Here is a 56030-nt window from a genome sequence, read left to right as displayed (position 1 = left end):
ACGACAAGCAGCGCAAACTGCCTGAGTAACCTGCACAACGCGCCGTCGGCCATCGCCGGCGGCAACCACGCTTATGTCACATCGATGTTGCAACATAGTTAAAAAACAAGATCCAGATTAAAATCACAGCATTTTACGCTTCCCGCCTGCCATTCTTTCCGTATACTCGACTATGCAAACATCTACTTACATCCTGACATAAACGTAACAAATAATACGTGACTGGGATGGCTTGCTACATCACTGGAAGGAATGAATTATGACCACACGCACTCCCCCATCGGGGTGGTTCTCACGCCTGGCGCAAGGCAGCCTGGTGAAACAAATTTTAATCGGTCTGGTGCTTGGCGTGCTGCTGGCGCTGCTCTCTAAGCCAGCGGCTATCGCTGTTGGCCTGCTGGGGACTCTGTTCGTCGGCGCGTTAAAGGCGGTGGCGCCGGTGCTGGTGTTGATGCTGGTGATGGCCTCCATCGCTAACCATCAGCACGGACAAAAAACCAGCATCCGGCCGATCCTGTTTCTCTATCTGCTGGGCACCTTCAGCGCAGCCCTGACCGCGGTGTTGTTTAGTTTTGTCTTTCCGTCATCACTGCAGTTAACCACCGCCGCCGACAGCATCACGCCGCCATCGGGGATTGTCGAAGTGCTGCGCGGCCTGCTGATGAGTATGGTATCCAACCCGATCGACGCCCTGCTGAATGCCAACTATATCGGCATTCTGGTGTGGGCGGTTGGGCTGGGCTTCGCCCTGCGTCACGGTAACGACACCACCAAAAACCTGATCAACGATGTCTCCCACGCGGTGACCTTCATCGTCAAAGTGGTGATCCGTTTTGCACCGCTGGGGATCTTCGGTCTGGTCTCTTCCACCCTGGCGACCACCGGTTTCGAGACCCTGTGGGGCTACGCCCAGCTACTGCTGGTGCTGGTGGGCTGTATGCTGCTGGTAGCGCTGGTGATTAACCCGCTGCTGGTGTTCTGGAAAATCCGCCGTAACCCCTATCCGCTGGTGCTGACCTGCCTGCGCGAAAGCGGCGTCTACGCGTTCTTCACCCGCAGCTCCGCCGCCAACATTCCGGTGAATATGGCGCTGTGTGAAAAGCTGAATCTGGATCGCGATACCTATTCGGTCTCCATTCCGCTGGGGGCGACCATCAATATGGCGGGCGCGGCGATCACGATCACCGTGCTGACGCTGGCGGCGGTGCATACGCTGAATATTCCGGTGGATCTGCCGACGGCGCTGCTGCTGAGCGTGGTCGCTTCGCTGTGCGCCTGCGGCGCCTCCGGCGTGGCGGGCGGTTCGCTGCTGCTGATCCCGCTGGCCTGTAATATGTTTGGGATCCCGAACGATGTCGCGATGCAGGTGGTTGCCGTCGGCTTTATTATCGGCGTGCTGCAGGATTCCTGCGAAACCGCGCTGAACTCTTCCACCGACGCCCTGTTTACCGCCGCGGCCTGCATAGCGGAAGACGACCAGCTGGCGAAAAACGCCCTGCGCAGCTAATGCCTTTCCCCTCCGCTATCGGGCGGAGGGGCTCTCTTCCTGGACTGCATTTTCAACCTTAAACGGATCGATACCGCGCTTTTGCATCCGCCGGAACCGAATGATATTCAGCCCGTTGACTATCAGAAAACTGCCTTCAATCAGCGTCCCGCCAATCGAACCCAGCCACAGATTATGCGTGACCCAGCAGGCGGTGGAGCACCACATCACGCAGCGCACGGTCAGCCCTTTGCAACGAAACAGCGCCCAGGTGCTGGCAACGGTGCCAATGATCGGCAGCAGCTCCATGGCATGCTGCAGCTTGCCAAGGCCGAGGATCAGCGTCAGGAGAATGAATACCGTCATCACCCACAGGCTGCGGGTGCGCAGGGAAATGACCGTACGTAGCGCATTGAGCCCGGCGCTCATCCCGGCCGGCGCGGCGCCCATCAGGAAAAAATGGACGCCGATAATGGCGCTATAGCCCGCCAGCTGAAGCCTGAAGCGACGTTCGTCGCGGTTGATAAAGGTGGTAATACCGATAAGAAAGGCGATGACACCGACACCCTGGGCCAGCCAATACGCGGTCATGAAAGCTCCCTGACTGAAAAAAACAAACGGCGCTTCACTGGCTGAAACGCCGCTGTTACGAGCCCGATGGCGCTACGCTATCAGGCCGATCCACGATCCACGCCCCTGGGCGCCAATGTGAATACCCCTTTACAGGGTAACACCGCTTTTAAAGATGGCCAGCTCGCGGAAGTCATTCTGTTCATTACAGGTCGGTTTACCGTTAGCGAAAGCCACAATGGCATCCACAAACTCCTCCAGCAGCTGCGGCATCGCTTTGCCATGGATCAGTTGCCCGGCATCGAAGTCGATCCAGTGCTTTTTCTTCGCCGCCAGTTCGCTGTTGGTGGCGATCTTCACCGTCGGCACAAAGCCGCCGTACGGCGTGCCGCGTCCGGTGCTAAACAACACCATATGACAGCCGGCGCCGGCCAGCGCGCTGGTGGCGACCGCGTCGTTGCCCGGCGCGCTCAGCAAATTCAGACCATGAACCTTCAGGCGCTCGCCGTAGCGCAGGACATCCACCACCTGGCTGGAACCCGCTTTCTGAGTACAGCCCAGCGACTTATCTTCCAGGGTGGTGATCCCCCCGGCTTTGTTACCCGGGGAAGGGTTTTCGTAAATAGGCTGGTCGTGGGCGATAAAGTACTGCTTAAAGTCATTGACCATGGTCACCAGCTTGTCGAAGGTCGCTTCGTCACGGCAGTGACTCATCAGCAGCTGTTCAGCACCGAACATCTCCGGCACTTCGGTCAGCACGGTGGTGCCGCCGTTGGCGATCACATAGTCTGAGAAGCGGCCCAGCATCGGGTTAGCGGTAATGCCCGACAGGCCGTCCGATCCCCCGCACTCGAGACCAAACTTCAGCTCGCTCAATTTACCCGGCTGGCGTTTATCCTGACGCATCACTTCATACAGCTGATGCAGATGCGTAACCCCCGCTTCCACTTCATCGTCCTGGTGCTGGCAAACCATAAAGTGCACACGCTGCGGGTCAAACTCGCCCAGCGTTTCGCGAAAGGCATCCACCTGGTTGTTTTCACAGCCAAGGCCAACCACCAGTACCGCCCCGGCGTTCGGGTGACGAACCATATTTTGCAGCATGGTGCGAGTGTTGATGTGGTCATCCCCAAGCTGCGAGCAGCCATAGGTGTGGCTGAAGAGATGCACCCCATCGATATCCTCAGCGCCATACGTCTCTTTCAGGAAACGGTTCTGCATTTGTCTGGCCATCGCGTTGACGCAGCCGACGGTCGGCAGGATCCACAGCTCATTGCGCACGCCGACGTCACCGTTAGCGCGACGATAAATCTGCACTTCGCGATCCGCAGGCTGTGGCGGTTGGGCAACCCGGTCCGGTTGATAGCGATACGCGTCAAGGTCGCTGAGATTGGTGCGCGTATTGTGCGCATGAACATGCTCGCCCGGCGCGATATCCGCCAGCGCATGGCCAATCGGCAACCCGTACTTAACGACGTTTTCCCCTTTCGCGATAGCGCGCAGTGCAAACTTGTGGCCGCGAACGATATCCTGGCCGAGGGTGACCGAATCCTTATCAATCGTCACCACGCTACCGGCAGCGATATCCGCCAGCGCGACCGCGACGTTATCCTGCGAATGGATTTTAATGTATTGCATATCAACCGACCTCTGGCCTTAGTTCAGTTCAATGGCGAAATAGTCACGCGCATTGTTAAAGCAAATGTTTTTCACCATCTCGCCCAGCAGCGCGATATCCGCAGGCGCTTCGCCGGCAGCCACCCAACGGCCGATCATTTGGCACAGAATGCGGCGGAAGTATTCGTGGCGCGTGTAGGAGAGGAAGCTGCGGCTGTCGGTCAGCATCCCCACAAAGCGGCTCAGCAGGCCGAGCTGCGCCAGCTGGGTCATCTGCCGCTCCATGCCGTCTTTCTGATCGTTGAACCACCAGCCGGAGCCGAACTGCATCTTGCCCGGCATGCCTTCACCCTGGAAGTTACCGATCATGGTGCCCAGCACTTCGTTATCACGCGGGTTCAGGCAGTAGAGAATGGTTTTCGGCAGCAGGTTCTCTTCGTTCTGCTTGCTCAGCAGCTTAGACAGCTCTTCAGCCATCGGGCGATCGTTGATCGAGTCGAAGCCAACGTCCGGGCCTAACAGTTTGAACTGACGCAGGTTGTTGTTACGCAGCGCACCGATGTGGTACTGCTGTACCCAACCGCGACGGGCATATTGTGCGCCGAGGAACACCAGCACCGCGGTTTTGAACTGCGCCACTTCGTGTTCGCTAAGGGACTGGCCTGCCAGACGGCGCGCCAGAATGGCGTCCAGCTCGGCGTCGGTCGCTTCCGCAAACAGCACCACGTCCAGCGCGTGGTCGGAGACCTTGCAGCCGTGTGCGGCAAAGTGGTCCAGACGTTTGGTCAGAGCGCTTTGCAGGTCCGCGAAACGGCGAATATCGGTATCGGAAACCTCACCCAGCTTAGCCATGTAGTCGTTAAAGGTCGCCTGCTCGATGTTGAACGCTTTATCCGGGCGCCAGCTCGGCAGCACTTTGATATCAAAGGAGGTGTCTTTGGCGACAACCGCATGATGCTCCAGCGAATCGATCGGATCGTCGGTGGTACCGACCATTTTCACATTCATCTGCTTCATGATCCCGCGGGCGGAGAAGGCGTCCTGAGCCAGTAAATCATTGCACTGGTCCCAGATTTCATCGGCGGTGGAAGGCGACAGCAGCTTACCTGTAATACCAAATGGACGACGCAGTTCTAAATGCGTCCAGTGGTATAACGGGTTGCCGATAGTATGGGGTACGGTGGCTGCCCAGGCGTCAAATTTCTCGCGATCGGACGCATCACCGGTACACAGGCGCTCCGGTACGCCGTTAGTGCGCATGGCGCGCCATTTGTAGTGATCGCCTTTCAGCCAGATGTCATACAGATTCTTGAAGCGATAGTTTTCGGCAACCTGCTGCGGCGGAAGGTGGCAATGGTAGTCGAAAATGGGCTGATCTTTGGCGTAATCGTGGTACAGACGGCGGGCAAATTCGGTATCGAGTAGAAAATCTTCAGTCATAAACGGTGTCATTCGTGTGTCCTCTTCGCTCCGTAGCGGGAGCCTTTCAGATGATTGACTACAATGCTGACAAAGTTATCACACCAATTTCTACAGACCGAGCTGTTTTTCGTGAGTTAGATCAATAAACGTCGATAAAAAAACGACCGCCTCATCGGAAATCACCCCGGCAGAGCGCGCCATTTCTGGCTTTCCCGGTAAGGGCTAAAGACCACACTAACTTTCCCACTTTTGTGACAGCACTCAACTTTTAAAGTTGTATGACAAGTTATCTTTCTGCCGTCGCAACATATAAACCGACGGAATGCATTACCGGTGTTTATGGCATCGGCTTATACGGAATGGATACCGACTTTCAACATAACAACTGATGGTAAGGTTCGGGCCAGAGGGGATCGCCCTCCTGAACCCCCCGTTTCGCTTTCCCGATCGCTTATCGCGCTCGGTAAAGGCCGCACCTGGTGCGGAAAGATAACAGACGATGAGGTTTACATGCGTAAAATTAAAGGGTTACGTTGGTACATGATTGCGCTGGTGACGCTGGGCACCGTGCTGGGCTACCTGACTCGTAACACCGTGGCGGCGGCCGCACCGACGCTGATGGAAGAGTTACACATCTCGACTCAACAATACTCCTATATCATTGCAGCCTATTCCGCTGCCTACACCGTCATGCAGCCTGTCGCGGGTTATGTCCTCGATATTCTCGGGACTAAAATCGGCTATGCCTTCTTCGCTATCGCCTGGGCGATATTCTGCGGCTCAACCGCACTGGCAGGCAGCTGGGGCGGCCTGGCGCTGGCTCGCGGCGCGGTCGGCGCAGCGGAAGCCGCAATGATCCCCGCCGGGCTGAAAGCCAGTTCCGAATGGTTCCCGGCAAAAGAGCGCTCTATTGCGGTGGGCTACTTCAACGTCGGTTCCTCTATTGGCGCCATGATCGCGCCGCCGCTGGTGGTGTGGGCGATTGTGATGCACAGCTGGCAGATGGCGTTCATTATTTCCGGGGTACTGAGCTTCGCCTGGGCTATCGGCTGGCTCATCTTCTACAAACACCCACGTGACCAGAAAAAATTATCCGACGAAGAACGCGACTACATTATTGGCGGCCAGGAGTCTCAGCATCAGACCAATAACGCGAAGAAAATGTCGCCGTGGCAGATCCTGCGTAACCGTCAGTTCTGGGGCATCGCCCTGCCGCGCTTCCTCGCTGAGCCGGCCTGGGGGACCTTTAACGCCTGGATCCCGCTGTTCATGTTCAAGGTTTACGGCTTTAACCTGAAAGAGATTGCGATGTTCGCCTGGATGCCGATGCTGTTCGCCGACCTCGGCTGCATCGTTGGCGGTTACCTGCCGCCGCTGTTCCAGCGCTGGTTTGGCGTCAACCTGATCGTTTCGCGTAAAATGGTCGTGACCATGGGTGCCCTGCTGATGATTGGCCCAGGCATGATCGGCCTGTTCACCAGCCCATATATCGCCATCGCGCTGCTGTGCGTCGGCGGGTTTGCTCACCAGGCGCTGTCCGGGGCGCTGATCACCCTCTCTTCCGACGTCTTTGGCCGTAACGAAGTCGCCACCGCCAACGGTCTCACCGGGATGGCCGCCTGGCTGGCCAGCACCATGTTCGCCCTGGTCGTCGGCGCGCTGGCGGATACCATCGGCTTTAGCCCGCTGTTTGCGGTACTGGCCGTCTTTGACCTGCTGGGCGCGCTGGTTATCTGGACGGTACTGAAAAACAAACCGGCTGACGATGACTCAACACCGCTTAGCAGCCGCAAACCCGCCACGCAGAGTTAGATCTTGTGGTGATGTCACCGCGTATTGAGCCGCCTTCTCAGGCGGCTTTTTCATGCCTGCCAGTGGTGGAAAGCGTGTAAAAGTGGTATAACAAATCGAATATTGTCGCCATCTTGCGGGAGCGAATATGGAAATCATTGAACCACGCCGTCTGTATCAGCAGCTTGCCGCTGAGCTGAAGACGCGCATCGAACAAGGTGTCTACCTTGTAGGGGATAAGCTGCCCGCCGAGCGCTTTATCGCCGATGAAAAAAACGTCAGCCGCACCGTGGTTCGTGAAGCCATTATCATGCTGGAAGTGGAAGGGTATGTCGAAGTCCGCAAAGGGTCGGGTATTCACGTCATCTCCAACCATCCCAAGTACCAGCAGGTGGCCGATGAAAGCCTTGAATTCGCCAACTATGGCCCTTTTGAACTCCTGCAGGCGCGGCAGCTAATTGAAAGCAATATTGCTGAATTCGCGGCGACTCAGGTGACCAAACAGGACATCATGAAGCTGATGGAGATTCAGGAGAAAGCGCGCAACGAGAAGTGTTTCCGCGACTCCGAGTGGGATCTCCAGTTCCACGTCCAGGTGGCGCTGGCCACGCAGAACAGTGCGCTGGCGGCGATCGTGGAAAAAATGTGGACCCAGCGCGTGCATAACCCGTACTGGAAAAAGCTGCATGAGCATATCGACCTGCGCACGGTCGATAACTGGTGCGACGATCACGATCAGATCCTGAAAGCCCTGCTGCGTAAAGATCCCAACGCCGCCAAGCTGGCGATGTGGCAGCATCTGGAAAATACCAAGCAAATGCTGTTTAACGAAACCAGCGATGACTTTGAATTTAATGCCGATCGCTACTTATTTGCCGATAACCCGGTAGTTCATCTCGATACGGCAGCCAACAGCGCAAAATAATCACTTTTCCTGAGGGCGCGCGGTTCCTGCGCGCCTGCCCGCCAGGCAGGCTGGAGTAAGCAAAACATATATAGTGTCAGCCTGTGTAAATCCTCTCGCCTCCCATCGCCGCAATCAGCAAAATCAACGAGCAACACCTTGCAATTTCTCTGACGTAAAGTCAGCTGATTTGTTACAATTAGATGCATTTTGCCGTTCTGGGGGTAGGTGTTTACTTACTTCAGTCTTATACAGGGAAGCGTTCAGAGCGCCTAAGCAGCGACCAAAATCTCATAAAAATCTTGTCGCCCAACATGCCACGCGCTCAGACGTGCCGTTAACCGATGTACCAGGAATCGTGAATGGAACTTTTAACCCAGTTATTGAATGCCTTGTGGGCTCAGGATTACGAAACGCTCGCGAATCCCTCCATGATTGGCATGCTGTATTTTGTCTTGTTTATGATTTTGTTCCTTGAGAACGGGTTGCTGCCTGCCGCGTTTTTACCGGGGGATAGTCTGCTTGTGCTCGTGGGCGTGCTGATCGCCAAAGGGGCGATGGGCTTTCCGGAAACCTTGCTGCTGCTGACCGCCGCCGCCAGCCTCGGCTGCTGGCTGAGCTACATTCAGGGGCGCTGGCTGGGCAATACGCGGATCGTGCAAAACTGGCTGTCGCATCTGCCCTCTCACTATCATCAACGCGCGCATCACCTGTTTCATAAGCATGGACTCTCCGCGCTGTTGATCGGCCGCTTTATCGCCTTCGTGCGTACGCTGTTGCCGACGATTGCCGGCCTTTCAGGCCTCAATAACGCTCGCTTTCAGTTCTTTAACTGGATGAGCGGACTGCTGTGGGTACTCATCCTGACCTCGCTGGGCTATCTGTTGGGCAAAACCCCGGTATTTCTCAAGTATGAAGATCAGCTGATGTCCTGCCTGATGCTCCTTCCGGTCGCGCTGCTGGTCTTCGGACTGATCGGCTCGCTGGTGGTGTTGTGGAAGAAAAAATACAGAAGCCGGGGCTGAAGATGGTCATAAAACGCCCCTCCCTGCGCCAGCTGAGCTGGCTGCTGGGTGGCTCTCTTGTGCTCTGCGCGCTGTTCTGGCTCTGGCTGGCGGTGCAGCAGCAGGAGGCCACACTGGCGATCCGTCCGGTTGGCCAGGGCGTCAGCATGCCGGACGGCTTCTCCGTCTGGCATCACCTCGACGCCAACGGTATCCGCTTCAAGAGCATTACGCCGCAAAAAGATGGTCTGCTGATTAAGTTCGACTCCACCGCCCAGGGTGCGGCGGCGAAAGAGGTTCTCGGTCGCGCTCTGCCACATGGTTATATTATTGCCCTGCTGGAGGACGATAACTCGGCCACCGCCTGGTTATCCCGTCTGCGCGACGCGCCTCACCGGCTCGGGTAAACTACCACCGTACTGCGTTTTTTACGCAGTCTGGTGGTTTCCTGCATTTGTTACTATGCTTAAACCTGCGGGAATCAACGCATTCCCGTTCACCATCGGGAACGGGTATATCCTCCGGGTATACCCTCAGACAATGGAAGGTACTATCCATGAAACACCGCATCGCTCTGCTTCTGGCCCTGACTTCACTTAGCGCCAGCGCCATAGCAGCCTCTCCCTGCCAGGAAAAAGAGCAGGATATTCAACGAGAGATCAGCTATGCCGAAAAGCATCATAATCAAAGTCGCATTGATGGGCTAAATACCGCGCTACGTCAGGTACGGGAGAACTGCAGCGACAGTAAACTCAAAGCCGATCATCAGCAAAAAATTGCCAAACAGCGGGAAGAGATCGCCGAACGTCAGCGCGATCTGCAGGAAGCCCGGAAGAAAGGCGATGCGGACAAAATCAATAAACGCCAGCATAAACTCAATGAAGCGCAACAGGAGTTAAAAACGCTGGAGTCTCGGGACTACTAATAACAGTTAACTTTCGCAACACGGACCACGCTACAGGAGAACGACATGGCTAAAGAGAATGTGACTGAAGACCTTCGTGCAGAACTGAAAACGCTGGCGGATACCCTGGAGGAAGTTCTGAATTCCTCGGCGGACAAGTCGAAAGAAGAGATTGGTAAACTGCGTAGTAAAGCAGAGAGCGCGCTAAAAGAGAGTCGTGCCCGCCTGGGTGAAACCAGTGATGCGATTTTGCGTCAAACGCGTGAGACCGCCGCGCGGGCGGATGATTATGTTCGCGAAAATCCGTGGACAGGAGTCGGGATTGGTGCCGCCGTCGGGCTGGTACTGGGTGTCCTGCTGTCGCGTCGCTGATTATGGCGAACACTCAACACTCGCAGGGGCCGGGTCAGCGCGTGTTCTCCATTGGCCAGCGCATTGTCACGCTGCTGGTCGAAATGGTGGAAACACGGCTGCGCCTGGTCGTCGTGGAGCTGGAGGAGGAGAAAGCCAACCTCTTCCAGCTGCTGATCATGACCGGACTGACGCTGCTGTTTGCCGCGTTTGGCCTCATGAGTCTGCTGGTGCTGGTTATCTGGGCCGTTGACGCCCAGTACCGCCTGCACGTCATGATCGCCACCACCGTCGTTCTGCTCCTCGCCGCCGCGATCGTGGGCATCCTTACCCTACGTAAGGCGCGCCGCTCCACGCTGCTGCGCCTGACGCGTAAAGAGCTGGAGAACGACCGTGCCCTTCTGGAGGACGATAAACCGTGAATGGCCGACAGGAGCGTGAACGGCAAAAGGCGCTGCTACTGCGCCAGATCCAGCAGCAACGACTGGAGCTTAGCGCCTGTCGTCGCCACTGGCTGGAGGCGACAGCGCCCCTCGATCGCGGCTGGCATACGCTGCTGAGTTTACGTTCGTGGCTGATGGTTGGCAGCGGTCTGATGGCCGTCTGGTCCATACGCCACCCGCACTTTTTAATGCGCTGGACCAAACGCGGTCTCGGACTGTGGAGCACCTGGCGGATGGTCCGCGGGATCCTGCGCCAGTCGTCAATACGCTAGCAGCCCGGAGCGCGGGCGCTTATCCCGGCGCCCCGCTCTGCCATTTCCCCATCCGATACAATACGCCGTTCGCAGCAACCTGTGCCCACGCCGCCAATCACGGTTAGCCCGCCCTCTTATCTCAGTCCATTCCGCTCACCCCACCCGATACCGGGACAGGTGGTGACCCCTCGCGGCCAGAAAAATTTCACCTCACCGCACTTATTGCTCAGAAACTTTGAAGAAGAACTACAGTTTTCCTTGCTAACAATTCCTTCTCCGCCTCGTTACTATCCTCTCCATCGACAGCAATACTGCGTAACCACGCGGGATTGCGCTAAAAAACAAAACTGCCGCCCTTTGGGTTTTCTGGAGTAAGAAATGAAAAAATTAGAAGATGTTGGTGTACTGGTAGCACGTATTCTGATGCCGATTCTGTTTATCACTGCAGGATGGGGCAAAATCACCGGTTACGCCGGAACCCAGCAGTATATGGAAGCCATGGGCGTGCCGGGAGCACTGCTGCCGCTGACCATCCTTCTTGAGTTCGGCGGCGGTCTGGCGATTCTGTTCGGTTTCCTGACCCGTACCACCGCGCTGTTCACCGCAGGCTTTACGCTGCTGACCGCGTTCCTGTTCCACAGCAACTTTGCGGAAGGTGTGAACTCGCTGATGTTCATGAAAAACCTGACCATCGCTGGCGGTTACCTGCTGCTGGCCGTGACCGGTCCGGGCGCATTCAGCATCGACCGAGTGCTGAATAAAAAGTGGTAAGCGCACTATACTGAGTAAAAATCTAAAAAAGCGAGGGGATATCTCCTCGCTTTTGCTATCTGCAGGAGGAAGTAATGGGACAATTAGTCGACGGCGTCTGGCAAGATACCTGGTATGACACCAAATCCACCGGAGGACGATTCAAGCGTTCCGTTTCGGCGTTCCGTAACTGGCTCACGGCCGATGGCACGCCGGGGCCCGCGGGCGAAGGCGGCTTTGCCGCGGAAAAAGACCGTTATCATCTGTATGTTTCTCTGGCCTGCCCGTGGGCGCACCGCACTTTGATTCTGCGCAAGCTGAAAGGACTGGAACCCTTTATATCCGTCTCCGTGGTCAATCCGCTGATGCTGGAAAACGGCTGGACCTTCGCCGATGATTTTCCTGATGCTACCGGCGACCAGCTCTATCATCATCAGTTCCTTTATCAGCTCTATCTGCAGGCTGACCCGCACTATACCGGTCGCGTCACCGTCCCGGTGCTGTGGGACAAAAAACAGCAGACCATCGTCAGCAATGAGTCGGCAGAAATCATCCGCATGTTTAATACCGCCTTCGATGGTCTGGGCGCCAGAGCCGGGGATTATTATCCGCCGGCGCTGCGGGAAAAAATCGATGAGCTGAACGGCTGGATCTACGACAACGTCAACAATGGCGTGTATAAGGCCGGCTTTGCCACCAGCCAGCAGGCTTACGACGAAGCGGTCGATGCGGTCTTTACTTCACTGGAACGGCTCGAGCAGATCCTCGGTCAGCATCGTTACCTGACGGGAAATCAGCTGACGGAAGCCGATATTCGCCTGTGGACGACGCTGGTACGGTTCGACCCGGTGTATGTAACGCATTTTAAATGCGATAAACGGCGCATCAGCGATTATCTCAACCTGTACGGTTTTCTGCGCGACATCTACCAGATGCCCGGCATCGCAGAGACGGTGAGTATTCCGCATATCCGCCACCACTATTACCGCAGCCATAAAACCATTAATCCAACCGGCATTATCTCCATTGGACCGCAGCAGGATCTCAACGAACCCCACGGTCGCGATCAGCGCTTCCGTTGATCTGTCGGGCGCCAGTGATGGCGCCCAATAATTCAGAAAACAGATATTTACCCACCATTCATTCACGTCTATTCTTATTGCGATCGCTTAAAAAACAAGTGATTGACGGTTAATTGAGGCGTAGAAATGGACTGGTATCTCAAGGCATTAAAAAACTATATAGGATTTGGCGGCCGTGCGCGGCGCAAAGAGTACTGGATGTTTATTCTGGTCAACCTCATCCTGACCGGCGTATTGAGCATCATCGATAAAATGCTGGGCTGGCAGCGGGCGGGCGGCGAAGGCATTCTGACGACCATCTATGGCGTACTGGTCTTTTTACCGTGGTGGGCGGTGCAGTTTCGACGCCTGCACGACACCGACCGTTCAGCCTGGTGGCTGCTACTGCTGTTGATCCCGGTCATCGGCTGGCTGGTGATCTTGATCTTTAACTGCCAACGCGGCACCGAAGGCAACAATCGCTTCGGACCCGATCCGAAACCCTTCTCCTATTAATCTTCCCGCTCCTCCCGCTAGCGGGAGGAGCGTCTTCTCGACTAGCGTCCCGCAAACAGCTTAGGGATCTCGCGCAGACACCAGGACTTCGCCTCGCCCATGCTGTCCCGTCGCCAGGCCATGATTATGTCAATTTCATTGGTGTATTCCGGGCTGACGACCCGCAGACGCCCTTCGGCAATATCTTTCTCCACCAGCGGATAGGGCATGGTTGCCACGCCTAATCCGGCCAGCAGCGCCTGGCGCTTATCTTCAATGGTGCTCACCGTTAAGCGCGGCTGTTTATCCAGCAGCTGAACGGTAAGGACGGGCCGCTCGCGTGCGGTATCCGCTACTGCGACGCCGCGGTATTTCACGCGGGTAACCTCAGAGAGCGGTTCCGGTTCCTGGTGGATCGGGTGGTCCGGCGCCGCGACGTACACGCTGAGCACCGAATAGAGTTTGCGCGAGTTTATCTCCGAGGAGGAACGAAAATGCATATCTGGCGCGACAACAATATCCGCCCGCCCCTGCTCCAGTCGCTCCCAGGCGCCAGCCAGCACCTCGGTGATAATAGACAACTGCGTGTTGGATTTGGTCGCCAGTTTTTCAATCAGCGGAAACAGATCCGCGGTCGGAACCAGCGCTTCGGTGACGATTGTCAGATGAGTTTCCCAGCCACGTGACAGCGCTTCCGCATCAGTGGTGAGTTTATCCGCCGCTTCGAGCAGCACGCGCCCACGCTCAAGCAGCATCCGTCCCACGTTGGTGAACTTCGTGCGATGACCTGAGCGGTCAAACAGCACCACGTCCAGCTCCTCTTCCAGTTTTTGCATGGTATAGCTCAGGGCGGAAGGCACGCGTCCCAGCTCATCAGCCGCGGCAGCAAAGCTCCCACGGCGGTCGATCGCATCCATCACGCGCAACGCTTCCAGCGTTAATGCTCTCTCTTTGGCCATCGCTTTCTCATTCAGGAAATTTGAACATACCGGGCAGAATATCTGGCTAACAATACAGCGTCCATACCTTTACCATTGATTTAGTGTAAAGAGAGGTCAAGAACATGATTACTACCCGAACAGCCAAACAATGCGGACAAGCAGACTTCGGCTGGCTGCAGGCCCGCTACACCTTCTCCTTTGGCCACTACTTCGACCCGAAATTACTGGGCTTCGCGTCCTTACGCGTGCTCAATCAGGAAGTGCTGGCACCCGGCGCCTCGTTCCAGGCCAGGACGTACCCAAAAGTCGATATCCTGAACCTGATTCTGGAAGGCGAAGCGGAGTATCGCGACAGCGACGGCAACCATGTGCAGGCTAAAGCCGGTGAAGCGCTGCTTATCGCCACCCAGCCTGGCGTGAGCTATAGCGAGCATAATCTGAGCAAAGAGCAGTCGTTAACGCGGATGCAACTGTGGCTCGACGCTTGCCCACAGCGGGAAAACCCGCTGCAGCAGAAAATAGAAGTGGCGAGCGCACCGCTGCAGCTGCTGGCCTCGCCGGAGGGAGGGAATGGCAGTCTCCAGCTTCGCCAGCAGGCCTGGGTCTACCATATCGCACTGGAAGAAGGGGAGCAGATTAGCGTGCAACTGCATGGCCCACGCGCTTACCTGCAGTCGATCCACGGCACCGTCCATGCCGTTGCGCAGGAGCAACAAAAACAGGCTCTCACCTGTGGTGATGGGGCATTTATTCGTGACGAAGCTAACATTACCCTCGTCGCCGATACGCCGCTGCGCGCTTTGCTGATAGATTTACCGGTGTAACAACGGAAGTGATGGAGTCTGTCAGTGAGTAAAAAGAAAAACAGAAAAAAGGCGTCCCCGACGCCATCAGCCCCGACGCAGCCGGAAACCGCTGGGGTCGTCAGCTTTGGTTATGATGAGATGCTGAGCGAACTGGAAGCCATTGTTGTCGAAGCGGAGATTCGTCTGCGGGATGAAGAAAGTCTCGCCTGAAAAGGCAACATCAATGATTCGATTTTCGTTTATGGCCTGAAGATAATATCGGCCCCGAAAGGGGCCGATGGCATTATTCACTCAGCGCGTCGGCAAGATCTTTTTTCACCTGGGTACGCTGCTCTGGCGTCAGCACCTGATTCACATCGAAATAGTACTTCACGCGGTAATAACGCACCTGCTGATCGATCTTACTGAAGGCTGCCAGCTGATCCTTGACCGCTTTCTCATCCCATTTTCCGGAATCAATCACGTTAATCAATGCGCCATCTTTAATGTCTTGCTGTGAAATCTGCTGAACATTATTTTCCAGTTGCTGATGCAGGCTTTTAATTTTCGCGACCTGATCGCTGGAGAGTTTTAAGTGCTGGACAATGGGATCCTGCGCTGGCGCCGGCGCAGCCTTAACGTCCGCGGCCTGTGCCGTCAGAGAGAAACCGGTAGTCAGAAGGGCTGCAAACGCAATACGGGTCATTAATTTCATTGTTTTATCCTGAAGTGAAAGTGCCTGAAATAGCGGTTTATTATTTTTCAGTCTACAATGAATAAATGTAAAAAATAATTCATAAAGATTTTTATATTCACAGACATAATATATTCATAGAATATATATATACAAAAAAGATATTTCCAAGCTTATTTATTATTCTAAAAAATATACCTTAACCATTACATTAACCTAACCATTTGCAGAGCGCAAAATAATTGACAGCAGTGACACTTACTCTATTTAATAAGCGCGGATGAAGTTATCCAGCATGTTAGGGACATCATATTTAGAATAGAAAAGGAGATAGGTATGTCATTACGGTTTCGCATATTATCGTTGTTTTTTTCCATATCGCTGTTAAGCGGCTGTAGCCTGGCCTCGCAGGCCTTTTTTACCGCAGGGGATAAATTATTTCAACCCGGTGATAACGCTACCGCGTCGATGCCGACGTATTCGGTCGCGCAGTTTCTGCAGCCGTATGCCCTTAATCCTGCAAAAGCCAGCAGCGATAATCTGGGTAAATGGGTGAAGATTCGTGGCGTGATTGTTGACATTCGGCGGATGAGCGGTATCGCCGACAGCTACTATTATATCGTTACGATGAGAGATGAACAGAATAAAACGGATAAACTTCTTACCTTCAATTTTGGTTCACATACAAAATCAGACGTTGAGTCCTTAAGTAACGGCAGCATCGCCACGATAATAGGCCAGGTTCATCAGTTGCAAGATTCTACGATACCGAGGCTGCAAAATCCTAAGGTGGTTAAATAACGGTAGCTGACCGATAAGCCGCGTTCTTTTGGTATAGCGTCGTGGACAGTCATTCATCCGCGTCACGGATTCAGATAGCAAAAACCCCGCCGGAGCGGGGTTTTGACATAAAAAGGTGAAACTGACCGATAAGCCGGGTTCTGTCGTGGACAGTCATTCATCTAGGCCAGCAATCGCTCACTGGCTCAAGCAGCCTACCCGGGTTCAGTACGGGCCGTACCTTATGAACCCCTATTTGGCCTTGCTCCGGGTGGAGTTTACCGTGCCGCGGACTGTTACCAGCCGCGCGGTGCGCTCTTACCGCACCCTTTCACCCTTACCTGATCCCGCTTGCGCGGGCCATCGGCGGTTTGCTCTCTGTTGCACTGGTCGTGGGCTGTGACACCCCCCAGGCGTTACCTGGCACCTTGCCCTATGGAGCCCGGACTTTCCTCCCCTCCGCCCGTCTCCCCCCGAAGGAGGACGACGACGAAGCGGCGACTGTCTGGTCAGCTTCGGCGCGCAGTATAGAGGGTTTACCGCCCGTTGTCATCCTTCTGTCGTCATCCCAACCTGCAGGGTGGCGGCGATATTGCGCGACGCGCGGTAAATGTTATCAAACGCTCCACGAAATGCCTCTTCCAGCGTCGAAACTGTGGTTAACACGCTGAAAACAGCATCGATGCCGTGATGGTGAACCACGCCGACGTCGTGGGTCAGGCTGCCGGCTATACCGATCACCGGCTTGCGATATTTTTTCGCCACCCGGGCTACCCCCACCGGCACCTTACCGTGAATGGACTGGCTATCGATCCGCCCTTCTCCGGTGACCACCAATGAGCAGTCGAGGATCTGCTCCTCCAGATTCAACGCCTCGGTGACGATATCAATGCCGCTACGCAATTCCGCATTAAGCAAGGCCATCAGCGCGGCACCCATGCCGCCTGCCGCCCCCGCGCCGGGGATCGCCTTAACGTCCACTTGCAGCAAGGCCTTAATGACATCGGCGTAATGCCCCAGATTACGATCCAGCTCAACGATCATCGTCTCGGTCGCCCCTTTCTGCGGGCCAAAGATCCGCGACGCGCCGCGCTCGCCCACCAGCGGGTTAGTGACGTCGCAGGCCACGCGGATCATCCCGTCGCGTAAGCGTGGATCGATGGCGGAAAGATCGATCCGGCTCAGACGGCTCAAACTGCCGCCGCCATGGCCGATCTCCTGCCCCTCGGCGTCGCAAAGGCGGGCGCCTAACGCCTGCATCATGCCCGCCCCACCGTCGTTGGTCGCGCTGCCGCCGATGCCGATGATGATCCGCTTCGCGCCATGCGCCAGCGCCTGTAATATCAGCTCACCGGTACCGCGTGACGTGGTGATGAGAGGGTTGCGTTTTTCGGGCGGAACGAGTCCCAGACCGCTGGCTGCCGCCATCTCAATAAACGCAGTGACGCCATCGCCGGACATGCCCCAGCAGGCCTCTACTTTCTCGCCCAGCGGGCCCGTCACCCATGCGGAATGTTCCGTTCCCTGCGTCGCGGCAATCATCGCCTCCACCGTTCCCTCGCCGCCGTCGGCGACGGGAATGGAAACATACTGTGCGTCGGGGAAAATTTCACGGAATCCTTTTTCTATCGCCTGAGCTACCTCGGCGGCAGACAGGCTTTCTTTATAAGAGTCTGGGGCAATGACGATTTTCATAAGTTTGTAGCCTGACAGTGCCGCGCAAGGCAAGAATAACAGGGCGCGTGGGGCGCCCTTCTTGTTAGCGAGTGACTTCCACTTTCGCCAGTTTTTCGTAATAGCACGCCAGCGCGCTATGGTCCGCGGTGCCCAGTCCGTCCGCACGCAGCGCCTGCATCATCTCCATTACCGCCGCCGTCAGCGGCAGCTGGGCGCCCACGCCGTGTGAGGTATCCAACGCATTGGCCAGATCTTTAATATGCAGGTCGATACGGAAGCCCGGCTTGAAGTTACGATCCATCACCATCGGCGCTTTGGCATCCAGCACGGTACTGCCCGCCAGGCCGCCACGGATCGCCTGATATACCAGATCCGGATTGACGCCAGCTTTGGTCGCGAGAGTCAGCGCTTCGGACATCGCTGCGATGTTCAGGGCGACAATCACCTGGTTAGCCAGTTTAGTGACGTTGCCCGCGCCGATGTCGCCGGTATGCACCACGGAGCCCGCCATCGCTTTCATCAGATCGTAGTATTTATCAAAGATCGCCTTATCGCCGCCGACCATCACCGACAGGGTGCCGTCGATGGCTTTCGGTTCGCCACCGCTCACCGGCGCATCCAGCATATCAATACCTTTGGCCTTCAGCGCTTCGCTGATTTCCCGGCTCGCCAGCGGCGCGATAGAGCTCATATCAATCACCACGGTGCCCGGCTTTGCGCCTTCGATAATGCCGTTTTCACCCAGTGCCACCTCTTTAACATGCGGAGAGTTTGGCAGCATGGTAATGATCACGTCACATTGCTCGGCAATCGCCTTCGCCGTCGTCGCGGTCTCAGCACCCGCGGCAATCACATCGGCAATCGCTTCCGGGTTACGGTCGGACACCACCAGCGAATAACCGGCTTTCAGCAAATTTTTGCTCATCGGTTTGCCCATAATGCCAAGACCGATAAAACCCACTTTGATTGTCATAATGTTCTCTCTCTTCATCCTGGTGATTATTTTTTAAACACGTCTGCAAGTTTCTGGGTTGCCAAACGGAAGATGCCCAGGTCGCTGCCGACGGCGACGAAGGTGGCGCCCCATTCCAGATAGCGGCGCGCATCGGCTTCCACTGGCGCCAAAATGCCGCTTGGCTTACCGTGCTTCTTCGCGCTGGCGAAGATATGCTCAATGGCGCGCTGTACCTCAGGATGGGCGGCATTGCCCAGATGACCTAAGGCCGCGGCCAGGTCGCTCGGGCCGACGAACAGGCCGTCGACGCCGTCGGTCGCGGCAATCGCCTCGACGTTGTCCACCCCGGTCTGGCTCTCAATCTGCACCAGAATGGAAATGTTCTTATTGGACTGGGCGAAGTAGTCCGCCACGGTGCCGAACATATTGCCGCGATGGGAAACGGAAACCCCGCGGATCCCTTCCGGCGGATAGCGGGTCGACGCCACCGCCTGTGCCGCCTGCTCAGCTGTCTCGACGAACGGCACCAGGAAGTTGTAGAAGCCGATATCCAGCATGCGCTTGATAATGATCGGCTCATTGGTCGGCACGCGCACCACCTGGGCGCTGGAGCTGCCCTTCAGCGCCATCAGCTGTGGGATAAGCGTGGTCACGTCGTTCGGCGCGTGTTCCGCATCCAGCACCAGCCAGTCGAAACCGGCCAGACCCAGCACCTCGGTACTGATCGGGTTAGCCAGCGCGCACCAGCAGCCAATCTGCACCTGATGAGCCGCCAGCGCGGCCTTAAATTTGTTCGGGAAAATTGCGTTATCCATGATGTTTACCTTGCGTTAATCGTTGCTTACTTCTGCAATTCCAGGCGTTTAATCTCGCGAACCATAAATATAATCAGCAGAATAAAATAGCGAGTTGGTATTCCTTGTTTCTCATCCCATCCAGGATCATGAAGATATTCATCAAACACAGAACACATTTTATTATTTTTTAATCGGGTTCTTTATTTGTTAATTAGACGATATCAACGCTCTCTTATTGCCTATCGGCTACCTCAAAAACATGACACAGTATAATCAGCCTGCCATCACCAGACACCATGCATAATCACAATATAAACATCTTATCTGACGCTTTAGTTAGGCAAATGCCACAAGTCATGGGCGCTAATCCACAGTTCTCATGATTGCCTGTCGGTACGTGAGCGTCGTCGCAGAGAGGGGTGACACAGATCACATTTTAAAGCCATTACTCCTGACATTCTTTATTTCATTATTCTTATCTACAGCACCAGAATGACCATTTCATTCTTTTTTTAGCACCTGTTTGGAGATGACTGGACAATGGCTGACATTGCAATTCGGCAACAATCGCCAACCGCGTTTTATATTAAAGTTGACCCGACAGATAACGTGGCGATTATTGTTAACGATCGGGGATTGACCGCCGGAACACGTTTCCCGGACGGCCTGACGCTCGTCGAACACATCCCACAGGGTCATAAAGTAGCCCTGGTGGATATCCCTACCCACGGTGAAATCATCCGCTACGGGGAAGTGATTGGCTTCGCCGTGCGCGACATCCCACAGGGAAGCTGGATTGACGAATCGCTGGTGGAACTGCCTACCGCCCCGCCGTTGAACACGCTGCCGCTAGCGACCAAAGTGCCTGAACCGCTACCGCCGCTGGAAGGCTATACCTTTGAAGGCTACCGCAATGCCGATGGCAGCGTGGGCACCAAGAACCTGCTGGGCATCACCACCAGCGTGCACTGTGTTGCGGGCGTGGTTGATTATGTGGTGAAAATCATTGAGCGAGACCTGCTGCCGAAATACCCCAACGTCGATGGCGTGGTAGGTCTGAACCACCTCTACGGTTGCGGCGTGGCGATTAATGCGCCGGCGGCGGTAGTGCCGATTCGCACCATCCACAATATCGCCCTCAACCCGAACTTCGGCGGCGAGGTGATGGTTATTGGTCTCGGCTGTGAAAAGCTGCAACCGGAACGCCTGCTGCAGGGCACGGAAGACGTCCAAAGTATCCCGGTGGACAGCGCCAGCATCGTCAGCCTGCAGGATGAAAAGCATGTTGGTTTTAAATCGATGGTCGATGACATTCTGCAGGTCGCCGAGCGCCACCTGGCGAAACTGAACCAGCGCCAGCGGGAAACCTGCCCGGCCTCTGAGCTGGTGGTCGGGATGCAGTGCGGCGGCAGCGACGCCTTCTCCGGTGTGACCGCCAACCCGGCGGTGGGTTATGCATCCGACCTGCTGGTGCGCTGCGGTGCGACGGTGATGTTCTCGGAAGTAACCGAAGTACGCGACGCCATCCATCTGTTAACCCCGCGGGCGATTAACGAAGAGGTCGGCAAACGTCTGCTGGAAGAGATGGCCTGGTACGATAACTATCTCGACATGGGCAAAACCGACCGCAGCGCCAACCCCTCCCCCGGCAACAAAAAAGGCGGCCTGGCCAACGTGGTGGAAAAAGCGCTGGGTTCTATTGCTAAATCAGGTAAAAGCGCCATCGTCGAGGTGCTCTCTCCAGGCCAGCGCCCGACCAAACGCGGACTGATTTATGCCGCGACCCCCGCCAGCGATTTTGTCTGCGGCACCCAGCAGGTCGCCTCTGGCATCACCGTGCAGGTGTTCACCACCGGCCGCGGCACTCCGTATGGCCTGATGGCGGTACCCGTAATAAAAATGGCGACCCGGACCGAGCTGGCCAACCGCTGGTATGACTTAATGGATATTAACGCCGGGACCATCGCCACTGGCGAAGAGACGATTGAGGATGTCGGGCGGAAGCTGTTCGAATTTATTCTCGACGTCGCCAGCGGACGCAAGAAAACCTTCTCCGATCAATGGGGCCTGCACAACCAGCTGGCGGTGTTTAACCCGGCGCCGGTGACCTGATCGAGAGCGGGAGAATTTAACCACTTTTAGCCCGGATTTATCCGGGCTTGTTGGTTAGGGATGCTGTGCGGCAAGAAAAGCGATTCTGCCCTTTTCTTCCGACATTTCTTCCGACATTTCTTCCGACATTTCTTCCGACATTTCAGATGACGTTCAAGCCGCCCTTCAATTTCTGAAGAGCGGCTTGCTGATCCCAAAGTCAATTTACAGGGTTACTCCCCCTGCTGCTCCAGGGCGTACTTATACAACGCATTTTTCTTTACGCCGTGGATCTCCGCGGCCAGCGCAGCGGCTTTCTTCAGCGGTAGCTCCGCCTGCAGCAGCGCCAGGGTACGCAACGCGGCCGCCGGCAGCGCCTCTTCCTGGGCCTTGAAGCCTTCGACGATCAGTACCATCTCGCCTTTGCGACGGTTTTCGTCTTCCTTCACCCAGGCCACCAGCTCGCCAATCGGCGCGCCGTGGATCGATTCCCAGGTTTTGGTCAGCTCGCGGGCCAGCACCACGTAGCGGGATTCCCCCAGTACCGCGCAGATATCTTCCAGACTCTCCACCAGGCGGTGCGTCGACTCATAGAAGATAATAGTGCGCGGCTCTTCTTCCAGCGCCTTCAGGGTATCGCGGCGGCCTTTCGATTTCGCCGGCAGGAAACCTTCATAGCAGAAACGGTCGGAAGGCAGACCGGCGGCGCTCAGGGCGGCGATGGCCGCGCAGGGGCCCGGCAGCGGTACGACGCGAATATTCGCTTCGCGGCAGGTGCGCACCAGATGGTAGCCAGGGTCATTAATCAGCGGCGTGCCGGCATCGGAGACCAGCGCAATGTTTTGGCCTGCCTTCAGTTTAGCAAGAAGTGTTTCCGCCTTTTGCTGCTCGTTATGGTCGTGAAGCGCAAATAAGCGGGCGTTAATCGCAAAATGTTGCAGCAGCAAACCGGTGTGGCGGGTATCTTCCGCAGCAATTAAATCAACAGCTTGCAACACTTCCAGTGCGCGCTGCGTGATATCAGACAGATTCCCTATCGGAGTGGGCACAATATAGAGCTGCCCCTGAGAATTATCCGCTGATTCGTGTTGTTTCATTGTCTCGTCCGTATTGCCGATTTAATATTGAGCATTGAGCCAAAAAAATATCACTGGACACTTATGGTACCGTCAACATTTCTTCGTTCTAAGCCCGCGCGCTGTCTGCCCGTATTGCTGGCGACGCTTCTTTTTGCTGGCTGCGGCACCCACACGCAGGATCAAAGCACGGCGTTTATGCAGGGTACATCGCAGGCCAACTCCAGTTTCTACCTACAGCAGATGCAGCAAAGCACGAATGATAGCAAGACCAACTGGCAATTACTCGCCATTCGTGCACTGCTTCAGGAAGGGAAGAAACAACAGGCCATCGACCTGTACAACCAGTTGCCGTCGAACCTGAACAGCACCCAGGCCCGCGAACAGTCGCTGCTGGCGGTGGAAGTGAAGCTGGCGCAAAACGACTACCAGGGCGCTCGTACTCTGCTGGCAAAGCTCGACCCGGCAAGCCTGGATCAACCCCAGCAGGCGCGCTACTGGCAGGCACAAATTGATGCCAGCCAGGGTAAGCCATCAGTTACGTTACTGCGTGCGTTAATCGCCCAGCAGCCACTGCTGAGCGATGCCAAACAACGCCAGCAAAACATTGACGCGACCTGGCAAGCGTTAACCACGATGACCCAGGATCAGGCCAATGCGCTGGTGATCAATGCCGATGAAAATACCCTCCAGGGCTGGCTGGATCTGCAGCGGATGTGGTTTGACAATCGCAACGATCCGACGCTGCTGAAGGCGGGCGTTAAAGACTGGCAGACGCGCTACCCGCAAAACCCGGGCGCCAAAATGCTGCCGACGGCGCTGGTGAACATGCAAAACTATAAGCCCGCATCCACCAACAAGATTGCGCTTTTTCTGCCGCTGAACGGTCAGGCGTCGATCTTCGGCCGCACTATCCAGCAGGGCTTTGAAGCCGCCAAAAATGGCGCGCCGCCAGTGAACGGCAGCGCGGTTCCCGCGCAGGTTGCCCAGGCGGCGAATGTCTCCGGGAATGATGATGTGGTGAGTCCGTCGCAGGCAGAAATCAGCGATCTTACCGCCACCGGAAGCCGCGCTGAACCGGTGCAGGCGCCGGCACAAGACCAGGCGGCGCCTGCCGCGGAACCTGCAGCCCAGGCGCCGGCAGCGGCCGCTACGCCGCAGACCACCGCATCCCCGGCTACCCAGCCGGTAACCGCCCCGACCGCGCAGCCTCAACCCGTGGTCGCCACCGCCGCCAACCCCTCTGCGGAACTAAAAATTTACGACACCACCAGCCAGCCCATCAGTCAGTTGCTTGCCCAGGCTCAGCAGGACGGCGCCACTTTAGTCGTCGGACCGCTGCTGAAAGAGAACGTGGATGAGGTGATTAAGAGCAACACGCCGCTCAACGTGCTGGCCCTCAACCAGCCGGAAAAAGTCGAAAGCCGCGCTAACATCTGCTATTTCGCCCTTTCTCCGGAAGACGAAGCGCGTGACGCCGCCCGACATATCCACCAACAGGGCAAACAGACGCCGCTGCTGCTGGTTCCGCGCGGTGCGCTGGGCGATCGCGTGGTTAGCGCTTTTGCCGACGAATGGCTGAAGCTGGGCGGCGCCAGCGTCCTGCAGCAGCGCTTTGGCTCCACGGCTGAGCTGCGCGCCGGCGTCAACGGCGGAGGGGGCATTGCGCTGAGCGGCACGCCGGTCTCCACCCTACCTTCGGCCCAGAACAGTTCCCTCGGCAGTGCGGATGAGATGCCAGTGAGCAGCGGCGGCAGCGTAGACGCCGCCTATATCCTCGCCACCCCGGAACAGATTGCCTATATCAAACCCATGATCGCCATGCGCAACGGCAGTCAAAACAATGTCACCCTGTACGCCAGCTCACGCAGCGCCCAGGGCACCGCAGGGCCGGATTTCCGTCTGGAGATGGAAGGCCTGCAGTATAGTGAGATCCCGATGCTGGCCGGCAGCAACCCGGCGCTGATGCAGCAGGCGCTGTCCGCTGTACGTAATGACTACTCGCTGGCGCGCCTGTATGCCATGGGCGCTGACGCCTGGTCACTGGCGAACCACTTCACGCAAATGCGCCAAACGCCGGGCTTCGAGCTGAACGGGAATACCGGCGATCTGACGGCCACCCAGGATTGTGTGATTAACAGGAAACTGTCATGGCTCAAATACCAGCAGGGAAAAATCGTTCCGGCCAGCTAAGCAAACAGACTGGCGATGCCTGGGAAAACCAGGCTCGCCGCTGGCTGGAAGGCCAGGGCCTGCGTTTTATCGCCGCCAATGCCCGCGAGCATGGCGGCGAAATTGACCTCATCATGCGCGACGGCGCCGTCACCGTTTTTGTCGAGGTGCGCTACCGACGGAGCGCCCAGTACGGTGACGCGGCGGCCAGCGTCACCCCGCAAAAACAACAACGACTGCTTAAAGCCGCCCGTTTGTGGCTCTGCCGACAGAATGGGAGCTTTGAGACTGTGGATTGCCGTTTCGATGTGGTAGCCTTCACCGGAAACGACATCCAATGGCTAAAAAACGCCTTTGGCGAATAGCGTAATACCAGAAGTAAGGGATCCCGTGCTCGACAGAATCAAAGCCTGCTTTACCGAAAGCATTCAAACCCAAATTGCCGCAGCAGAAGCACTCCCGGATGCGATTTCCCGGGCGGCGATGACGCTCGTGCAGTCCCTGCTCAACGGCAACAAAATCCTCTGTTGTGGTAATGGCACCTCCGCCGCCAACGCACAGCATTTTGCTGCCAGCATGATTAATCGTTTTGAAACGGAACGCCCTGGTTTACCCGCCATTGCACTAAATACCGATAATGTGGTCTTAACCGCGATCGCCAACGATCGCCTGCATGACGAGATCTACGCCAAGCAGGTGCGCGCCCTGGGACACGCCGGCGATGTGCTGCTGGCGATCTCTACGCGCGGTAACAGCCGGGATATCGTCAAGGCGGTGGAAGCCGCCGTGACCCGCGACATGACTATCGTCGCGTTAACCGGCTATGACGGCGGTGAGCTGGCTGGCCTCTTAGGTCAGCAGGATGTCGAAATCCGCATCCCCTCGCATCGCAGCGCGCGTATTCAGGAGATGCATATGCTGACCGTCAACTGTCTGTGCGATTTGATAGATAACACCCTTTTTCCACACCAGGACGATTAAGGAGAACACATGAAGGCTCTCTCGCCCCTCGCCATCCTGCTTTCTGCACTACTGCTGCAGGGCTGTGTTGCCGCCGCGGTAGTCGGAACGGCAGCTGTCGGCACCAAAGCCGCAACGGACCCGCGTACGGTGGGAACCCAGGTCGATGACAGCACCCTGGAACTGCGCGTCAATAGCGCCTTGTCGAAAGATGAACAGATTAAAAAACAGGCCCGTATCAACGTCACGGCTTATCAGGGCAAAGTCCTGCTGACCGGCCAGTCGCCAACGCCGGATCTCTCTGCCCGCGCCAAGCAAATCGCCATGGGCGTGGAAGGGACCACGGAAGTGTTTAATGAAGTGCGCCAGGGCCAGCCGATTGGTTTAGGGACCGCCTCGTCTGATACCTGGATTACCACTAAGGTGCGTTCGCAGCTGCTGAGCACCGATCAGGTCAAATCCTCGAACGTGAAGGTGACCACGGAAAACAGTGAAGTCTTCCTGATGGGGCTGGTGACCGATCGTGAAGGCCGGGCGGCCGCGGATATTGCCAGCCGGGTGAGCGGCGTGTCCCGCGTGACCACCGCCTTTACCTACATCAAATAAAGCTGCAGTCTCCCGGCTGGCGCTGCGCTTAGCCGGGCTACCGTCCCCTATGCGTTGGGTGCCGGGTAAGGCGTAGCCGCCGCCCGGCACCCAATCCGGCTATCCGTACGTTTACGGCAAACTACACCAGCGCCAGCGCACCGACAATCGCCCCGCAAAGCGCCACCAGTCCGCCAGTCAGCCACAGCGCTTTGGCCGGGAAGGCTTTGCGCAGCATAATCAGCGACGGCACGCTCACCGCCGGCAGAGTGATGAGCAGCGCCAGCGCTGGCGCCGTCCCCATGCCAGCCAGCATCATCGTCTGCACAATCGGAATTTCCGCCGCGGTAGGGATCACAAACAGGCAGCCGGCTATCGCCATCGCGATGACCCAGAATAACGTGTTATCCACCGCGCCATCGGCGTGCGGGAACAGCCAGACGCGCGCCGCTCCCAGCACCAGTACCGCAAGGATATAAACCGGGATCGTATTCCAGAACAGCGTCCACAGCGCCCGCAGCCAGCGGCTAAAGAAGCTGTCTCTGGCCGCTTCAGACGGTGCAGCAGGCACTGCTACCGGCTGCGTCGCCGCCTCTTTCACCCATTTCTGCACCAGGGTCGCGACAATCAGCACCGTCGCCAGGCCAGCGACCAGGCGAACCAGCGCAAACTGCCAGCCCAGGACAAAGCCCATAAACACCAGCGTCGCCGGGTTGAGCAGCGGGTTACCCATCCAGAACGCCAGCGCCCCGCCCATCGACACCTGCTGTTTGCGCATGCCGGCCGCGACCGGCGCGGCGCAGCAGGTGCACATCATACCGGGCAGCGAGAAAATCGCCCCCAGCAGCGTGCCCTGAAAACGCGATTGTCCCAGGGTGCGCAGCAGCCAGTCGCGCGGGATCAGCACCTGAATCAGCGACCCGAGCAGCACGCCGAGCACTGCCGCTTTCCAGACGGCAAGGAAGTAAACTATCGCGTAGTCCCACGCGGCTTTCAGCGGGTTAGCGTCGGCCTGGGCCAGAATGGATTTACCGATACTGTGGGTTTCCGCGGCGGTGAAGGCTTTCCCGTAATAGGGCTGCCACTTGACGAACCACAGGCCGACAATCACGACGAGAAAGAAAAGCGCGGGTTTCCACCATTGAAACGGTGACGCCGCCTGAGATGAAGACTGACCAGTCATAGCATTCCCCAGCAAGAAATGTGGATATGAATTGAAGCCGTGAATAGTACGCCGGATGTTTGCGTTTGCAAAACGCTATTCAGCCTGCTGCGCGGCGCGCTCCCGCAGTTGGGATGACGTCAGAATTTGCACGCCTTCCTGGGTGGGCGACAGCGCCTCCGCCAGCAGGGCAATCGCCACGTCACGGGCCGGAATCGCCTTCCAGTTTCCCGGCAGCAGCCGGAACAGCGGTTCGAGGAAAGTCTCATTGGCCCGCTTCTTTTCCCGCTCGCCTGACAGCATCGACGGCCGGGCAATGGTCAGCCGCGGCCAGGCCTGTTCGATCAACGCCGCCTCCATTTCCCCCTTCACCCGATTGTAGAAAAACGGCGAGTGGGCATTGGCGCCCATCGCGCTGACCACCAGCATATGCTGCGCGCCAAGCCGTTTTCCGGCCAGCGCCGTATCGATAACCAGCGTGTAATCAGCATGGACAAAGGCCTCTTTGCTTCCCGCTTCCCGACGCGTCGTCCCCAGGCAACAGAAGACGATATCGACCGGGTCGACCACCTGCGCCAGAGCATCGGTCAACTGGGGATCGTGGGGATTGAACACCCCTTCCGCCGGTGCCAGCGGGCGACGCGTCGGGGCGGCGATGGCGCTGATGCTCGGCTCATTCTGCAGCAGCCGGAGTAAGTGACCGCCAACTAACCCGGTCGCGCCGGTTAATAATACCTGACTCATTGATTCTCCTTTACAGAATTCTCCGCCTTGCACTTTCGGGCTCATGTTCCAGGCTTAATACCTTACAAGGTAAGTATCCACCATCATCATGGAATTACCTCATTGACCATCCAGATAGCGGAGGAAGCATGAGTAAAAAGATAGCCGTGCTCATTACCGACGACTTTGAAGATTCTGAATTTACCTCTCCCGCCGATGCGTTCAAGCTCGCCGGGCATCAGGTCGTCACGATCGAAAAGCAGGCTGGCAAGACGGTGAAGGGTAAACAGGGAGAAGCGGAGGTCGCCATCGACAGAGCCATCGATGACGTCACACCTGGCGAATTTGATGCCTTGCTGCTGCCCGGGGGCTATTCCCCTGATCAGCTGCGCGGGGATGAACGCTTCGTCACCTTTACCCGCGATTTCGTCAACGGCGGGAAGCCGGTCTTCGCCATCTGCCACGGCCCGCAGCTGCTGATCAGCGCCGATGTGATCCGCGGGCGTAAGCTCACGGCGGTGAAGCCTATCGTGGTGGATGTGAAAAACGCCGGGGGCGAGTTTTACGACCAGGAGGTGGTGGTCGATAACGAACAGCTGGTCACCAGCAGAACGCCGGACGATCTGCCGGCCTTCAATCGCGAAGCGCTACGCCTGCTCGGCGCCGGCATCACGCCGCCAGTGTAACTTTTTCCCGAAGCCCAGCGTGTTATCGGTAAACTTGATTTCGTCCGGACGAATCTCCCATACCGGCGCCGACAGCATGCGGGCCACCGGAAAGCGCTTAACGTAGCGCTGGCGCATCCGCGCCTCTTCGTCACCGCTCAGACGACGGATCTCGCCTTTGAACTGCACGCCGCGGATCAGGGCCACGGTTTTTGGCTGGCCATTAACCGTACCGGCCACTTTCGCCCGTTCGCCGGTCATCTGACCGTGGCGGGTGTGCTCATCGCTGAGCAGATAAAAGGCCACGGTATCCGGGTCATAGACGTAAAAGGCATTCGCACACCACAGCTCGTCGTCGCGGGAGACGCACCAGGTGACGACGTGCTGTTTACTCAGCCAGCGACCAATGGCAGCAAGGGTTTCCATCTTTCTTCTCCATTATGCTATGGTGCACACACCTTACCATAGCGACTTTGTGACCGTGTGCTGGTTTCTGTATCTCATTCGAACCGCGGATAATCGCCTTTATACCGGCATCACCACCGATGTGCCGCGCCGCTTTCGCCAGCATCAGGCGGGAAAAGGCGCGAAGGCGTTGCGCGGTAAAGGCGACCTGCTGCTGGCCTTTAGCCACGAGGTTGGTGAACACTCACTTGCGTTGCGACTGGAATACCGCGTTAAGCAGCTAACGAAGCGCGAAAAAGAGCGCCTCGTTGCCGGAGAGGATGCCTTCGATACCCTGCTGGCGAGGCTCAAAGACGATTAAAATGGTCGCTGTATTCTACCTGGCCGTGAACGCCTTCGAGAGCGTCATCCGCCAGACGGTGAACCTGGAACGCCTCCGCGCTGTCCGGCCAGCGGCAACGGAGATCGAAGCGCGCGGCCGGCTCAAAACCGAAGCGACGGTATAAATGCGGGTCGCCCAGCGTCACCACCGCGGCATAGCCAAACTCATTCAGCGAATCCAGCCCTTCATAGACCAGTTGCCGGCCGATGCCCTGTCCACGATAGTGTTCATCCACCGCCAACGGCGCCAGACCGACCCACTGCAGCTCTTCACCTTCCACCGCAACCGGGCTGAAGGCAACGTAGCCGATCACCTGGCCTTCATCATCCGTTGCCACTACCCCCAGCGTGATCAGTCCATCTTCACGCAGATCGTGCACCAGCTGCGCTTCGGCATCGCGGCCGAAGGTACGACGCAGCAGCGCGTCGATTCCCGGTGCATCAATCCCAATCTCCACTCGAATCAGCATGCCTCACCTACCGATGTCTGTTCAGGTTTCTGCGGGCTCTTCAGTCCAGCTTCGACAAAATCCGCCAGTTGCAGCAACATCACGCGCAGCGCTTTTGGCATCTGCTCGAGCTCAATGGCGTCCATCAAATTTTTTACGTACAGCCCCAGCTCCGTATCGCCTTCAATCACCAGACGACGCTGGAAGAATAGCGTATCCGGATCCTGCTTGCGCGCGGCAATCATTAACAGATCGCTGGCATCGGCGCTGAAGCTGACGTCGGCGTCGGCCTGCTGGCTGACCACCAGGCGACCATCGACTACCGAGGTATACCACAGCAGACCAATGTCACGCACATGAATACTTAACCAGCGCCCCTCGAGAAACTCCAGTTCTCCCTCTGCCAGCGCCTGACGGAACTGCCAGCTTAGCACCTGCTCCAGCACCTGGCGCTTGAGGGCAAAAGGCGCCAGCTTAACCGGCACGCTCAGTAAAGACGGGCCAAAGTGGACCAGCCGGGAACGCAGTTTATCCAACACAAGCTTTACTCCATGAATGCAATTGTTCCGCTATTGTGCCATATCACATAAACAACATAGCGGCGTAAATCAACAAAAACGCGATGACGCCCGCCAGTTATTGGCGCCGCCAATACACTTTTAACTGCCTCAAATCAAAAATTGTCACCAGAAGGTTAACTAAAATCCCTGCTCGTTAACCATTCAGCGTCCCTGACCGGCCGCATTTTTCAGGAAAAATTATGGAGCTGCTCTGCCCAGCCGGTAACCTTCCGGCGCTTAAGGCGGCCATCGAAAACGGCGCCGATGCCGTCTATATCGGGCTGAAAGATGACACCAACGCCCGCCACTTTGCCGGCCTTAATTTCACCGAAAAAAAACTGCAGGAAGCCGTCAGCTTTGTGCATCAGCACCGTCGTAAGCTGCATATTGCGATCAACACCTTTGCCCATCCCGACGGCTATGCCCGCTGGCAGCGCGCGGTGGATATGGCCGCCCAGCTGGGCGCCGATGCGCTCATCCTGGCCGATATTGCCATGCTGGAGTACGCCGCGGAGCGTTATCCACACATTGAGCGTCACGTTTCGGTGCAGGCTTCCGCCACCAATGAAGAGGCCATTCGCTTCTATCATCGCAACTTTGACGTGGCGCGTGTCGTACTGCCACGAGTGTTATCTATTCACCAGGTAAAACAATTGGCCCGCGCCACGCCGGTGCCGCTGGAAGTCTTCGCCTTCGGCAGCCTGTGCATCATGGCGGAAGGCCGCTGCTATCTCTCTTCCTACCTGACCGGCGAATCGCCGAATACCGTCGGCGCCTGTTCGCCTGCCCGCTTCGTGCGTTGGCAGCAAACGCCGCAGGGGCTGGAATCGCGCCTTAATGAGGTGCTGATCGACCGCTATCAGGATGGCGAAAACGCCGGTTATCCGACACTGTGCAAAGGCCGCTACCTGGTCGATGGCGAGCGCTACCATGCGCTGGAGGAGCCCACCAGCCTCAACACCCTGGAGCTGTTGCCGGAATTGATGGCCGCCAATATCGCCTCGGTGAAAATCGAAGGCCGTCAGCGCAGCCCGGCGTACGTTACCCAGGTGGCGAAAGTCTGGCGCCAGGCGATCGACCGCTGCAAAGCCGATCCGCAGAATTTTGTGCCGCAATCCGCCTGGATGGAAACCCTTGGTTCGATGTCCGAAGGGACGCAAACCACCCTTGGCGCCTATCACCGTAAATGGCAGTGAGAAACATGAAATATTCATTAGGGCCGGTGCTGTACTACTGGCCAAAAGAGACGCTGGAAGATTTTTACCAGCAGGCGGCAAACAGCAGCGCCGACACCATTTATCTCGGCGAAGCCGTGTGCAGCAAACGCCGCGCCACCAAAGTTGGCGACTGGATCGAGATGGCAAAAGCGCTGGCCGGTAGCGGCAAACAGGTGGTGCTGTCTACCCTCGCGCTGGTGCAGGCCTCTTCCGAACTGGGCGAACTGAAGCGCTATGTCGAGAATGGCGAGTTCCTGATTGAGGCCAGCGACCTTGGCGTGGTGAACCTCTGTGCCGAACGCAAGCTGCCGTTCGTTGCCGGGCATGCGCTGAACTGCTATAACGCCGTCACTCTGCGCCTGCTGCTGAAACAAGGCATGATGCGTTGGTGCATGCCGGTAGAGCTTTCCCGCGACTGGCTGGCAAATTTACTGACCCAGTGCGAAGAGCTGGGTATTCGCAACCAGTTTGAAGTGGAAGTGCTGAGCTACGGCCATCTGCCGCTGGCCTATTCCGCGCGCTGCTTTACCGCCCGCTCGGAAGACCGGCCAAAGGACGAATGCGAAACCTGTTGCATCAAGTACCCGACCGGACGCAGCATGCTGTCGCAGGAGAACCAGCAGGTGTTCGTGCTCAACGGTATCCAGACGATGAGCGGCTACGTCTATAACCTTGGCAACGAGTTAACCTCGATGCACGGCCTGGTGGATATGGTGCGCCTGTCGCCGATGGGCAACGAAACCTTCGCTATGCTAGAGGCCTTCCGCGCCAACGAAAACGGTGCTGCGCCACTGGATCTTACCAGCAATAGTGATTGCAACGGCTACTGGAAACGGCTGCCCGGTCTGGTGCTGCAAGCCTGATAAACCGCTCACTTTGTTAACAACAGTGCTCAGATTTTAATGCATTATTAAAGATGCAGCTTTTCTGGCTGGCGCGTCCAGGATGCGCCAGGCTGGAAGAAGACCTTCAATCTGATGACGATGCTGTAGCAAAGTGAGCCTTTATGACTGACAAATCTGTTCCGTTCTCGGTGCTCGACCTGGCGCCGATCCCGCAAGGATCTTCTGCCAAAGAAGCCTTTACCCACTCTCTGGATCTTGCCCGGCTGGCCGAATCGCGCGGCTATCACCGCTACTGGCTGGCGGAGCACCATAATATGGTCGGCATTGCCAGCGCGGCGACCTCAGTGCTGATAGGCTATCTCGCCGCCAATACCACCACTCTGCATCTCGGTTCCGGCGGGGTGATGCTGCCCAACCACTCACCGCTGGTGATCGCCGAACAGTTCGGCACCCTGAGTACCCTTTATCCCGGGCGTATCGATCTCGGACTTGGCCGCGCGCCAGGTAGCGATCAGCCGACCATGCGCGCCCTGCGCCGCCATATGAGCGGCGATGTCGATAACTTCCCCCGAGACGTGGCAGAACTGGTGGACTGGTTTGACGCCCGCGATCCGAACCCGCACGTGCGTCCGGTTCCCGGCTATGGCGAACGAATTCCGGTGTGGCTGCTGGGCTCAAGCCTGTACAGCGCCCAGCTGGCGGCGCAGCTCGGCCTGCCGTTTGCTTTCGCCTCACACTTCGCGCCGGACATGCTGTTCCAGGCGCTGCATCTGTATCGCAGCAATTTCAAACCTTCGGCGCGGCTGGAAAAACCGTACGCGATGGTGTGTATCAATATCATCGCCGCCGACAGCAACCGCGATGCGGAGTTTCTCTTCACTTCCATGCAGCAGGCGTTTGTGAAGCTGCGTCGCGGCGAAACCGGACAACTGCCGCCGCCGGTGGAAAATATGCATCAGCTGTGGTCAGCGTCTGAGCAGTATGGCGTGCAGCAGGCGTTAAGCATGTCGCTGGTCGGCGATAAGGCTAAGGTTCGTCATGGTTTAGCGTCGATTCTGCGCGAAACCGAGGCGGACGAAATCATGGTCAATGGCCAGATCTTCGACCATCAGGCGCGCCTGTATTCGTTTGATTTAGCGATGCAGGTGAAAGAGGAGCTGTTGGGATAGTGAGCTATGCGGCATTTTTGCCGCATTTCTTTTCACCCGCTAAACCATTTTGTGATCGTCTTCATTCATATTTTCGCATAACCCCCGCCTTATTACGTTGAGCGTAATTACATTACCTCTGGCGTAATTGCCCCCCTCATTCAACGGTGTTAGTTTTCTTCTGTTTTATTTTCCAACCCTGAACATGGTAAAAGAGAATGCCCATGATCCAACCAACTGCCCGTGCTATGTGGATCGGCGAGTGCTTATTAAAAGCGCTGTTAATGGAGGTCTCCGCCTGGCCTAAACCCGGCCTTGTTACACCTCATTCACAAGGGGCGCATAAAGATATGGATATCTGGTTATTTATTACCAGTTCATCGGCTATTGCCCCCTGTTTTAGTGCCTGCGCCCATGCTGGGGAAAATCATCAGGGCTCGCCAGGGGAACTTTTTACAACAATACGTGCCATTGGCATTCATTATGAAAATACGCTGCTGCGAGCAACACAGCAGGTTAATACCCAGCGCGGCATCCTTTTTTCCGGCGCGGTTCTGGCGACAGCAGCAGGATGGCTTTCCGGGCGCAGGGAAACCCTCTCATATCACGCTTTAAGCCAGTGTGTCGCTAAACTCTGCCACGATCTCTGCCGTCGGGATTTCGCAGCCCTGGCCGAACGCCCGGCGCAAACCCACGGTGAGAGATTGTATGTTGGATTCGGCATTACCGGCGTGCGCGGCGAGGCAGAGCAAGGCTTCCCACTGGTTTGCCAGATTGGCTTACCCGCGTTGCATCAGGCGCTGGACAACGGGCTGACCTGGCGGGAAGCGCTTATTCATACGCTGCTCACCTTAATGGCCCATTGCAATGACACTACCGTGCTGTTTCGCGGCGGCCAGCAGGCGCTGGCGGAAATGAAGCAATATGCTCGACGTTTAGTGACGCAGGGCGGAATGTTTAACCCTGCGATCGAGCAGGAACTGGCTGATTTTAATTCATGGTGCCTGGATAAGTGGGTCAGCCCTGGCGGTTCGGCCGATTTATTAGCGCTGTGTCTGGCGATGTATTTTCTTTGCCACCAGCCGCAAGGAGATATGACATAAGGAAGAATATGAACATCTATTTTTATACTTTATTAACGTATGGCTTAACGATTGTAATTTCATTTGCGGTTGTCGGCATCATCGTTGGCGTCAACAAGATGATGAATAAGTTAAATATCACCGACGATTAATTTTCGAACTTTACCTTTGCCATCAGGAATATAGTTATGGATATCTTTATTAAGCTCTTTTCGGGCATTGGCACCTTTTTTATTGAAGATCCGAAAATAGCCATTACACGTTTTCTGTTAATTGTTCTCGGCTTTATATTGGCCTGGATGGGGTTCCGCCGAAAGCTTGAACCGTTAATTATGGTGCCGATGGGCCTTGGTATGATCGCGGTTAACGCCGGGGTACTGTTTCTGGCGAGCGGGCAAACCGGGACCTTAATCCTCGACCCGATGGTCAGCGAACCTAACGAACTGATAAACCTGATGCAGGTAAACTTCCTGCAGCCGGTCTATAACTTCACCTTTAGCAATGGTCTCATCGCCTGTATCGTTTTCTTCGGCATTGGCGCAATGAGCGACATCAGCTTTATTCTGCTCCGCCCCTGGGCCAGCATTGTTGTCGCCCTGTTCGCCGAGGCGGGAACCTTCGCCGCGCTGCTTCTGGGTATTGAAGTATTCGGCCTGCCCGCCAACGAAGCCGCGTCGATTGCCACTATCGGCGGCGCAGATGGGCCGATGGTGCTCTTTGCCTCCCTTATCCTGGCACCGAACCTGTTCGTCCCCATTGCCATTATCGCTTATCTCTACCTGAGCCTGACCTATGCCGGTTATCCGTACCTGGTGCGTCTGCTGGTACCGAAAAAATACCGTGGCATGGAAGTTGAAATTGAATACCCCACCGTATCGAAGAAAGCGAAATTCATCTTTACCGTCTGCTCCTGCCTGCTGTTGTGCCTGCTGCTGCCGGTCGCCGCGCCGCTGATCCTCTCGTTCTTCCTCGGCATCGCTATTAAAGAGGCGGAGATCGAACCGTTCCAGAAATTACTGGAATCCACGCTGACCTATACCGCAACGCTGTTTCTCGGCCTGCTGCTGGGCACGCTGTGCGAAGCGCAAACTATTCTCGACCCGAAAGTTGCCATCATCCTGATCCTTGGTATCGGCGCGCTGGCCATTTCCGCCGTCGGCGCTCTGCTGGGCGGCTGGTTTATCTGGTTTATCTCAAAGGGGCGTTATAACCCGGCTATCGGTATTGCGGGCGTCTCCTGCCTGCCGACGACGGCAAAAATCGCGCAGAAAGAGGTTAACAATGAGAACCCCTACGCCATCATCCTGCCGCTGGCGATGGGTGCGGGCGTGAGCGGTCTGATCGTCTCGGCTATCGCCACCGGGATCTTTATCTCCACGCTATTCCTGCTGAATTAATGGAGTCAACCCATGCTAAAAGAGCACAACTGGCATCAACTCAAGGACGATACGGCACAGCGCCTGAATCAGCTGGCCCCGTATTTCCGTGACGGCAAAATTATCGACGCCAAAGATACTGTCGCCGCGCTGGAAGCCGTTATTCGAAGCTGCGATCGCGTCAATATCGAGGGCAATAACCAGAAACAGGCGGATTTTCTCTCCGAATGCCTGTGCCAGCTTGATCCGCAAAAGATCTCCGGCCTGCATATGGTGCAGTCATCCGTACCGTTGTCCAGCCATCTGGATTTGTTTGAAAAGGGCATCGCTGAAAAGCTCGATTTCGCCTATGCCGGGCCGCAGGATGGACGTCTGGCGAAGCTGATCCAGGACGGTAAGATCAAGCTCGGGGCCATCCACACCTATCTGGAGCTGTTCAGCCGGTACTTTGTCGACCTCACGCCGCGCGTGTCGCTAATCACCGCCTTTGAAGCGGATAAAGACGGCAATCTCTACACCGGCTTTAACACCGAAGATACTCCTGTTATTACCGAAGCCACCCACTTCCGCCAGGGGATTGTGATCGCGCAGGTCAACAAGATTGTCGATAAAGTGCCGCGCGTTGATATCCCCGGCGACTGGGTAAATGCGGTGATTGAAGCGCCGCGCCCGTTCTACGTCGAGCCGCTGTTTACCCGCGATCCGGGACTCATTACCGACACCCATGTACTGATGGCAATGATGGCGCTGAAAGGTATCTATGCCGAATACGGCGTTGAGCGCATTAACCACGGCATTGGCTTCTTCACCGCCGCCATTGAGCTGCTGCTGCCCACCTACGGCGAGGAGCTGGGGCTGAAAGGCAAAGTCTGTACCCATATGGTACTCAACCCGCATCCGACGCTGATCCCGGCGATCGAAAGCGGCTGGATCCAGTCGGTGCACTGCTTCGGCGGCGAACTGGGCATGGAGAAATATGTCGCCGAACGCCCGGACGTCTTTTATATCGGCCAGGACGGCACGCTACGCTCCAACCGCGCCTTCGCCCAAGCTGCAGGCCACTACGCGCTGGACATGTTTATCGGCGGCACCTTGCAGATCGATAAATACGGTAACAGCAGTACCGCCACCGCCAGTCGCGTCTCCGGCTTTGGGGGTGCTCCAAACATGGGCTGCGATGCCAAAGGTCGCCGCCATGCCACCGCATCCTGGTTGAAGTGCGGTGAAGAGTTCAACGTCACTCAGCAGCAGCTGATTGGCGATATACCGCGCGGTAAACGTCTGGTCGTACAGATGCAGGAAACCTTCCGTGAGAAGCGCCAGCCGGCGTTTGTCGACAAACTGGACGCCTGGCAACTGGCGGAAAAAGCAGGCCTCGCCCTGCCGCCGGTGATGGTCTACGCCGATGACGTCACCCACGTATTAACCGAAGAAGGTGTCGCCTATCTGCACCGCTGCGATGGTCTGGAACAGCGCATGGCGGCCATCCGCGCCGTTGCGGGCTATACCGATATCGGCTTGGCCGCCGACCCAGCGCAAACCCAGGCGCTACGTGAGGCAGGCATCGTGAAAACCCCGGAAGATTTAGGCATTGACCGTCGCCGCGCCAACCGTCAGATGCTGGCGGCGAAAAGCATTCGCGATCTGGTTGACTGGTCTGGCGGACTCTATAACCCGCCCGCTCGATTTCGTAACTGGTAGGGGAAAAGGACATGGCTCTACATCAAATATCACATCATTTCAGCAGCACCCGCGAAAGAGCATCTCTGCCGCATACCGTGCACTGCGGCGTTGTTGGCTCCGGCGATCTGGAGGTCCTGCTGGAGCCGAAAGCGCTGGCGGGCGGTATTGAAGTCAGCATCTGCACGCCGGTGACCGGTTTCGATCATATTTGGGAAATTGTTCTGAAACGGTTTCTGGACAACGGACCGCTGGGCAACATGCAGGTCAGCATCAACGACAACAACGCCACGCCTGCGGTCGTCGCGTTACGAATTCAGCAAGCGTTACAGCAGGCTATGCCGGGAGAAATCCATCATGAATGATCTGCGTTTTCTGGAAGCCAGCGCCCGCGTTCGCGCCAGTTCGCTGGTGGATAAAGGCACCTTTACTGAACTGATCGGCCCGGCGGACAAACGAACAAGCCCACACCTGCCTGTGCTGAATGAAGCGGTGGAGTTTGACGACGGCATCGTTACCGGCATCGGCCTGCTGGGCCAGCACCCGGCCATTGTCATCTCCCAGGAAGGGCGCTTTATCGGCGGCGCGGTGGGCGAAGTGGGCGGCGCAAAAATGGTCGGCGCGCTGATGCTGGCGGACGAACTGGCGGCGCAGACCAGCGACCCGGCCCGTCGCCCGATCGTTCTCATCTCCTTTGAAACCGGCGGCGTGCGCCTGCATGAGGCCAACGCCGGGCTGCTGGCCCACGCCGAGTGTATGGATATGCTGCAAACCCTGCGCGGTCGCGTCCCGGTCGTGGCGATGATCGGCAGCAAGATCGGCTGCTTTGGCGGGATGGGTTTTGTCGCCGCCGCCACCGACATCATCGTGATGAGCGAATCGGGCCGCCTGGGGCTGACCGGGCCTGAGGTCATCGAACAGGAGATGGGCCGCAGCGAGTTTGACGCCTCAGACCGCGCGCTGGTGTTCCGCACCACAGGCGGCAAACACAAATACATCGTTGGCGATTGTAACTATCTGATTACCGACTCGCTTGCAGCCTTCCACCAGCAGGCCGCGCTGATTGCCGACCTGCCCTGGCCACAGATTGAAACCATGCGCCGCATCGGCAGCGAAGCGAAAGTACGCGCCCAGATGGCGCTAACGCAAAAAATCAGCGAGTCAGAGCCATCAGATGCGCGGGATGTCTGGGCGATGGCGGGCAATACCGCGCCCCAGTCGCTGGTGGATATGAATCTCGAGACGTTCCTGAGCAACGTTAAACGCCTGCCGGTGGAGGAAGCATAATGGAAAATTTACTCGGCCAGGGCCGTGCCGCTATCGATCTGATTGTTGACGAAAACAGCTTCGAAGAGAACGCGCTGGCCTATCTCAAGCTGCCTTATGAGGATTACGGCCCGGGCGCCGTCATCGGCAGCGCCCGCATTAACGGTGAAGTCAGCACCGTTATTGCAAACGATGCCATGACTTTTAACCCGCGTTTTCCGGTGGTATACGCCGGAGTTATCGGGCTCGAAGAGGGTTACAAAATGGCGCTAGCGGTCTATCGCACGCTGGCGATGGATAAAGACAAGCCCGTCGGCGAGAAACGTCCGCTGGTGCTGATTGTCGATACTCCCGGCAACGGGCCGGGCAAGCTGGAAGAGATCATCGGCATGAACAAAGCCACAGGCGCCTATCAGCTGGCACTGGCTGAGGCGCGCCATGCCGGACACCCGATTATCGCGATGGTCATCGGTCGCGCTATTAGCGGCGCGTTTCTCTGCCACGGTTTGCAGGCCGACCATATCCTGAGCCTGACGTCGGAATTTGGCACCATGATCCACGTAATGCCGCTGAGCAGTATCGCGCGTATTACCCGCCAGGACGTGGAGCGTCTGAGCGAGCTTTCCCGTACCAATCCGGTCTTCGCTGCCGGGCCAGAGTTCTTCTGGCAACTGGGCGGAGTGGAAGCGCTGATCAAGGCAATCCCGGAGATGAAAGAGGCGATCGTTCGCCATATCGCAGAAGTGCGCCAGCAGAAACAGGCGGCTGGCGTGACGGCGACAGGCCCGCAGGGGCGTGGGATCGCAGGCGAAGAGCGCGGCGGCAGAAAAATGCGCAACGTGATTCTGGCGCAGATGCGCGAGGAGTATCGGGCGGTCGCGGCGCGGTATCAGCCGGCCTGATTCTGGAGTACGTGCTATGAACGATCCCATCGCCACACTCGAATGGCTGGTTGACGCCCAGCAGGGTATCCCCACGTTAACTGAGATGCCGCGCCGTACGCTTAGCGATAAAGGCATCGCTGGCCCCACGGCGGCTCACGTTATCGAGGAGATCCACACGCCGTTGAACCTTGCGCTGGTTACCTTTACCACCGGCAGCAGCGCATTTCAGAACATCGTCGGCGTGACGCAGAACGAACTGCCATTGCGTATCGCCGCGGGTAAGCGTGTGCTGGCGGAATGCGGCGTAACAGCGGGGCAGTATATGGTGGTGACCTACGCGCCGCTGGTGAATGTGTTCACGCGTCAGGCGCTGGATGAGAGCGGTCTGCACTGGTCGTTTTTATCCCGCTCCTGCCGGGACGCGCTGCTGGTTGCCCTGTGTCGCCAGCAGCCGAATGTGGTGCTGGGAGAGTCCTCATTTTTACGCGCCACGCTGGAACAGGCGCTAAAGATGAACCTGAAGGCGTATTTACCCAAAACGCTGACGCTGATTACCGCAGGCACTCCCCTTGATGAAGAGCTGGTTCCGCTGTGCGCTTCGCTGGGCTATGGGCTGCATGATGTCTACGGTTGCCAGGAGTTCGGCTGGCTGATCCTGGACGGCCTTCCGCTGCGGGAAGATATCTCGCTGGTCACCGCGCCGCAGGGCGGTGACTGGCGGGAAGTTATCGTCGGCGGCCTGCCGACCGGGGACAACTTTCCCGTGGCAATGAACGGCCATCTGTGTAATTCGCAGGGCAAAATCCAGACCTGGAAGCGTCAGCGCACTACCCCGGAATATGACATGGTGGTGATGGCGACCACCGCCCATCACCGGGAAATTGTGGAGCGGACGGCACGGACGATTTTACGTATCAAGGGGCGTATTTGCCGGGTTAGCGCACAGCTACAAACCCAGGCCAGCGCCACCCATATTCGCCTCTACCCCGTCACTGTTCCTGGGGCGGAAGCGGCAAATGCCGCGCCGGTCGATATTATCGGTCCGCAGGCCACCGCGCAGTTTGACGCCCTGCTTGCAGCGCAGCGGGATTTACAGCAACAGGCGAAAAACGATCCAGCATGGAGCAAGCAGCGATGAACGCCCTGCAACGCCATACTCTGTGCTGGCTGGAGAGCGCTGAACTGCGACTGATCGCGAGGCAGTTAAACGGAGCGTTTAGCGCCCTCCCCGCCTCATTGCGGGAAGAGGCGCGGGATTATCTGCTCTCCGGGTATCTCCCCGGCATTGTGCGCAGGGGCATCCGTGATGAGGCGAGTATTTCCCTGGGATTTTGCTTTCCGCAGCGCTGGCAGGGTCAGCGTTTACGGCTGGCGACGGTTGCTTCATTGCAGGCCGTCACGCGCGTGTTAACACCAGAGCAAACGGCTACCCTGCCGGCCGTCAGTCGTACCAGCGCGATACGTGTTTTTAGTGCCCTGCGTCAGGCATGGCGCGGGCCGGAAACCGGGCTCGGCGTGTGGGGGTCGGTGGCGCTGGAGATGACGACGCCCTGGCTATGGACAGACAGTCGCTCCGATTTAGATATCCGCATTACGCCCTGGCACGAAATGGCGTTAAGCGATTGTTACTCTGTTCTGACTGATATTGCCCAGCAATATTCAGTGCGTATTGATGGGGAAATTAATTTGCCCAACGGTTTTTCTATCAATATCAAAGAGTGGTTTAGCGGGAGTCTGACCCTGCTGGCTAAAGGTGATACCGATGTCGAATTAATGACGCGACATGATGTCGCTGGGTTAATAAAACATCTCTCAATGAAATATATTAAAGGAAATTAATATGTCTGAAGTTAAATCAAAAGTACCGGGTGTGGTCGATGAAATTAAAGCCGCCGTAGGCGATAAAATTGAAAAAGGCCAGCCGGTTGTTATTCTTGAAGCCATGAAAATGAAAATGCCTGTCGCCTCGCCGGAGGCTGGCGTATTAAAGTCACTGGCGGTGAACGCAGGCGAACGTGTAAACCCAGGCATGGTCTTATTCGAAATTTCCGCTGAGTAGACCGTCACGTTTTTTAATACTAAATAAATAGTGCGGCATTCCTTTGTGATATAACCATTATGCCTCAGTCATATCAGCGATAAACATTTCGCTGATATGACAGGCAGGGTGTGTACGTATAAATTTACTGTTGACTGTCCGCATCATAAAAACATACTGTGCTAAAGGCCCTTATCTTACTTTATTGTCATTTCCCGGTTCGGGTAGCCTCTTATGCTTTTAGTGTGGTTATAGAAAGAGAGACATCATGATTATTTACGGATTGATGTTAATGGGATTGTGCATGTTCGCCGGGTTAATTGTCGGCGATCTTTTGGGTTTACTGCTTGGAATTTCCGCCAATATCGGCGGCGTCGGCTTTGCCATGCTGTTTTTAGTCGTCATTTCCCAGAAGCTGGCAGAAAAGGGGCTGTTATCTAAACCTGCCGAACAGGGGGTTGGATTCTGGAACGCGATGTATATCCCTATTGTTGTCGCCATGTCCGCGAACCAGAACGTTGTGGCCGCACTCAAAGGAGGACCGGTGGCGCTTATTGCTGGCCTTGGCGCAGTCGTGATTGGTTTTCTGTTGATTAAGCCACTGAGCAAAATCGGCAGCAAAAGCGCGATGGTACGTTCAGCAGACTAACCGGTGGAGAGCATAAAGAATGGAACAACTCACAAAGATCCTTACCAGTAACTTCACCAGCAATGCCCTGATCACCGCTTTTGTGGTGGTTGGTATTGTCTGCTGGGTCGCGGCCTGGATCTCGACCCACGTCTTTCGCGGTAAAATTCACAGTTCGGCGATCGCCATTGCCGCGGGCCTGCTGCTAGCCTGGTTAGGCGGCGAACTCACCGGCGGCAAAAAAGGGCTTTCTGACATCACGCTTTTTAGCGGTATTGCGCTGATGGGCGGCGGCATGTTCCGTGATTTTGCCATTATCGCCACCGCCTTTGGCGTGAAGCTTGACGAGCTGAAAAAAGCGGGCCTCGCGGGCGCGCTGGCGCTGGTCGTCTCCACTGTGCTCTCCTTTTACCTGGGAGCAATTGTTGCCTGGGCCTTCGGCTATACCGATGCGGTCAGCATGGCGACTATCGGCGGCGGCGCGGTGACCTTTATCGTCGGCCCGGTTACCGGTGCGGCGCTTAGCGCAAGCTCGGATGTTATAGCGCTCAGTATCGCTGCCGGCGTGATTAAATCTATCGCCATCATGATTGTCACGCCGCTGGTGGCCAAAGCCGCCGGACTGAACTCTCCCGCTGCAGCCATTGTATATGGCGGGCTGATGGGTTCTACCAGCGGCGTGGCGGCAGGGCTGGCGGCGACTGACCCGAAACTTGTCCCTTATGGCGCAATGACAGCCACCTTCTATACCGGCCTGGGCTGTCTGCTGGCACCCTCTGCGCTCTATCTCTCTTTATCCCCATTCTTTTAACCGCATGCGCCTGTTGTTTTATGCAACAGGCGCCAGGGAGACTTATGTATTCATTTCAACGTATGAAGCCCGGGCAAATTGCGATACAGGCCTCACTGTGCACGCAGGAGGAAGAGGAGATTTTCCGGCAAAAGCTACTGGTCGATAAACCCGAACACCGAATCGGCTTTGCGTTTATCAGCGGCACCTCTGACGAACTGCGAAACAAGCTGCAGCGCTGCGTCATCGGATGTGCTTTGAAGAATCAGATCATCACCAGGCAGGAGTCGGCCATTTTCACCTTATGCTCACTCAGCCGCCAGGCGTTGACCCACGCGTTAACCAACACCATCACCGGCGATCATATCCGTCTGAAAATCGCCTTAGTCAGTACCTCCCGGTGGCTCGCCGTCGCCATGTACGGCGAAGCTCAGGTTTATCAGCGGATTACCCAGGAAATCATGGGGCTTTGTCTACATCGTTATTCTCCCGCATAAGCTGCCTGGCATACATACGGCATTCTGCGAGAAGAGATAGCAGTCCAGGATGATTTTCCTGACTCCGGGGAAAAACGAGCGAAATTTCTTGTTCCATGAGATAGGCTTCCTGCAAAGGTAGCAGGCGTATCCCACTCCGAAAAAGCTCACGCATACGTCCGGGTATGAGAGTGTAACCCACCCCGGCATTCACCATGCTCATTAACGAAAAAATGTCGTGTACCCGAACCGCAATATCCGGCTCAAAACCAGCGATACGGAAGGCCTGCTGAAAACCTCTCCAGGTAGCGAACCCTTCACTCAAGGCAATAAATTTTTTACTCTGTAAACGGGAGAGATCCACGGGGGTTTGTAGCGTATCCGCATCCTGCACAGGAACCGCTAAATAAATCGAATCTGAAAATATCGTCCAGGTTTCGAATAAATTTGAATTATACTCATCGGGCGTCGAGATTAATGCCGCATCGATATTACCTTCATTAAGCGCCTCTAGTAATTTCTTATTAGAGTTCATGATAAACTCAATTGAAAGCTCAGGGCGCCGCTTCTTCAATCCCTGTACTATCTGCGGTGCCGTTTTTAATACTAATGAATAGAGTAGGCCTAAGCGTAATGCAGGAGAATGGAATCCTGAAGCCTCTCGCGTCAGATAAATACAGCGTTCCATTGCATTGATCACCTCGCGGGCCTGCTTTTGCATTACCCATGCACCGGGTAGGGGATGTAAATTTCGGCCATTGTGTGTGAAAAGATCGCAGCGTAAATTATCCTCCAAAGAATGCAACGCACGGTGTACGCTAACCGGAGAAATATGCATTATCTCTGCCGTCTTAGAAATATTCATGGTATCCATATATCCCAGGAAAATTTCCAGTTTGCGCAAAGTTATGTCTTGCTCAGTCATATAAACATTCCCTTATTTAAAATAACCTTTATCTGATAATAAGAGAATGTATACATATATATATTGAGCCAGATCGGTAATTCTGGCTCAGGTAAAATAAAACTTACTGATAAACCGGCAGCAGATTAAAGCTCGACAGGAAGTGCACCACCGCGTTGCCGAGACCAAAGAGCAGAATCAGCACAATCATCGATTTTCCGCCCCATACGCGGAACTGTGGGCTGCCGAAGCGTTTACGCGAAGCGCGGGCCAGCAGCGCTGGCACAATGGCCGCCCATACCGTCGCCGCCAGGCCAGCATAGCCGATGGCATACAGGAAGCCGTCAGGCTTCACCAGCCCGCCAATCATCGGCGGGATAAAGGTCAACAGCGCGGTTTTAAAGCGCCCCATCGCACTATCGTCAAAGCCAAACAGATCCGCCAGATAGTCGAACAGACCCAACGTGACGCCGAGGAACGAACTGGCGACGGCAAAGTTGGAGAACACCACCAGCAGCAGATCCAGACCGCGGTTATTCAGCACACCACTCAGGGCCTGCACCAGCACATCAATGTTACCGCCCTTCTGCGCGATATCGATAAACTGCGGACGGGGAATATTGCCCATCGTCACCAGCAGCCAGACCACGTACAGACCCAGCGCCAACAGCGTACCGTAAACCAGACAGCGGGTAATGGTGCGCGGATCCTTACCATAATATTTCATCAGGCTCGGCACGTTACCGTGATAACCAAACGAGGCCAGGCAGAACGGCAACGTCATCAGCAGGTAGGGCGCATAGGAGGCGTTCTTCTCCGCGACGTTAAACAGCGTCGTCGGTTCGACATGCCCCAGCAGGCTGCCGAAGGTCAGAAAGAAGGTGATGACCTTGGCGCCGAGCACGATAGCCGTCATGCGGCTCACCGCTTTGGTGCTCATCCAGACAATAAACGCCACCAGCAGCGCAAAGCCGAAGCCTGCCGCGCGCGCCGGTACGTTCAGCGACATTTCACTGAAGGTGTGGTGCAGGATCGAACCGCTCGCCGAAATATAGGCGTAGGTCAGGATATACAGCACAAAGGCGATCGACACGCCGTTCACCAGGTTCCAGCCTTTGCCGAGCAGGTCTTTGGTGATGGTGTCGAAGCTGGAGCCAATCCGGTAGTTGAGGTTGGCTTCAAGGATCATCAGACCGGAGTGCAGCATGCAGAACCAGGTGAAAACCAGTGCCGCCAGCGACCAGAAGAACCACGCGCCGGACATCACCACCGGCAGCGAGAACATGCCCGCACCGATAATTGTGCCGCCGATAATCACCACGCCGCCAAATAAAGACGGTCGGGTGGTCGTAGTGGTTAGTGTCGCCATTTACCGAATTCTCCAGTCAAAAAAACTTTCCCACGATGGGTGCGACGCACTGTACCAGTACACGAGTACAAAAGGAATAAAAAAAGCCCCAATCATGACGATTGGGGCTGTATTATTTACTTTACGCTAGCGTGTTGTGCTAATTACGCATCGCCACCGAAACGACGACGACCGGCGGAGTCATCACGGCGCGGAGCAGCACCAGCATCATCGCGGCGCGGTGCGCGGTTACCACCGTCACGACGCTCGCCGCTGAAACGACGACCATCACCACGACCGCCTTCACGACGCTCGCCACCGAAGCTACGACCGCCTTCACGACGCTCACCGCCGAAGCTACGGCCACCTTCACGACGCTCACCACCACCACGGCGTTCACCGCCACGGTCTGGACGCGGCTGAGCATCACCCAGCAGCTGCATGTTCATCGGTTTGTTCAGGATGCGGGTGCGAGTAAAGTGCTGCAGTACTTCGCCCGGCATACCTTTCGGCAGTTCGATGGTGGAGTGAGAACCGAACAGCTTGATGTTACCAATGTAACGGCTGCTGATGTCGCCTTCGTTAGCGATCGCGCCAACGATATGACGAACTTCAACGCCGTCATCACGGCCCACTTCAATGCGGTACAGCTCCATATCACCAACTTCACGACGCTCGCGCTTCGGACGATCTTCGCCACTACGCTCAGGACGATCGCCACGCGGACCACGGTCATTGCGGTCGCCGCGACGTTCGAAACGATCGTCACGATCGCGGAACTCGCGCTTAGGACGCATCGGCGCGTCCGGCGGAACGATCAGAGAACGTTCGCCCTGGGCCATTTTCAGCAGCGCAGCAGCCAGCGTTTCCACGTCCAGCTCTTCGCCTTCAGCCGTCGGCTGGATTTGCGACAGCAGCGCACGGTACTGGTCCAGATCGCTGCTTTCCAGCTGCTGCTGAACTTTAGCCGCGAATTTTTCCAGGCGACGTTTACCCAGCAGTTCTGCGTTCGGCAGTTCTACTTCAGGAATAGTCAGCTTCATCGTACGTTCGATGTTACGCAGCAGGCGACGCTCGCGGTTCTCAACGAACAGCAGTGCGCGGCCAGCACGACCCGCACGACCGGTACGGCCGATACGGTGAACGTAAGACTCGGAATCCATCGGGATGTCATAGTTAACAACCAGGCTGATACGCTCAACGTCCAGGCCGCGGGCCGCAACGTCGGTGGCGATCAGGATATCCAGACGACCGTCTTTCAGACGTTCCAGAGTCTGCTCACGCAGCGCCTGGTTCATATCGCCGTTCAGCGCGGCGCTGTTATAGCCGCTACGCTCCAGCGCTTCAGCCACTTCCAGGGTCGCGTTTTTGGTACGCACGAAGATAATCGCCGCATCAAAATCTTCCGCTTCCAGGAAACGCACCAGCGCTTCATTTTTACGCATGCCGTAGGCAGTCCAGTAGCTCTGGCTGATATCCGGGCGAGTCGTGACGCTGGACTGAATGCGCACTTCCTGCGGCTCTTTCATAAAGCGGCGGGTAATGCGACGAATCGCTTCCGGCATGGTGGCAGAGAACAGCGCGGTCTGATGACCTTCCGGGATCTGCGCCATAATCGTTTCTACGTCTTCGATAAAGCCCATGCGCAGCATTTCATCGGCTTCGTCCAGTACCAGACCGCTCAGTTTAGAGAGATCCAGCGTGCCGCGCTTCAGGTGGTCCAGCAGACGACCCGGGGTACCGACAACGATCTGCGGACCCTGACGCAGGGCGCGCAGCTGCACGTCATAACGCTGGCCGCCGTACAGGGCAACCACGTTTACGCCGCGCATATGTTTAGAGAAATCCGTCATTGCTTCAGCAACCTGTACCGCCAGTTCGCGGGTCGGTGCCAGCACCAGAATCTGTGGAGCTCGCAGCTCAGGATCAATGTTGTTCAGCAGCGGTAAAGAGAACGCTGCGGTTTTACCGCTACCCGTCTGGGCCATACCCAGAACGTCGCGGCCGTCCAGCAGATGCGGAATGCACTCAGCCTGGATCGGAGATGGTTTTTCGTAACCCAGATCGTTAAGCGCTTCAAGGATGGGAGCCTTCAGGCCCAGATCTGCAAAAGTGGTTTCGAATTCAGCCATGTAGTACGTGTGCCTCAAAATTAATGGCGGCCAGTCTACATAACTCATCGTGAAAATTTTCGGTAATTTTCATTGAAAAGTGTGAACCGGCTCAAAGTAGGTGTATTAACGAACAACAACGCCCTCACCCGCAAAGGTGATAGCAAGCAAAAAACTATGGGCTGATGTGTTCGTCAGCTATTGCTGGTCCGATTCTGCCAGGTCATCTTGCTCCTGGCCCAAGAGCGATAATTCCAACAATGCGTATCGGTGCTCAACGTAGTTATGTACGTTGTTGGCGACCGCCAGTTTGAACAGTGCCGTAGCGCTGTCCTTGTCCCCCAGACTTAGGTAGTACTTACCTAAATAGAAGTTGGTTTCACTGAGATGCTCAGCGAGCGAGGTGTTATCCGTTGCGTCTGCCTTCAGACGAGTCATCAGCTCTTTTTCGCTAATGTCGCCAAGGTAGAACTCGACAATGTTCCATCCCCATTGCTCTTTGTCCGACTTGTTTAAGCGCTCTCTGAGTGCTTCAAGCGCCCGCTTCTCGTCGAGTTTACGCTCGGCGATGTAAAGCCACAGGCTACGGAAAGGATCATTGGGATCGTCTTGATAAAACGCCAGCAGATCATCTTGCGCTAACTTAGCCCGGCCGCCGTAATACAGGGCGATACCGCGGTTCAAGTGCGCGTAGTTGTAAGTTGGATCAAGCTCAAGTACAGAATCAAACGCTTCATAGGCAGCATCAAAATTGCCTGCCTGCGTTAAGTAAATGCCTAAGTAATTGAATACTTCAGGCATATCGGGTCGGATTGCCAGCGCTTGTGAAAAATCATTTCGCGCTAATGCCCTCAGACCGAGACTATCATACAACACTCCGCGCTCATATAAAAGCTGTGCGCGTTCGTCATCGGATAAAGCCCGACTGGCAAGAATTTGTTCCATGCGTGCCAGAATCACTTCTTGCTGTAAAGTCGGTTGCAATGGTACTGCGAGGACGGCGTCCTTACGCCAGGCGGTGCTACTGCATCCTGCCAGCGTGAGAGCTGTCGCCACGAAACACCAGCGCAAAAAAGGCTTCATTTCCCACTCCCGAAGACAACGATTGGATGAACGTCCTGTTCCCCGGCTGCAAACGAGGCGTCCTGCCCGTAAAACGCCCTCCGCAAAAGCGGAGGGCTAACGGCAACCTTACTCGCCCTGCTCGGCGACCGGAGCTTCCGGCGCTGCGGCAGACGGAGTCTGTTCAGTTGCTTCTTTGATGCTCAGACGGACACGGCCCTGACGGTCAACTTCCAGAACCTTCACCGGTACTTCCTGACCCATCTGCAGATAGTCAGTCACTTTCTCAACACGCTTGTCAGCGATTTGCGAGATGTGAACCAGACCTTCTTTACCGCCGCCGATGGCAACGAACGCGCCAAAGTCAACGATACGGGTCACTTTACCATTGTAGATACGGCCAACTTCGATCTCAGCAGTGATCTCTTCGATACGACGGATAGCGTGCTGCGCTTTGTCGCCGTCGGTCGCTGCGATCTTCACGGTACCGTCATCTTCGATTTCGATGGTGGTGCCGGTTTCTTCGGTCAGGGCACGGATAACAGAACCGCCTTTACCGATAACGTCTTTGATCTTGTCCGGGTTGATCTTGATGGTGTGGATACGCGGTGCGAATTCGGAGATGTCGCCGCGCGGCGCGTTAATCGCCTGTTCCATCACGCCCAGGATGTGCAGACGCGCACCTTTAGCCTGGTTCAGAGCAACCTGCATGATTTCTTTGGTGATACCTTCAATTTTGATATCCATCTGCAGCGCAGAGATACCGTCGCGGGAACCCGCTACTTTGAAGTCCATATCGCCAAGGTGGTCTTCGTCACCCAGGATGTCAGACAGAACAACGAAGTTGTCGCCTTCTTTCACCAGGCCCATTGCGATACCCGCAACGGCGGCTTTCACCGGTACACCCGCGTCCATCAGCGCCAGAGAGGCGCCACAGACGGAAGCCATGGAAGAAGAACCGTTGGATTCGGTGATTTCAGACACCACGCGAACGGTGTACGGGAATTCGTCGATAGTCGGCATCACGGCCAGTACGCCGCGCTTAGCCAGACGACCGTGACCGATTTCACGACGCTTCGGAGAACCCACCATGCCAGTTTCGCCTACGGAGTACGGAGGGAAGTTGTAGTGGAACAGGAAGGAGTCCGTGCGCTCGCCCATCAGTTCGTCGATGTTCTGCGCATCGCGTGCGGTGCCCAGGGTCGCGGTAACCAGCGCCTGCGTTTCGCCACGGGTAAACAGTGCGGAACCGTGAGTACGCGGCAGTACGCCGGTACGAACGTCCAGACCACGGATCATGTCTTTTTCGCGGCCATCGATACGCGGCTCGCCTGCCAGTACGCGGCTACGAACAACGTTCTTCTCGATAGCGTGCAGGATTTCACCCAGTTCGTTAGCGTCCAGGGTTTCATCTTCTGCAACCAGCGTGGCGATGGTTTCAGACTTGATCACGTCAACCTGAGCGTAACGCTCTTGTTTGTCGGTGATACGGTAAGCATCGCTCAGGCGGGATTCAGCCAGTGCAGCCACGCGCGCGTTCAGCGCGGCATCAACGACTTCCGGCTGCCAGTCCCAACGCGGTTTACCGGCTTCTTTCACCAGATCGTTGATGGTCTGGATAACAATCTGCTGCTGTTCGTGACCAAAGACCACTGCGCCCAGCATCTGGTCTTCGCTCAGCAGTTCAGCTTCGGATTCAACCATCAGCACGGCCGCTTCAGTACCGGCAACCACCAGGTCCAGTTTGCTGGACTTCAGTTCTTCCTGGGTTGGGTTCAGTACGTACTGGTCGTTGATGTAACCCACGCGCGCGGCGCCGATTGGGCCATTGAACGGAATACCAGACAGGGACAGCGCAGCGGAAGCGCCGATCATCGCGACGATATCCGGGTTAACCTGCGGGTTAACGGAAACGACAGTGGCGATAACCTGAACTTCGTTAACGAAGCCTTCCGGGAACAGCGGGCGAACCGGGCGGTCAATCAGACGCGCGATCAGGGTTTCACCTTCGCTTGGACGGCCTTCACGACGGAAGAAACCACCCGGGATTTTACCGGCAGCGTAGGTACGCTCCTGGTAGTTAACAGTCAGCGGGAAAAAGTCCTGGCCTGGCTTCGCTTTTTTCTGACCCACAACGGTAACGAATACCGCAGTGTCATCCATGCTAACCATCACAGCGGCCGTTGCCTGGCGCGCCATCATGCCGGTTTCCAGGGTCACGGTATGCTGGCCGTACTGGAATTTACGAACGATCGGATTAAGCAAAATTCTATCCTTTTTATCTATAAATGACGCCATATCCACGACATAGCGTCTATTGACCCGATCCTCTGCATCCTCGCGACTAATGACAACCTTTACCCGCCCCTGCGGATGAAGCCTCTCATTAGCCGCGCGAACCTCTGCATGAAGATCATTACTAGCAACAATACATGAGTTTTGAATGAATTGCTGCCGCCCGGTCGAAAAAAGGGGCCGTCAGGCCCCTTTTTCTGAAACTCGCAGAATTAGCGACGCAGACCCAGACGCTCGATCAGCGAAGAGTAACGTGCAACATCTTTACGTTTCAGGTAGTCGAGCAGTTTACGACGCTGAGAAACCATGCGCAGCAGACCACGACGGCTGTGGTGATCTTTTTTGTGCTCTGCAAAGTGGCCCTGCAGGTGGTTGATCTGTGCGGTCAGCAGTGCAACCTGAACTTCGGTAGAACCGCTGTCGTTTTCGCCACGACCAAACTCAGAAACGATTTTTGCTTTAGCTTCAACGCTTAGAGACATTTTATAACTCCAAAAATTAAAAGAAAGAAAGGGTGCCGATCTCTAATTCAGCGACCCCTGATGCAACGCCCGAAAATGTTAAAACACTTTAGCGGACGTTAAGCGGCGATATTCTACTCGTAGCAGGCTTTTATCGCAAGAAAAGCGCTTACGCCGGGTATTCCACCACCAGACGACGCGGCGCCACGCGGCCTTCATCGTCAATTTCGCCCATGCCGAGAAACTTGCCAGACTCGTTTTCCATCACCCGCACCAGCCCGCTAAGCGGCGCGCCAGACTGACGTACCGGGTTGCCGTTCTTAAAGTAGACCGCGGAAGTCTCCGGAATCGTTACCAGCGGATAGTCCGAAGCCGGGCTGTCCATCGGCATCAGCAGCGGGTCAAGCAGTTGCGCGGCAGGGATATCCTGCGCCGCCGCCTGATCGACCAGTGTCTGCAGCTGCTCGAGGGTCACCATCCGTTCAACCGGGTATTTGCTCACCGCCAGGCGACGCAGGAAAATCACGTGCGCGCCGCAGCCGAGTTTCTCACCTAAATCATCGATAATCGTCCGGATGTAGGTGCCTTTCGAGCAGTGGATCTCCAGCTCCAGTTCATCGCCTTCGTGGCGAATAAACAGCAGCTCATAGACCGTAATCGGCCGGGCCTCCCGCGGGACGTCAATACCCTGGCGAGCATATTCGTACAGCTTCTTGCCCTGATATTTGAGCGCCGAGTACATCGACGGCACCTGCTGCGTCTCGCCGCGGAAACTCTCCAGCGCCGCCGCCAGCTGTTCGTCGCTAAAGGTTAGCGGACGCTCTTCCACCACCTGACCGTCGGCATCGGAGGTATCCGTGCGCTGGCCAAGTTTGGCAATCACGCGATAACGCTTATCGGAGTCCAGCAAATACTGGGAAAACTTGGTCGCTTCGCCAAGGCACACAGGCAGCATACCGGTCGCCAGCGGATCCAGCGCGCCGGTGTGCCCGGCGCGGTTGGCGTTATAAATACGTTTTACTTTCTGCAGCACATCGTTGCTGGAAGCGCCCTGAGGCTTATCCAGCAGCAATACGCCGTGCACGTCGCGGCCGCGACGACGAGGACGACTCATCAGTCCTCCTTGCTGTCGTCCGGGTTCACACGACGCTCATCGTCGTGTTTCACCACGCTGGTGACCAGGTTGGACATGCGCATCCCTTCCACCAGTGAGTTGTCGTAGAAGAAAGTCAGTTCCGGCACGATGCGCAGACGCATCGCTTTACCCAGCAGAGAGCGGATAAAGCCAGAGGCTTCCTGCAGCGCTTTGATGCCCGCCTTTACCGCGGCTTCATCTTTGTCGTTCAGGAAGGTGACATATACCTTGGCATAGGCCAGGTCGCGGGACATTTCCACACCGGAAACGGTGGTCATCATGCCCAGACGCGGATCTTTGATTTCACGCTGCAGGATGATGGCAATCTCTTTTTGCATCTCCTGGGCCACACGCTGCGGGCGACCAAATTCTTTCGCCATAATAAGTTCTCCAGAATAAAGACAAAAAAGGGGCCAAAAGCCCCTTTTTAAAATGATTGCCGGGTGGCGCTTCGCTTCCCCGGCTGCTTAGCCATCAGATGATTAATCGATGCTACGCTGGATTTCGATGATTTCGAACACTTCGATCATATCGCCAACGCGAACGTCGTTGTAGTTCTTCACACCGATACCACATTCCATGCCGTTACGGACTTCGTTGACGTCATCTTTGAAGCGGCGCAGGGATTCCAGCTCGCCTTCATAGATAACCACGTTGTCGCGCAGTACGCGGATTGGGTTGTGACGTTTGATCGTCCCTTCGGTAACCATACAGCCTGCGATGGCGCCGAATTTCGGCGATTTGAACACATCACGTACTTCAGCCAGACCAATGATCTGCTGTTTCAGTTCCGGAGACAGCATGCCGCTCATCGCTGCTTTCACTTCGTCGATCAGGTTATAGATGACGGAGTAGTAACGCAGATCCAGGCTTTCCGCTTCGATAACTTTACGTGCAGAGGCATCGGCACGAACGTTGAAGCCAACCAGAATCGCGTTGGAAGCTGCTGCCAGGGTCGCGTCGGTTTCGGTGATACCACCTACGCCGGAACCGATGATCTTCACTTTCACTTCGTCGGTAGACAGTTTCAGTAAGGAATCGGAAATCGCTTCGACAGAACCCTGCACGTCCGCTTTCAGCACGATGTTCACTTCGTGAACTTCGCCTTCAGTCATGTTAGCGAACATGTTTTCCAGTTTAGATTTCTGCTGACGAGCCAGCTTAACTTCACGGAATTTGCCCTGACGATACAGTGCAACTTCACGCGCTTTTTTCTCGTCACGAACCACGGTCACTTCATCACCCGCAGCCGGAACACCGGACAGACCGAGGATTTCCACCGGAATGGACGGACCCGCTTCCAGAACTTCGCGACCCAGTTCGTCACGCATCGCACGCACGCGGCCATATTCAAAGCCACACAGTACGATATCGCCCTTATGCAGGGTACCTTCGCGAACCAGAACGGTAGCCACCGGACCACGACCTTTATCGAGGAAGGATTCGATGACCGCGCCGCTCGCCATACCGTTACGTACGGCTTTCAGTTCGAGAACTTCAGCCTGCAGCAGGATAGCGTTCAGCAGGTCGTCGATACCAGTACCGACTTTCGCGGATACCGGGATGAACTGCGCTTCGCCGCCCCACTCTTCCGGCATTACGCCGTACTGGGAGAGTTCGTTCTTCACGCGATCCATATCCGCTTCCGGCTTATCGATCTTGTTCACCGCAACCACTACCGGCACCTGCGCCGCTTTGGCGTGCTGGATAGCTTCCACAGTCTGCGGCATCACGCCGTCGTCTGCTGCCACCACCAGAACCACGATATCCGTTGCCTGCGCACCACGAGCACGCATGGAGGTAAACGCGGCGTGGCCCGGGGTATCCAGGAAGGTGATCATGCCGTTATCGGTTTCTACGTGGTAGGCGCCGATGTGCTGGGTAATACCACCCGCTTCGCCGGAGGCAACCTTAGTAGAACGAATGTAGTCCAGCAGCGAGGTTTTACCGTGGTCAACGTGACCCATGATGGTCACTACCGGTGCGCGCGGTTCAGCCGCAGCGCCGGTGTCACGGTCGCTCATTACTGCTTCTTCCAGCTCGTTTTCACGACGCAGGATAACTTTATGGCCCATCTCTTCGGCAACCAGCTGTGCGGTTTCCTGGTCGATGACCTGGTTGATGGTCGCCATGGCACCCAGCTTCATCATCGCTTTGATGACCTGAGAACCTTTCACCGCCATCTTGTTAGCCAGTTCGCCAACGGTGATGGTTTCGCCGATGATAACGTCACGGTTAACAGCCTGAGCCGGCTTCTGGAAGCCCTGCTGCAGAGCGGAACCTTTACGGTGCTTGCCGCCTTTGCCACCACGAACGGCCGCACGGGCTTCTTCACGGTCAGCTTTAGATTCAGCGTGTTTGTTGCCTTTTTTGG

The 56030-nt window shown here is 56.2% G+C and carries 62 protein-coding genes and 1 other RNA gene (2 of these 63 running past the window's edge); 38 read left to right on the top strand and 25 right to left on the bottom strand.

Annotated elements, in window-relative coordinates; translation table 11 throughout:
• A protein-coding gene (locus CWM54_RS10495) for a TerC family protein (RefSeq protein ID WP_008806577.1) crosses the window boundary here: on the top strand, positions 1-29 show its end. Its footprint begins 943 nt before the window's first position; only the last 29 of its 972 coding nucleotides appear in the window; its start codon lies off the left edge, out of view; it ends in the stop codon at positions 27-29.
• 230 nt (positions 30-259) lie between these two features.
• Positions 260-1507, top strand: coding sequence for a serine/threonine transporter SstT (gene sstT / locus CWM54_RS10490; RefSeq protein ID WP_100697023.1), 1248 nt, complete (start codon positions 260-262; stop codon positions 1505-1507).
• 15 nt (positions 1508-1522) lie between these two features.
• On the opposite strand, the gene CWM54_RS10485 is transcribed toward sstT, so the two are convergent.
• The 3 genes from CWM54_RS10485 to uxaC all read right to left on the bottom strand — a co-directional run bounded on the left by CWM54_RS10485 (position 1523) and on the right by uxaC (position 5125).
• On the bottom strand, positions 1523-2077 hold the full coding sequence (locus CWM54_RS10485) for a YgjV family protein (protein WP_025710588.1): 555 nt from the start codon (positions 2075-2077) through the stop codon (positions 1523-1525).
• Between the two features lie 129 nt (positions 2078-2206).
• Positions 2207-3694 (bottom strand): UxaA family hydrolase, encoded by a 1488-nt coding sequence (locus CWM54_RS10480; protein ID WP_100697021.1) that lies wholly within the window; start codon positions 3692-3694, stop codon positions 2207-2209.
• An 18-nt stretch (positions 3695-3712) separates the two neighbouring features.
• Positions 3713-5125 (bottom strand): glucuronate isomerase, encoded by a 1413-nt coding sequence (gene uxaC / locus CWM54_RS10475; RefSeq protein ID WP_100697019.1) that lies wholly within the window; start codon positions 5123-5125, stop codon positions 3713-3715.
• A 480-nt stretch (positions 5126-5605) separates the two neighbouring features.
• On the opposite strand from uxaC, the gene CWM54_RS10470 reads away from it, so the two are divergent.
• From CWM54_RS10470 to CWM54_RS10420, 11 genes are all read left to right on the top strand, one after another.
• A complete protein-coding gene (locus CWM54_RS10470) occupies positions 5606-6907 on the top strand; it encodes an MFS transporter (RefSeq protein ID WP_100697017.1) in 1302 nt (433 codons plus the stop codon).
• Positions 6908-7034: 127 nt separating this feature from the next.
• Complete coding sequence (exuR, locus tag CWM54_RS10465; RefSeq protein WP_012967188.1) at positions 7035-7811, top strand: transcriptional regulator ExuR; 777 nt, start codon at positions 7035-7037, stop codon at positions 7809-7811.
• Between the two features lie 341 nt (positions 7812-8152).
• Positions 8153-8815, top strand: a complete 663-nt coding sequence (gene yqjA, locus CWM54_RS10460) for a DedA family general envelope maintenance protein YqjA (RefSeq protein WP_004206121.1) — start codon at positions 8153-8155, stop codon at positions 8813-8815.
• Positions 8816-8823: 8 nt separating this feature from the next.
• Positions 8824-9201: an EnvZ/OmpR regulon moderator MzrA gene (gene mzrA / locus CWM54_RS10455; protein ID WP_162493301.1), complete on the top strand. Its 378-nt coding sequence runs from the start codon at positions 8824-8826 to the stop codon at positions 9199-9201.
• A 149-nt stretch (positions 9202-9350) separates the two neighbouring features.
• Entirely contained in the window at positions 9351-9719 is a 369-nt protein-coding gene (locus tag CWM54_RS10450) for a DUF1090 domain-containing protein (protein ID WP_008806585.1), read from the top strand.
• 45 nt (positions 9720-9764) lie between these two features.
• The gene (locus CWM54_RS10445) at positions 9765-10070 is read left to right on the top strand and encodes a DUF883 family protein (RefSeq protein WP_061153229.1); all 306 of its coding nucleotides are present in this window, start codon (positions 9765-9767) and stop codon (positions 10068-10070) included.
• A gap of 2 nt (positions 10071-10072) precedes the next feature.
• Positions 10073-10471, top strand: a complete 399-nt coding sequence (locus CWM54_RS10440; protein ID WP_061153228.1) for a phage holin family protein — start codon at positions 10073-10075, stop codon at positions 10469-10471.
• Complete coding sequence (locus CWM54_RS10435; RefSeq protein WP_061153227.1) at positions 10468-10764, top strand: YqjK-like family protein; 297 nt, start codon at positions 10468-10470, stop codon at positions 10762-10764. The genes CWM54_RS10440 and CWM54_RS10435 overlap by 4 nt, the downstream gene beginning before the upstream one ends.
• 360 nt (positions 10765-11124) lie before the next feature.
• Complete coding sequence (locus tag CWM54_RS10430; RefSeq protein WP_015703571.1) at positions 11125-11517, top strand: DoxX family protein; 393 nt, start codon at positions 11125-11127, stop codon at positions 11515-11517.
• Positions 11518-11591: 74 nt separating this feature from the next.
• The gene (locus CWM54_RS10425) at positions 11592-12578 is read left to right on the top strand and encodes a glutathione S-transferase family protein (RefSeq protein WP_100697015.1); all 987 of its coding nucleotides are present in this window, start codon (positions 11592-11594) and stop codon (positions 12576-12578) included.
• A gap of 126 nt (positions 12579-12704) precedes the next feature.
• Positions 12705-13073 (top strand): DUF805 domain-containing protein, encoded by a 369-nt coding sequence (locus CWM54_RS10420; RefSeq protein WP_008806590.1) that lies wholly within the window; start codon positions 12705-12707, stop codon positions 13071-13073.
• A gap of 41 nt (positions 13074-13114) precedes the next feature.
• Here the strand turns inward: CWM54_RS10420 and CWM54_RS10415 are convergent, their stop codons facing one another.
• Positions 13115-14011 (bottom strand): LysR family transcriptional regulator, encoded by an 897-nt coding sequence (locus tag CWM54_RS10415; protein ID WP_061153225.1) that lies wholly within the window; start codon positions 14009-14011, stop codon positions 13115-13117.
• Between the two features lie 104 nt (positions 14012-14115).
• On the opposite strand from CWM54_RS10415, the gene CWM54_RS10410 reads away from it, so the two are divergent.
• Together CWM54_RS10410 and CWM54_RS28555 are read left to right on the top strand one after the other, a co-directional pair.
• Positions 14116-14817, top strand: a complete 702-nt coding sequence (locus tag CWM54_RS10410; RefSeq protein ID WP_074387520.1) for a pirin family protein — start codon at positions 14116-14118, stop codon at positions 14815-14817.
• 24 nt (positions 14818-14841) lie between these two features.
• Positions 14842-15009, top strand: coding sequence for a hypothetical protein (locus CWM54_RS28555; RefSeq protein ID WP_008806592.1), 168 nt, complete (start codon positions 14842-14844; stop codon positions 15007-15009).
• 73 nt (positions 15010-15082) lie between these two features.
• On the opposite strand, the gene CWM54_RS10405 is transcribed toward CWM54_RS28555, so the two are convergent.
• Entirely contained in the window at positions 15083-15493 is a 411-nt protein-coding gene (locus CWM54_RS10405; RefSeq protein ID WP_074387519.1) for a Spy/CpxP family protein refolding chaperone, read from the bottom strand.
• A gap of 315 nt (positions 15494-15808) precedes the next feature.
• Here CWM54_RS10405 and CWM54_RS10400 point away from each other — a divergent pair, with 315 nt between their 5' ends.
• Entirely contained in the window at positions 15809-16273 is a 465-nt protein-coding gene (locus CWM54_RS10400) for an OB-fold putative lipoprotein (RefSeq protein WP_100680603.1), read from the top strand.
• 113 nt (positions 16274-16386) lie between these two features.
• Here CWM54_RS10400 and rnpB read toward each other — a convergent pair.
• From rnpB to garL, 4 genes are all read right to left on the bottom strand, one after another.
• Positions 16387-16769: RNase P RNA component class A (rnpB, locus tag CWM54_RS10395), an RNA gene on the bottom strand.
• Positions 16770-16801: 32 nt separating this feature from the next.
• On the bottom strand, positions 16802-17947 hold the full coding sequence (gene garK / locus CWM54_RS10390) for a glycerate 2-kinase (protein ID WP_100697012.1): 1146 nt from the start codon (positions 17945-17947) through the stop codon (positions 16802-16804).
• A gap of 64 nt (positions 17948-18011) precedes the next feature.
• Complete coding sequence (gene garR / locus CWM54_RS10385) at positions 18012-18902, bottom strand: 2-hydroxy-3-oxopropionate reductase (RefSeq protein ID WP_061153220.1); 891 nt, start codon at positions 18900-18902, stop codon at positions 18012-18014.
• Positions 18903-18928: 26 nt separating this feature from the next.
• Positions 18929-19699 carry a 2-dehydro-3-deoxyglucarate aldolase gene (gene garL / locus CWM54_RS10380; RefSeq protein WP_100697010.1) on the bottom strand — a complete coding sequence of 257 codons (771 nt, stop codon included), beginning with the start codon at positions 19697-19699 and terminating at the stop codon, positions 18929-18931.
• Positions 19700-20221: 522 nt separating this feature from the next.
• Here garL and garD point away from each other — a divergent pair.
• The gene (garD, locus tag CWM54_RS10375) at positions 20222-21793 is read left to right on the top strand and encodes a galactarate dehydratase (RefSeq protein ID WP_100697008.1); all 1572 of its coding nucleotides are present in this window, start codon (positions 20222-20224) and stop codon (positions 21791-21793) included.
• A gap of 212 nt (positions 21794-22005) precedes the next feature.
• Here the strand turns inward: garD and rsmI are convergent, their stop codons facing one another.
• Positions 22006-22869: a 16S rRNA (cytidine(1402)-2'-O)-methyltransferase gene (gene rsmI, locus CWM54_RS10370; RefSeq protein WP_074387506.1), complete on the bottom strand. Its 864-nt coding sequence runs from the start codon at positions 22867-22869 to the stop codon at positions 22006-22008.
• A 63-nt stretch (positions 22870-22932) separates the two neighbouring features.
• Between rsmI and CWM54_RS10365 the strand changes: the two genes are divergently transcribed.
• The 4 genes from CWM54_RS10365 to dolP are packed head-to-tail and all read left to right on the top strand — an operon-like array spanning position 22933 to position 26586.
• Positions 22933-25041, top strand: a complete 2109-nt coding sequence (locus CWM54_RS10365; protein WP_100680600.1) for a penicillin-binding protein activator — start codon at positions 22933-22935, stop codon at positions 25039-25041.
• A complete protein-coding gene (locus tag CWM54_RS10360; RefSeq protein ID WP_100697006.1) occupies positions 24999-25385 on the top strand; it encodes a YraN family protein in 387 nt (128 codons plus the stop codon). The genes CWM54_RS10365 and CWM54_RS10360 overlap by 43 nt, the downstream gene beginning before the upstream one ends.
• 25 nt (positions 25386-25410) lie before the next feature.
• Entirely contained in the window at positions 25411-26001 is a 591-nt protein-coding gene (gene diaA / locus CWM54_RS10355) for a DnaA initiator-associating protein DiaA (protein ID WP_002918211.1), read from the top strand.
• 9 nt (positions 26002-26010) lie between these two features.
• Positions 26011-26586 (top strand): division/outer membrane stress-associated lipid-binding lipoprotein, encoded by a 576-nt coding sequence (dolP, locus tag CWM54_RS10350; protein ID WP_002918214.1) that lies wholly within the window; start codon positions 26011-26013, stop codon positions 26584-26586.
• 121 nt (positions 26587-26707) lie between these two features.
• On the opposite strand, the gene CWM54_RS10345 is transcribed toward dolP, so the two are convergent.
• Both CWM54_RS10345 and CWM54_RS10340 read right to left on the bottom strand, forming a co-directional pair.
• Complete coding sequence (locus CWM54_RS10345) at positions 26708-27748, bottom strand: permease (RefSeq protein ID WP_061153214.1); 1041 nt, start codon at positions 27746-27748, stop codon at positions 26708-26710.
• 75 nt (positions 27749-27823) lie between these two features.
• On the bottom strand, positions 27824-28471 hold the full coding sequence (locus CWM54_RS10340) for an NAD(P)H-binding protein (protein WP_061153213.1): 648 nt from the start codon (positions 28469-28471) through the stop codon (positions 27824-27826).
• Between the two features lie 128 nt (positions 28472-28599).
• On the opposite strand from CWM54_RS10340, the gene CWM54_RS10335 reads away from it, so the two are divergent.
• Positions 28600-29136: a type 1 glutamine amidotransferase domain-containing protein gene (locus tag CWM54_RS10335; protein WP_008806618.1), complete on the top strand. Its 537-nt coding sequence runs from the start codon at positions 28600-28602 to the stop codon at positions 29134-29136.
• On the opposite strand, the gene CWM54_RS10330 is transcribed toward CWM54_RS10335, so the two are convergent.
• Complete coding sequence (locus tag CWM54_RS10330) at positions 29098-29541, bottom strand: YhbP family protein (RefSeq protein ID WP_008806619.1); 444 nt, start codon at positions 29539-29541, stop codon at positions 29098-29100. The two genes, CWM54_RS10335 and CWM54_RS10330, sit on opposite strands and share 39 nt — an antisense overlap.
• A gap of 49 nt (positions 29542-29590) precedes the next feature.
• On the opposite strand from CWM54_RS10330, the gene CWM54_RS10325 reads away from it, so the two are divergent.
• Complete coding sequence (locus CWM54_RS10325; protein ID WP_032731566.1) at positions 29591-29881, top strand: GIY-YIG nuclease family protein; 291 nt, start codon at positions 29591-29593, stop codon at positions 29879-29881.
• On the opposite strand, the gene CWM54_RS10320 is transcribed toward CWM54_RS10325, so the two are convergent.
• Positions 29868-30371 (bottom strand): GNAT family N-acetyltransferase, encoded by a 504-nt coding sequence (locus CWM54_RS10320; protein WP_100680599.1) that lies wholly within the window; start codon positions 30369-30371, stop codon positions 29868-29870. The genes CWM54_RS10325 and CWM54_RS10320 overlap by 14 nt on opposite strands.
• Positions 30365-30889, bottom strand: a complete 525-nt coding sequence (ubiT, locus tag CWM54_RS10315) for a ubiquinone anaerobic biosynthesis accessory factor UbiT (RefSeq protein WP_008806622.1) — start codon at positions 30887-30889, stop codon at positions 30365-30367. The genes CWM54_RS10320 and ubiT overlap by 7 nt, the downstream gene beginning before the upstream one ends.
• Positions 30890-31110: 221 nt before the next feature.
• Between ubiT and ubiU the strand changes: the two genes are divergently transcribed.
• From ubiU to CWM54_RS10240, 15 genes are all read left to right on the top strand, one after another.
• Positions 31111-32106 carry a ubiquinone anaerobic biosynthesis protein UbiU gene (gene ubiU, locus CWM54_RS10310; RefSeq protein ID WP_004206164.1) on the top strand — a complete coding sequence of 332 codons (996 nt, stop codon included), beginning with the start codon at positions 31111-31113 and terminating at the stop codon, positions 32104-32106.
• A gap of 5 nt (positions 32107-32111) precedes the next feature.
• The gene (locus CWM54_RS10305; RefSeq protein WP_012540484.1) at positions 32112-32990 is read left to right on the top strand and encodes a U32 family peptidase; all 879 of its coding nucleotides are present in this window, start codon (positions 32112-32114) and stop codon (positions 32988-32990) included.
• Positions 32991-33133: 143 nt separating this feature from the next.
• Entirely contained in the window at positions 33134-34141 is a 1008-nt protein-coding gene (locus CWM54_RS10300) for a luciferase-like monooxygenase (RefSeq protein ID WP_100697004.1), read from the top strand.
• A 203-nt stretch (positions 34142-34344) separates the two neighbouring features.
• The gene (citG, locus tag CWM54_RS10295) at positions 34345-35223 is read left to right on the top strand and encodes a triphosphoribosyl-dephospho-CoA synthase CitG (RefSeq protein ID WP_100697477.1); all 879 of its coding nucleotides are present in this window, start codon (positions 34345-34347) and stop codon (positions 35221-35223) included.
• Positions 35224-35390: 167 nt separating this feature from the next.
• The gene (gene madB / locus CWM54_RS10290) at positions 35391-36599 is read left to right on the top strand and encodes a Na+-transporting malonate decarboxylase, carboxybiotin decarboxylase subunit (protein WP_100697002.1); all 1209 of its coding nucleotides are present in this window, start codon (positions 35391-35393) and stop codon (positions 36597-36599) included.
• Between the two features lie 12 nt (positions 36600-36611).
• The gene (gene mdcA / locus CWM54_RS10285; RefSeq protein WP_100697000.1) at positions 36612-38279 is read left to right on the top strand and encodes a malonate decarboxylase subunit alpha; all 1668 of its coding nucleotides are present in this window, start codon (positions 36612-36614) and stop codon (positions 38277-38279) included.
• A gap of 11 nt (positions 38280-38290) precedes the next feature.
• Positions 38291-38623 (top strand): malonate decarboxylase acyl carrier protein, encoded by a 333-nt coding sequence (mdcC, locus tag CWM54_RS10280; RefSeq protein ID WP_100696998.1) that lies wholly within the window; start codon positions 38291-38293, stop codon positions 38621-38623.
• A complete protein-coding gene (locus CWM54_RS10275) occupies positions 38616-39545 on the top strand; it encodes a biotin-independent malonate decarboxylase subunit beta (RefSeq protein ID WP_100696996.1) in 930 nt (309 codons plus the stop codon). The genes mdcC and CWM54_RS10275 overlap by 8 nt, the downstream gene beginning before the upstream one ends.
• The gene (gene mdcE, locus CWM54_RS10270; RefSeq protein ID WP_100696994.1) at positions 39545-40426 is read left to right on the top strand and encodes a biotin-independent malonate decarboxylase subunit gamma; all 882 of its coding nucleotides are present in this window, start codon (positions 39545-39547) and stop codon (positions 40424-40426) included. The genes CWM54_RS10275 and mdcE overlap by 1 nt, the downstream gene beginning before the upstream one ends.
• 16 nt (positions 40427-40442) lie before the next feature.
• Positions 40443-41546, top strand: a complete 1104-nt coding sequence (locus CWM54_RS10265) for an acyl carrier protein (protein WP_100696992.1) — start codon at positions 40443-40445, stop codon at positions 41544-41546.
• Positions 41543-42247 carry a malonate decarboxylase holo-[acyl-carrier-protein] synthase gene (gene mdcG, locus CWM54_RS10260; protein ID WP_100696990.1) on the top strand — a complete coding sequence of 235 codons (705 nt, stop codon included), beginning with the start codon at positions 41543-41545 and terminating at the stop codon, positions 42245-42247. Before CWM54_RS10265 ends, mdcG begins: the two co-directional genes overlap by 4 nt.
• A gap of 1 nt (position 42248) precedes the next feature.
• Positions 42249-42467 (top strand): acetyl-CoA carboxylase biotin carboxyl carrier protein subunit, encoded by a 219-nt coding sequence (locus CWM54_RS10255; protein ID WP_100696988.1) that lies wholly within the window; start codon positions 42249-42251, stop codon positions 42465-42467.
• Positions 42468-42714: 247 nt separating this feature from the next.
• Entirely contained in the window at positions 42715-43095 is a 381-nt protein-coding gene (gene madL, locus CWM54_RS10250) for a malonate transporter subunit MadL (RefSeq protein WP_100696986.1), read from the top strand.
• A 19-nt stretch (positions 43096-43114) separates the two neighbouring features.
• Complete coding sequence (gene madM, locus CWM54_RS10245) at positions 43115-43885, top strand: malonate transporter subunit MadM (RefSeq protein WP_100696984.1); 771 nt, start codon at positions 43115-43117, stop codon at positions 43883-43885.
• 44 nt (positions 43886-43929) lie between these two features.
• On the top strand, positions 43930-44361 hold the full coding sequence (locus CWM54_RS10240) for a HutP family protein (protein WP_100696982.1): 432 nt from the start codon (positions 43930-43932) through the stop codon (positions 44359-44361).
• Here CWM54_RS10240 and CWM54_RS10235 read toward each other — a convergent pair.
• The 10 genes from CWM54_RS10235 to infB form a co-directional block, all read right to left on the bottom strand.
• The gene (locus tag CWM54_RS10235) at positions 44324-45265 is read right to left on the bottom strand and encodes a LysR family transcriptional regulator (protein ID WP_100696980.1); all 942 of its coding nucleotides are present in this window, start codon (positions 45263-45265) and stop codon (positions 44324-44326) included. The two genes, CWM54_RS10240 and CWM54_RS10235, sit on opposite strands and share 38 nt — an antisense overlap.
• 103 nt (positions 45266-45368) lie before the next feature.
• Positions 45369-46613: a tryptophan permease gene (gene mtr / locus CWM54_RS10230; protein ID WP_100696978.1), complete on the bottom strand. Its 1245-nt coding sequence runs from the start codon at positions 46611-46613 to the stop codon at positions 45369-45371.
• A gap of 143 nt (positions 46614-46756) precedes the next feature.
• The gene (locus CWM54_RS10225; protein WP_100696976.1) at positions 46757-48724 is read right to left on the bottom strand and encodes a DEAD/DEAH family ATP-dependent RNA helicase; all 1968 of its coding nucleotides are present in this window, start codon (positions 48722-48724) and stop codon (positions 46757-46759) included.
• The gene (yrbN, locus tag CWM54_RS10220; RefSeq protein WP_085954934.1) at positions 48717-48797 is read right to left on the bottom strand and encodes a protein YrbN; all 81 of its coding nucleotides are present in this window, start codon (positions 48795-48797) and stop codon (positions 48717-48719) included. Before yrbN ends, CWM54_RS10225 begins: the two co-directional genes overlap by 8 nt.
• Positions 48798-48901: 104 nt before the next feature.
• A complete protein-coding gene (gene nlpI, locus CWM54_RS10215) occupies positions 48902-49786 on the bottom strand; it encodes a lipoprotein NlpI (RefSeq protein ID WP_002918241.1) in 885 nt (294 codons plus the stop codon).
• A 108-nt stretch (positions 49787-49894) separates the two neighbouring features.
• The gene (gene pnp / locus CWM54_RS10210; protein WP_061153206.1) at positions 49895-52030 is read right to left on the bottom strand and encodes a polyribonucleotide nucleotidyltransferase; all 2136 of its coding nucleotides are present in this window, start codon (positions 52028-52030) and stop codon (positions 49895-49897) included.
• Positions 52031-52272: 242 nt separating this feature from the next.
• Positions 52273-52542: a 30S ribosomal protein S15 gene (gene rpsO / locus CWM54_RS10200; RefSeq protein ID WP_004106090.1), complete on the bottom strand. Its 270-nt coding sequence runs from the start codon at positions 52540-52542 to the stop codon at positions 52273-52275.
• 148 nt (positions 52543-52690) lie between these two features.
• A complete protein-coding gene (gene truB / locus CWM54_RS10195; RefSeq protein WP_100696974.1) occupies positions 52691-53635 on the bottom strand; it encodes a tRNA pseudouridine(55) synthase TruB in 945 nt (314 codons plus the stop codon).
• Entirely contained in the window at positions 53635-54036 is a 402-nt protein-coding gene (rbfA, locus tag CWM54_RS10190; protein WP_002918248.1) for a 30S ribosome-binding factor RbfA, read from the bottom strand. Before rbfA ends, truB begins: the two co-directional genes overlap by 1 nt.
• A gap of 102 nt (positions 54037-54138) precedes the next feature.
• Positions 54139-56030, bottom strand: the 3' portion of a protein-coding gene (infB, locus tag CWM54_RS10185; RefSeq protein WP_061153204.1) for a translation initiation factor IF-2. The gene runs 799 nt beyond the window's last position; the window shows 1892 of its 2691 coding nt (coding positions 800-2691); its start codon lies beyond the right edge, outside the window; it ends in the stop codon at positions 54139-54141.

It is taken from the genome of Klebsiella sp. D-Nf1 (genome assembly GCF_002810515.1).
Classification (GTDB): Bacteria; Pseudomonadota; Gammaproteobacteria; order Enterobacterales; family Enterobacteriaceae; genus Klebsiella; species Klebsiella variicola.
This window is presented reverse-complemented; position numbering and strand designations above follow the sequence as displayed.

Bases quoted from the DNA above. Each gene is read 5' to 3' on its own strand.
- CWM54_RS10415 (WP_061153225.1), bottom strand. From the start codon at position 14,011: ATGGCCAAAGAGAGAGCATTAACGCTGGAAGCGTTGCGCGTGATGGAT.
- CWM54_RS10340 (WP_061153213.1), bottom strand. From the start codon at position 28,471: ATGAGTCAGGTATTATTAACCGGCGCGACCGGGTTAGTTGGCGGTCAC.
- CWM54_RS10345 (WP_061153214.1), bottom strand. From the start codon at position 27,748: ATGACTGGTCAGTCTTCATCTCAGGCGGCGTCACCGTTTCAATGGTGG.
- CWM54_RS10265 (WP_100696992.1), top strand. From the start codon at position 40,443: ATGAACGATCCCATCGCCACACTCGAATGGCTGGTTGACGCCCAGCAG.
- CWM54_RS10420 (WP_008806590.1), top strand. From the start codon at position 12,705: ATGGACTGGTATCTCAAGGCATTAAAAAACTATATAGGATTTGGCGGC.
- CWM54_RS10335 (WP_008806618.1), top strand. From the start codon at position 28,600: ATGAGTAAAAAGATAGCCGTGCTCATTACCGACGACTTTGAAGATTCT.
- sstT (WP_100697023.1), top strand. From the start codon at position 260: ATGACCACACGCACTCCCCCATCGGGGTGGTTCTCACGCCTGGCGCAA.
- CWM54_RS10255 (WP_100696988.1), top strand. From the start codon at position 42,249: ATGTCTGAAGTTAAATCAAAAGTACCGGGTGTGGTCGATGAAATTAAA.
- ubiU (WP_004206164.1), top strand. From the start codon at position 31,111: ATGGAGCTGCTCTGCCCAGCCGGTAACCTTCCGGCGCTTAAGGCGGCC.
- CWM54_RS10300 (WP_100697004.1), top strand. From the start codon at position 33,134: ATGACTGACAAATCTGTTCCGTTCTCGGTGCTCGACCTGGCGCCGATC.
- truB (WP_100696974.1), bottom strand. From the start codon at position 53,635: ATGAGTCGTCCTCGTCGTCGCGGCCGCGACGTGCACGGCGTATTGCTG.
- citG (WP_100697477.1), top strand. From the start codon at position 34,345: ATGATCCAACCAACTGCCCGTGCTATGTGGATCGGCGAGTGCTTATTA.
- CWM54_RS10320 (WP_100680599.1), bottom strand. From the start codon at position 30,371: ATGCTGATTCGAGTGGAGATTGGGATTGATGCACCGGGAATCGACGCG.
- garR (WP_061153220.1), bottom strand. From the start codon at position 18,902: ATGACAATCAAAGTGGGTTTTATCGGTCTTGGCATTATGGGCAAACCG.
- garL (WP_100697010.1), bottom strand. From the start codon at position 19,699: ATGGATAACGCAATTTTCCCGAACAAATTTAAGGCCGCGCTGGCGGCT.
- mtr (WP_100696978.1), bottom strand. From the start codon at position 46,613: ATGGCGACACTAACCACTACGACCACCCGACCGTCTTTATTTGGCGGC.
- CWM54_RS10235 (WP_100696980.1), bottom strand. From the start codon at position 45,265: ATGACTGAGCAAGACATAACTTTGCGCAAACTGGAAATTTTCCTGGGA.
- madM (WP_100696984.1), top strand. From the start codon at position 43,115: ATGGAACAACTCACAAAGATCCTTACCAGTAACTTCACCAGCAATGCC.
- mdcE (WP_100696994.1), top strand. From the start codon at position 39,545: ATGGAAAATTTACTCGGCCAGGGCCGTGCCGCTATCGATCTGATTGTT.
- CWM54_RS10480 (WP_100697021.1), bottom strand. From the start codon at position 3,694: ATGCAATACATTAAAATCCATTCGCAGGATAACGTCGCGGTCGCGCTG.
- CWM54_RS10430 (WP_015703571.1), top strand. From the start codon at position 11,125: ATGAAAAAATTAGAAGATGTTGGTGTACTGGTAGCACGTATTCTGATG.
- CWM54_RS10485 (WP_025710588.1), bottom strand. From the start codon at position 2,077: ATGACCGCGTATTGGCTGGCCCAGGGTGTCGGTGTCATCGCCTTTCTT.
- CWM54_RS10275 (WP_100696996.1), top strand. From the start codon at position 38,616: ATGAATGATCTGCGTTTTCTGGAAGCCAGCGCCCGCGTTCGCGCCAGT.
- CWM54_RS10470 (WP_100697017.1), top strand. From the start codon at position 5,606: ATGCGTAAAATTAAAGGGTTACGTTGGTACATGATTGCGCTGGTGACG.
- rsmI (WP_074387506.1), bottom strand. From the start codon at position 22,869: ATGAAACAACACGAATCAGCGGATAATTCTCAGGGGCAGCTCTATATT.
- CWM54_RS10330 (WP_008806619.1), bottom strand. From the start codon at position 29,541: ATGGAAACCCTTGCTGCCATTGGTCGCTGGCTGAGTAAACAGCACGTC.
- mdcA (WP_100697000.1), top strand. From the start codon at position 36,612: ATGCTAAAAGAGCACAACTGGCATCAACTCAAGGACGATACGGCACAG.
- CWM54_RS10240 (WP_100696982.1), top strand. From the start codon at position 43,930: ATGTATTCATTTCAACGTATGAAGCCCGGGCAAATTGCGATACAGGCC.
- CWM54_RS10445 (WP_061153229.1), top strand. From the start codon at position 9,765: ATGGCTAAAGAGAATGTGACTGAAGACCTTCGTGCAGAACTGAAAACG.
- nlpI (WP_002918241.1), bottom strand. From the start codon at position 49,786: ATGAAGCCTTTTTTGCGCTGGTGTTTCGTGGCGACAGCTCTCACGCTG.
- CWM54_RS10400 (WP_100680603.1), top strand. From the start codon at position 15,809: ATGTCATTACGGTTTCGCATATTATCGTTGTTTTTTTCCATATCGCTG.
- garD (WP_100697008.1), top strand. From the start codon at position 20,222: ATGGCTGACATTGCAATTCGGCAACAATCGCCAACCGCGTTTTATATT.
- madL (WP_100696986.1), top strand. From the start codon at position 42,715: ATGATTATTTACGGATTGATGTTAATGGGATTGTGCATGTTCGCCGGG.
- CWM54_RS10405 (WP_074387519.1), bottom strand. From the start codon at position 15,493: ATGAAATTAATGACCCGTATTGCGTTTGCAGCCCTTCTGACTACCGGT.
- rpsO (WP_004106090.1), bottom strand. From the start codon at position 52,542: ATGTCTCTAAGCGTTGAAGCTAAAGCAAAAATCGTTTCTGAGTTTGGT.
- CWM54_RS10225 (WP_100696976.1), bottom strand. From the start codon at position 48,724: ATGGCTGAATTCGAAACCACTTTTGCAGATCTGGGCCTGAAGGCTCCC.
- yrbN (WP_085954934.1), bottom strand. From the start codon at position 48,797: ATGAAAATTACCGAAAATTTTCACGATGAGTTATGTAGACTGGCCGCC.
- CWM54_RS10450 (WP_008806585.1), top strand. From the start codon at position 9,351: ATGAAACACCGCATCGCTCTGCTTCTGGCCCTGACTTCACTTAGCGCC.
- CWM54_RS10425 (WP_100697015.1), top strand. From the start codon at position 11,592: ATGGGACAATTAGTCGACGGCGTCTGGCAAGATACCTGGTATGACACC.
- rbfA (WP_002918248.1), bottom strand. From the start codon at position 54,036: ATGGCGAAAGAATTTGGTCGCCCGCAGCGTGTGGCCCAGGAGATGCAA.
- CWM54_RS10365 (WP_100680600.1), top strand. From the start codon at position 22,933: ATGGTACCGTCAACATTTCTTCGTTCTAAGCCCGCGCGCTGTCTGCCC.
- mdcG (WP_100696990.1), top strand. From the start codon at position 41,543: ATGAACGCCCTGCAACGCCATACTCTGTGCTGGCTGGAGAGCGCTGAA.
- CWM54_RS10440 (WP_061153228.1), top strand. From the start codon at position 10,073: ATGGCGAACACTCAACACTCGCAGGGGCCGGGTCAGCGCGTGTTCTCC.
- mdcC (WP_100696998.1), top strand. From the start codon at position 38,291: ATGGCTCTACATCAAATATCACATCATTTCAGCAGCACCCGCGAAAGA.
- uxaC (WP_100697019.1), bottom strand. From the start codon at position 5,125: ATGACACCGTTTATGACTGAAGATTTTCTACTCGATACCGAATTTGCC.
- yqjA (WP_004206121.1), top strand. From the start codon at position 8,153: ATGGAACTTTTAACCCAGTTATTGAATGCCTTGTGGGCTCAGGATTAC.
- madB (WP_100697002.1), top strand. From the start codon at position 35,391: ATGGATATCTTTATTAAGCTCTTTTCGGGCATTGGCACCTTTTTTATT.
- exuR (WP_012967188.1), top strand. From the start codon at position 7,035: ATGGAAATCATTGAACCACGCCGTCTGTATCAGCAGCTTGCCGCTGAG.
- garK (WP_100697012.1), bottom strand. From the start codon at position 17,947: ATGAAAATCGTCATTGCCCCAGACTCTTATAAAGAAAGCCTGTCTGCC.
- CWM54_RS10410 (WP_074387520.1), top strand. From the start codon at position 14,116: ATGATTACTACCCGAACAGCCAAACAATGCGGACAAGCAGACTTCGGC.
- CWM54_RS10305 (WP_012540484.1), top strand. From the start codon at position 32,112: ATGAAATATTCATTAGGGCCGGTGCTGTACTACTGGCCAAAAGAGACG.
- CWM54_RS10360 (WP_100697006.1), top strand. From the start codon at position 24,999: ATGGCTCAAATACCAGCAGGGAAAAATCGTTCCGGCCAGCTAAGCAAA.
- dolP (WP_002918214.1), top strand. From the start codon at position 26,011: ATGAAGGCTCTCTCGCCCCTCGCCATCCTGCTTTCTGCACTACTGCTG.